Origin of the sequence: Streptomyces sp. ASQP_92, from assembly GCF_025399895.1 — a bacterium.
Lineage (GTDB): Bacteria > Actinomycetota > Actinomycetes > Streptomycetales > Streptomycetaceae > Streptomyces.
Genome location: NZ_JAODUA010000001.1, coordinates 1085679 through 1141965, shown reverse-complemented (window position 1 = coordinate 1141965; position 56287 = coordinate 1085679). Strand labels below are relative to the sequence as shown.

Genomic DNA, 56287 nt, shown 5'->3' with positions numbered 1-56287 from the left:
CGAGTCCGGGGTTCTCCATGGCGCCGGCGTTGAATTCGGGGACGAAGGCCTGGTCGTAGGAGTCGAAGGGGTAGGGCTCGTCGAACTTCTCGTGGTAGCGGTCGTAGCACTGCCGGGTGATCTCGAAGAGTTCTTCGGCGTCGGTGTCGAGGTGGGCGGCGAGGGAGCGGCGGCAGTGCAGGCCGAAGGGGAGCCCGGCGTGGCGGGTGGTCACCGAGTGCCAGGGTCCGGCGGCGACGGCCACGAGGTAGGTGGAGATGAGGGGGGTGGTGGCGGCTTTCCAGCGGCCGTCGTCCTGCCGCTGGGTGATGCCGTTGGCGAGGACGGTCCAGCCGTTGGGCGCGGTGACGGTGAGGTCGAAGGCGGCCTTCAGGTCGGGCTGGTCGAAGGCGGCGAAGACGCGCTGCACGTCGTCCATGAAGAGCTGGGTGTAGGCGTACGTCTCCCCGTCGGCGGGGTCGGTGAAGCGGTGGAGTCCCTCGCCGGTGCGGGAGTAGTCCATGACGGCGTCGACGCGCAGTTCGTGGGGGCCGGCGGTGAGGCGCAGCGGGAGCCGGTTGCCGGTGAGCGTGTCGGGGTCCAGGGGCGCGCCGTCGAGGGTGGCCGAGCGCAGGGCCGCGGGCTTGATCTCGACGAAGGTGTCTTCGGCGGTGCGGGCGGTGAAGTGGATGACGGTGCGGGAGGCGAAGGTGTCCTCGCCGGTGGTGAGGTCCAGGTCGATCGCGTACCGCTGTACGTCGAGGAGTCGGGCTCGGGTCTGCGCTTCGTCGCGCGTCAGTACGGACATGGGGCCATGCTGCCCGAACGGGGCGGGTGGGCACAGGGCGAGGCCCTCCGGGGGGCAGGGCAGGGCAGGGCCGGGGCGGCGGGGGTCCCTGGGCGGAGCCCGGCCTGCGGTGATGCGTGTCCCTGGGCGGGACCCGGCCTCAGGTGAAGCGGACCTGCGGGCCGGGACCCGGCCTCAGGTGATGCGTGTCCCTGGGCGGAGCACGGCCTCAGGTGATGCGGGCCTGCGGGCCGGACCCGGCCCCAGGTGAAGCGTGTCCCTGGGCGGAGCACGGCCTCAGGTGAAACGGGCCTGCGGGCCGGACCCGGCCCCAGGTGAAGCGTGTCCCTGGGCGGAGCACGGCCTCAGGTGAAACGGGCCTGCGGGCGGGACCCGGCCTCAGGTGAAGCGTGTCCCTGGGCGGAGCACGGCCTCGGGTGATGCGGGCGGATCGCGTCCGGCCAGCGGCGTGGGGGGCCATCGCGTCGGCGGGCGGTGTTGGGGCGCGGCGCATCGGGGCGGTGTGTGTGGGGCGCCGCGTCGGCGGGGTATTGGGGGGCTCGCGGCGGAGGGGCTGGGGGTCAGGCGGAGTTGGCGATCGTCTCGTGGTGCCTGATGACCTCGGCGATGATGAAGTTCAGGAGCTTCTCGGCGAAGGCCGGGTCGAGTTTGGCGCTCTCGGCGAGGCGGCGCAGCCGGGCGATCTGTTCGGCTTCGCGCGACGGGTCGGCCGGGGGAAGCCGGTGTTCGGCCTTGAGGTGGCCGACCTGCTGGGTGCATTTGAAGCGCTCCGCCAGCATGTGCACGACAGCGGCGTCGATGTTGTCGATGCTGTCGCGGAGCCGGGACAGCTCTGCCTGCACGGAGGGGTCGATCGTGGTCATGGTCGTCGAGCTTACGTGGCGTGGCCCGCGATCGTCGGGGGGTGTTCAGGATCCGGGATCTTGTCGCTCCAGCCGCCGGGCACGGTACGGGCCTGCTGCTCGCGGAAGCGTATGGGCGCGATGCCGACGCGGCGGGTGAAGAGCCGGGAGAAGTAGGCGGGGTCGTCGTAGCCGACGCGGCGGGCGACGGCGGCGACCGGTAGTTCGGTGGCGGCGAGGAGTTCCTTGGCGCGGCCCAGGCGGATGCCGAGGAGATAGTCCTTGGGGCTGCATCCGGCGCCCCGGCGCACCGCGGTGCGCAGTTCGGCGGGGGTCATGCCGTGCCGGGCGGCGTGCTCGGCCACCGACAGGGGCTGGAAGGCGTCGCGGGCGAGGGCGTCGAGGACGGGGTCGCCGTCGGGGGCGACGTCGGCGCGGGCACGGCGCAGCGCGACGAGCAGTTCGTGGACGGCGGCCGCGGTCTCGACCTCCAGGAGCGGGTTGCCGCGCCGGGCCGCCCTGGCGATGCGGCCGACGGCGGCGCGGGCGCCCACGGTGTCGCTGAGCGGCACCACGGGCTGGTCGGGTTCGATGTAGCCGAGTTCGGTGTACGTGGCGGCGGCGGGCCCGGCGAAGTCGACGAAGGACTCGTCCCAGCCGGTGGCGGGGTCGGGCCCGTAGTGGTGGGGAACGCCGGGGGTGAGCCAGATCAGGGCGGGCGCGGTGACGGGGACCTCACGGCCGTCGGCGCCGCGGAACCAGCCGGAGCCGGCGCCGATGACGACGGCGACGTAGTGGTCCAGGGTGCGGGGGCCCACGGTGGGCAGGGTGCCGTGCTGGAGACCGACACCGAGGCAGACCAGACCGAGCCGGTGATGGGCCGGGCTGGGGGTGAAATACCGCATCCAGGTGTGATACATGCCGGTTTCCGTTCTTGGCCGTCCCCCTTGTGTCCAATCAGCGCCGATCTTTGTCCATGGACCGGCGGCGCGCCAGGGGCGAGAGTGGCCGGGCGGAGTGACTGACACAAAGGGGCGGGGGGACCGGTGGGCGATTTCACCGTGGGAGACGAGGACTTTCTGCTCGACGGGCGTCCGGTGCGCCTGCTGTCGGGCGCGCTGCACTACTTCCGGGTGCACGAGTCGCAGTGGGGGCACCGGCTCGCGATGCTGCGGGCGATGGGCCTGAACTGCGTCGAGACGTATGTGCCGTGGAACCTGCACGAGCCGGGCCCCGGCCGGTACGAGGACGTCGGGGCGCTGGGCCGGTTCCTGGACGCGGCGCGGGCGGCCGGGCTGTGGGCGATCGTGCGGCCGGGGCCCTACATCTGCGCCGAGTGGGAGAACGGGGGCCTGCCGCACTGGCTGACGGGTCCGCTCGGGCGGCGGGCGCGTACGTGCGACGCGGAGTATCTGGAGCGGGTGGACCGCTGGTTCCGGGTGCTGCTCCCCCAGGTCGCCGAGCGCGGCATCGACCGGGGCGGACCGGTGCTGATGGTGCAGGTGGAGAACGAGTACGGCAGTTACGGCACCGACCGCGCCTATCTGGAGCACCTGGCCGGGCTGCTGCGCTCGTGCGGCATCACGGTGCCGCTGTTCACCTCGGACGGCCCTGAGGACCACATGCTGAGCGGGGGTTCGCTGCCGGGTGTCCTCGCCACGGCGAACTTCGGCAGCGGGGCGCGCGAGGCCTTCGGGGTACTGCGCCGCCACCAGCCGGCGGGGCCGCTGATGTGCATGGAGTTCTGGTGCGGCTGGTTCGACCACTGGGGTACGGACCATGTGGTGCGGGACGCGGCCGACGCGGCGGCGACGCTGGAGGAGATCCTGGCGTGCGGGGCGTCGGTGAACATCTACATGGCGCACGGCGGCACCAACTTCGGGGGCTGGTCGGGCGCGAACCGGGCCGGGGAGCTGCATGTGGGGGCGCTGGAGCCGACGGTCACCTCGTACGACTACGACGCGCCGATCGACGAGGCGGGGCGGCCGACGGAGAAGTTCTGGCGGTTCCGGGAGGTGCTGGCGAAGTACCAGGATGGGCGCCCGCTGCCCGAACTGCCACCGGAGCCCGTCGAGTTGGCGGTGTTGCGTGTAGGCGGCGCGGACGGGGGCGCCGCGGACGGGGTCATTCCTGACGGGGTCACCGCCGAGGGCTCGGCGGGGTCGCTCGTGGTCGCCCTCGACGGGTGGGCGGGGCTCGGCGAGGTGCTGGACGTGCTGGGGGGTGCGGAGCGGGAGTCTCCGGTGCCGCCGACGTTCGAGGAACTGGACGTCGACCGGGGCCTGGTCCGCTACCGGCTCGACGTGCCGGGGCCCCGACAGCCGTACGCGCTCGGGGTGCTCGGTCTCCGGGACGTGGCGACGGTGTACGTCGACGGGGTGCGCGCCGGGGTGCTGGACGGCGAGGAGGCCACGCTGCGCGATCCCGTGCCGGGGGGTGCGGCGGTCGAGCTGTGGGTGGAGTCCCTCGGCCGGGTCAACTACGGGCCGCGCAGCGGGGAGTCGAAGGGAATCGTGGGCGGGGTGCTGCACGAGCGGCAGTACCTGCACGGGGTGCGGGCGCGGGGGTTGCGGCTGGACGCCTTCGACTCCCCGGAGGCGGTGGGGAAGGTCGCGTTCGGGCCGGCGGGGGTGGCGGGGGCGGTCGGCCTGCACCGGGGCCGCGTGGAGCTCGCGCCGCCCCGGGCCCCTGGGGCGCCCGACGCGTACGCCTTCCTTCAACTCCCGGGCTGGGGGCGGGGGTTCGTGTGGGTGAACGGGTTCTGCCTGGGGCGGTACTGGGGGGTTGGGCCGCAGCGGTCGTTGTATGTGCCGGGGGCGGTGTTGCGGGGTGGGGGTAATGAGGTGTGGGTGCTTGAGGTTGGGGGCGGGGTGGGGTGAGCCGGGCCCCGGGGGGTGTTTTCCCACCCACCCGCCCGTGCGGCGGGGTTGGTTGGTTCCGGGCCCTCTGGGGCTCCGCCCCAGACCCCGAGGCACCTTCGCCCACCCACCCGCCCGTGCAGCCGGGTTGGATGGTTCCGGCCCTCCCGGGGCTCCGCCCCAGACCCCGAGGCACCTCGCCCACCCACCCACCCGTGCGGCGGGGTTGGATGGTTCCGGCCCCCTGGGGCTCCGCCCCAGACCCCGTTCGCGCCTGAACGGCGCTCGTCCTCAAACGCCGGACGGGCTGAAGGTGCCCCAGCACCGAGCAGCTAAGGGGCGCGAGGAACTGCGCGAGAAGCGACCACAACCCGCAGACGAAGACCGGTTTTGGGGCGCGGGAAAGGGCCGAAGCTGCCCGCCCGGCCCGACACCGGCTAGTTGGGGGCGCGGGGAACTGCGCGAGAAGCGACCACGATCCGCAGCCGACCGAGGTTTTTGGGGGCGCGGGGAACTGCGCGAGCAACCACGCACGATCCGCAGGATCAAGAAGGCTTAGGGGCGCGGGGAACTGCGCGAAAAGCGGCCACGGCCCGCAGGACCGAGACGGGCTGGGGCGCGGGGAACTGCGCGAAAGGCGGGGTCGGCGTGCAGGCCGAGGGGGGTGAGTGCCAGGGGGGTCAGGGGCGCGGGGAATCGCGCGGGCCGCCCCGGGGGCTAGGGCGCGTCCAGCGGTAAGGTCGCCAGAACCTGCCAACCCCCCTCCGGCGCCGGCCCCGCCACCAGCTCACCCCCCATCGCCACGACCCGCTCGGTCAGGCCCGCGAGGCCGAAGCCGCCACCCCGTGCCTGCTCCGCGAGCGCGACCCCGCTGGATCCGTCGTCGGCGACCCGTACCTCCAGGGCGCCGGCCGTGGCGCGGATGCCGATGCGTACGGCACTCGCGTCCGCCGCGTGTTTGCGGACGTTGGTCAGGGACTCCCGCACCACCCGGTGCGCGAGCGCCGCGGCGTCCCCGGGCAGCCGCTCCTCCAGGCCCGTCTCGATGGACAGGACGGCCGGGGGCCCGGCCCGGGAGAAGCGGGCCGCGAGTTCGCGGATCTGCGCGATCCCGGCCACCGGCTCGGTCTCCGCGGCGCCCTCCCGCAGCACCCGCACCAGGCGCCGCATCGCGCCGAGCGCCTCGCCCCCCGCCTCCTCGATGCGGGCGAACGACTCGGCGGCGCGCTCCCCCGACTGTGCGGTGAAGCGGGCGGCCTGGGCCTGCACGACGATGCCGGTGACATGGTGGGCGATCAAGTCGTGCAGTTCGCGGGCGAGTTCGATGCGTTCGGCGGTCCGTACCGCCTCCAGGTCACGCATCCGCTGGCCCGACTGGGCGCGCAACAGCAGGGAGTACGCGCTGACGACGACCGCGAGGACGGCGAAGAGCAGGGTGAACCGGCCCGGCTGCGCGTCGCGTACCGGCGCCGCCATGCAGCCGAGGGCGAGGAGCGGGCCGAGGACGGCGGCGGTGCGGGCCGGGGCGTACAGCAGCACGGAGGACAGCAGCACCAGGAGGGCGATGGCCTCGCCCATGCCCCACACGATGTCGGGGCGGCCGCTGAGGAGCAGCGCCACCGTGGCGGTCCAGCTCACGGCGGCCGCCGCCCAGGCGCGCGGCACCAGCGCCACCTTCGCCCAGGGCACCGCGCACAGGCACACCGCGATCCCGGCGCTCCACACGATGGCGTGCGGCCGGGTGGGCTGGCGGGCGAGGGCCACGCCTTCGTAGGTGACCAGGGCGACGAGGACAGCGGCGAGCAGGGGGCGGGCCGCGGCCACGGCCCGGGGATGGCGTCGCAGCCACCCGCGCACGGGACTCACGGGCACCCCACGAGGTGGCGAGGCCATGGACGCGCGGCGCGCACAGCGACACCCTCACCCACGTACGGCACCCCCACACCCCCACCCACGTACGGCACCCCCACAGCCACACCCCCACCCCCGGCCCCACCCACGTACGGCACCCTCACAGCCACACCCCGCACCGGCGTTCCCACCCGCACGCCGGCCTCACGGGCGCCTCATGCCGCGCCCGCCGTGAGTCCGCTCTCCCACGCCCACGCCGCGATCTCCACGCGGTTGCGGGCGCCGAGTTTGGCCTGGACGTTGGCGAGGTGGGTCTTCACGGTGGACAGCGAGACGTACAGTTCGCCGGCGATCTCGGCGTTGGTGGCGCCTCGCGCCAGACAGCGCACGACGTCACGTTCGCGGTCGGTGAGGGGCTCGGAGGGTGTGCGGGCGCCGTCGGAGGGGCGGGCGGCGGCGAGTTCCTTCAGGAGCCGGACGGTGATCGCGGGTGAGACGAGGGAGTCTCCGGCGGCCGCGGCTCGTACGGCCTCGACGAGCATTTCGGGGCTGGCGTCCTTGAGGAGGAAGCCGCAGGCGCCGCCGTGCAGGGCGGCGTGGACGTATTCGTCGAGGTCGAAGGTGGTGCAGATGACGATGCGGGGCCGCTCGCGGCCGGCCAGGCGGCGGGTGACTTCGAGTCCGTCGAGGCCGGGCATCCGGATGTCGAGGAGGAGGACGTCGGGCTGGAGGCGTTCGACGGCTTCGAGGGCGGCGTGGCCGTCGACGACATCGGCGAGGACCTCGATGTCGGTTCGGCTCTCCAGGATCATGCGGAACCCGGTCCTGACCATTTCCTGGTCGTCCGCGATGACCACTGTGATCGACATGTCCCTATATGAGCAGGTCCGGCCGGGCCCCCGCAAATGCGGGGCGCCCGGCCGGGCAGCGGTGTTCGACGCGGCCGCCGCCGGGGCCGGGCCGCGTTCGCGAAGCGACCCGCGGCCGCGGCGGCCCGACGGTGCCGGGCCGGCGCCGGGCTCAGCGGCACCGGCCCCCGGGGGGCGGACTCCGCGGCACCGTGCTCCGCGGCGCCGGACCCCCGGGCTCGGCGCCGCGACGCGGGGCCCTACAGCGTCGAGGCGGCCTGGGCTATCGCGGAGGCGAAGGTCGAGACCTCGGAGTAGACGCCGGGGTAGCCGGGCTCGGCGCAGCCCTGGCCCCAGCTCACGATGCCGACCTGGATCCAGGCGCCGGCGTCGTCCTTGCGGAACATCGGTCCGCCGGAGTCGCCCTGGCAGGTGTCGACGCCGCCCTGGGCGACATAGCCGGCGCAGATCTCGTCGCTGGGGACGAGATCGCTGCCGTACGCCTGCTGGCACTGCGCGTCCGAGACGAAGGGGACGCTCGCCTTGTAGAGGTAGCGCTGCTGACCGCCGCCCTCGCTGCGGGCGCCCCAGCCGGCGATGGTGAAGGTGCCGTTGTTGTACGCGGTGGTGGTGGCGATCTTGAGGGTGGGCTGGTTGATGGGCTTGGCCAGTTTGATCAGCGCCCAGTCCTTGCCCTTGCCGGTGTAGCCGGGGGCCTGGAGCACCTTGGTGGACTTCACCTTGATCGCGCTGGAACTCTGGAGGTCGACGACGCCACCGGTGGCGGTGATCGAGGTGTTGGTGCCGCTGCCGTCGACGCAGTGGGCGGCGGTGAGCACGATCTGCTGGGTGTACAGGGCGCCGCCGCAGCCCATGGAGAGCCGGACCATGAACGGGAACTCGCCCTGGGCGGCCCGGGTGCCGCCGACCACGGGCTGGGGTGCGGCGGGTGAGGCGAGGGCGTCGGTGGCGGGCAGGCTGATCGCGGCGGCGAGGACGGCCGTGACGGCCAGGCATCTGCGCAGGGCTCGCATGATTCTCTTCAACTGACTGCCTCTCGTGGGGGGTTGGCTGTCATGTGCGCCGAGGGGGACCGCGCCCGTCGATCGATAATGTCATGGGCGCGTCAAGGCGCGTTCGGATTATGCGGAGCCCGCGGCGGCCCTCACAAGGGCCACTTTCCGGCCAGTTCGCGGTCGGGCCGGCCGCCGCCCCCCGCGCTTACAGTGGAATCCGGCCCACGGTCGGGAACGCCGGTTCCGCGGCCGGGAACGGGGGTGGCAGCGTGGGCGTGTCGAGCCCGGTCGTGCACGGCTATCCGCACCTCGTCACCGTGCGCGCGGCCATCACCGCGCTGCACCGGCGCCTGACCTACGACGGTCTGCACGGGTACGCGACCAGCGTGCTCCCCGCCGATGTGGCCTTCGCCGACCAGGACGACCCGCACCTGGGGACCCAGCGGGTGGCCCGCGCCCTCGTCCAGCATCTGCGGCTGCCCGACGCGCGGATGATCGTGGGCTTTCGCGAGATGCGGCACGCGGCCAACGTCGAACTGACCGCCGGGCCCGAGTACTTCATCGAGCTGAACGACCGGTTCCGCAGCCACCGCCGGGACATCGGGGCCGCCCTCGCGCACGAGATCACCCATGTCCTGCTGCACCGCCTGGACCTGACGTTCCCCGGGACCCGCGACAACGAGATCCTCACCGACACCGCGACCACCTATCTGGGCGCCGGCTGGCTGCTGCTGGACGCGTTCCGCGAGGACGGGGTGTCCAGTCAGAAGCTGGGCTATCTGACGCCGGAGGAGTTCGGGTACGTCCTGGCCAAGCGGGCCGCGCTCTTCGGCGAGGACCCCTCGCCCTGGTTCACCAGCCCGCAGGCGTACCCCGCGTACAGGGCGGGCGCCGCGCTGGCGCGGCGGGACGGACAGCGGCCCCCGCTCAGCGCGGCCGGCTGGGCGGGGCGGCGGCGTTACGCCAAGGACCGCCGCCAGGCCCTGGAGCAGGGGGGCGGCCGGGCCGGACCCGGCTCCCCCTACTCCTTCGAGTCCGGGCCGCAGGGGCCGCGGGTGTGCTTCGCCTGCCCGACCTGCCACCAGCGGATCCGGGTGCCCGTGAGCGGCCGGGTCAGGGCCCGCTGCGGGCTGTGCCGCACGGTCCTGGAGTGCGACACCTGACCCCGTGAACCGCCTCCCTGCGCACGACAGGGCCCGCCCGTCCGGGATGGACGCGCGGGCCGGGGCAGGGGGGGGAGCAACCGCCGTGTCAGCAGCCGAAGTCGACGAGGCGGAAGGTGGCGTAGTGGTCGGCGGTGTAGTAGTCCTCCTGGGACCTCTCACCGGTGATGATCCGGCGCGTGCCGCGCGTCGGGGCGCCCGGGGTGATCACGGTGTACTCGTGGTAGTAGCCGGTGCTCCGCTGGGCCAGCACGCCTTCGCGGTTCTGGAAGACGACACCGTCCTGGGAGTACGGGAACGGGCCGCCCTGGTCGATGAGGCGCAGGGTGTCGTGCGCCTGGGAGGGCAGCGCGGAGTAACAGACGCTGCCGACCGAGGCCACGGACACGGACGTGGCGGAGGGGGCGAGGGGGGTGGCCGAGGCGTCGCCGGCGACCGGGCCGGCGAGGAGGGCGGCGGCCACGGCGAAGGCGCCACCGAGGGCTTTGATGCGCGGGGGGATGCTCATGCCGACATGATGACGCGCGTAGAGCGGCGGCCGTCAACGCCAACTCCGTTGAATTTTCTTCTTGTTCACCCAACCCGTCGATATGTTCACCAAGCCCGTCCGTCGCGTGACGGCGGGGCCATGGGCCGTTGATCCGGACGTGGTCCACGCCGTCATCGCGGGCCGCGCACCCGCGCCCTGCCGCCTAGCGCGAGCCGTACACCGCTCCCGGAGTCGCCGCCTCGGTGAGGAGTTTCAGCGCCGCCGTGCCGGCCTCGCGCGGGGTCCAGCGGGCCCCCTTGTCCACGGTGGGGCCGGGCCGCCAGCCCTCCATGACGGTGATGCGGCCGGCCTCCGCCTCGAAGACCCGGCCGGTGACGCCCTCGCTCGCGGCCGAACCCAGCCACACCACCAGGGGCGAGACGTTCTCCGGTGCCATCGCGTCGAAGGCGCCGTCCTTGCCGGGCGCGGCCATCGTGTCCGCGAAGGCGGTCTCGGTCATCCGGGTGCGGGCGGCCGGCGCGATGGCGTTGACCTGCACTCCATAGCGGCCCATCTCGGCCGCCGCGACCAGGGTGAGCCCCACGATCCCGGCCTTGGCGGCGCTGTAGTTGCCCTGTCCGACCGAGCCCAACAGGCCTGCTCCCGAGCTGGTGTTGACCACCCGGGCCGCGACCTCGCGGCCCGCCCTGGCCTCGGCGCGCCAGTACGCGGCGGCGTGTTTGAGGGGCAGGAAGTGGCCTTTGAGGTGGACCCGCATCACCGCGTCCCAGTCGTCCTCGTCCAGGTTGACCAGCATCCGGTCGCGCAGGAATCCCGCGTTGTTGACCAGGGTGTGCAGCGCTCCGAACGTCTCCACGGCCGTCGCGATCAGCGAGGCCGCGCCGTCGGTGGTGGCGATGTCGCCGCCGTGCGCGACGGCTTCACCGCCCGCCGCGCGGATCTCGTCCACCACCGACTGGGCCGGCCCACCGGACCCGCCCGCCCCGTCCAGTGCGACGCCGAGGTCGTTGACGACGACCCGGGCCCCCTGCTCGGCGAACGCCAGGGCGTGGGCGCGGCCCAGCCCCCGCCCCGCGCCGGTCACGACCACGACGCGTCCCGCGCACAACCCGCTCATCTTCCGTTCCCCTCAGGCTCGTTGAACGCTTCCGTCGATCGCTTCGGTCGATCCCCGCGGTTGACCGTGGCCGCGTCCAGGAAGGCGGGGCGTTCGCCGCCGCCGTGGACGAGCAGGGAGGCTCCGCTGATGTAGGCCGCCCGCGCGCCGGCGAGGAAGACGGCGGCGGCGCCGACCTCCTCCGGCTCGGCGAGCCGGCCGAGCGGCACGGTCGCGCCGACCCGGGCGACGCCGTCCGCGTCGCCGTAGTGCAGCTCGCTCGATTCCGTACGGACCATGCCGAGAACCAGCGTGTTGACGCGGACCTCGGGCGCCCATTCCACCGCCATGGAACGGGCGAGGCTGTCCAGACCGGCCTTGGCGGCGCCATAGGCGGCCGACCCCGGGGAAGGCCGCGCCCCGCTCACGCTGCCGATCATCACGACCGATCCCCGTGCGGCCCGCAGATACGGGCGGGCGGCGAGCGAGGCCGTGAGCGGGGCCACCAGGTTCAGCTCGACGACCCGTGCGTGGCGCTCCGCCTCGCCCTCGTCGAGCAGCCGGTGGGGCGTTCCGCCCGCGTTGTTGACCAGGGTGTCCAGGCGTCCGTAGTCCGTGGCGAGCGCCGCGAAGAAGTCGCGTACGGCGTCGGGTCGGCGCAGGTCGAGCGGGCGGAACTCGGCCGTGCGGCCCCCGGAGGCGATGGGTTCGCCGGGTGGTCTGCGGGCGCACACCACGACGTCCGCGCCCGCGTCGAGGAACGCCCTGGCGATGCCCGCGCCGACACCCCGGGTGCCACCGGTGACGACGACTGCCTTCCCGGCCAGCTCCATCCGCTGCTACCTTCCTCACCTAACAAATGTTTGGTGGAAAGGTAGCTGATCCGCCCATGGGTGTCTCCACCGCAAGCCCCGAGAAGGGCATCCGCCTCGTCACGGTCGACTTCCCGCCCGTCAACGCCCTTCCCGTACAGGGCTGGTACGAGCTCGCCGACGCGGTGCGCGCGGCGGGCCGCGATCCCGAGAACCGCTGTGTGGTGCTCGCCGCCGAGGGCCGCGGCTTCAACGCCGGGGTCGACATCAAGGAGGTGCAGCGCGACAGCGGCCACGGCGCGCTGATCGGCGCGAACCGGGGCTGCGCCGAGGCGTTCGCGGCGGTGTACGAGTGCGAGGTGCCGGTCGTCGCGGCGGTCGGCGGGTTCTGCCTGGGCGGCGGCGTCGGCCTGGTCGGCAACGCGGACGCGATCGTGGCGAGCGAGGACGCCGTCTTCGGCCTGCCCGAGCTGGACCGGGGCGCGCTGGGCGCCGCCACCCACCTGGCCCGGCTGGTCCCCCAGCACCTGATGCGCGCGCTGTACTACACCTCCCGTACGGTCTCGGCGCGGGAGCTGCACGCCCACGGATCGGTGTGGAAGGTGGTGGCCCGGGCCGAACTTCTCGCGCAGGCGCTGGAGTTGGCGCGCGAGATCGCCCGCAAGGACGGCACGCTCATCCGGCTCGCGAAGGCCGCCATCAACGGCATCGACCCCGTCGACGTTCGCCGCAGCTACCGCTTCGAGCAGGGCTTCACCTTCGAGGCCGGCCTCAGCGGCGTCGCCGACCGCGTCCGCGACACGTTCGCGCCGGGCGGCACGTCCCCAGCGGGTGGCCCGCCCGCACCGCCGGCCAGTGAGGGGGTTCGCCCGTGACGGACAAGACCATGACGCCCGAGGACGTCGTACGGCGGCTGCGCAGCGGGATGACCGTCGGCATCGGCGGCTGGGGCTCGCGCCGCAAGCCGATGGCGCTGGTGCGGGCCCTGCTGCGCTCCCCCGTCACCGATCTGACGGTGATCTCGTACGGCGGACCCGATGTCGGCCTGCTCGCGGCCGCCGGCCGGATCCGCAAACTCGTCGCGCCCTTCGCCACGCTCGACTCGATCCCCCTGGAGCCGCACTTTCGCGCGGCCCGCCAGGCCGGCGCCTTCGAGCTGATGGAGATCGACGAGGCGATGTTCATGTGGGGCCTGCACGCGGCGGCGAACCGGCTGCCGTTCCTGCCGGTGCGGGCCGGCATCGGCTCGGACGTGATGCGGGTCAACCCCCTTCTGCGCACGGTGACTTCACCCTATGAGGACGGCGAGACGTTCGTGGCGATGCCGGCACTGCGCATGGACGCGGCCCTCGTCCACCTCAACCGCGCCGACCGGCTCGGCAACGGCCAGTACCTGGGCCCCGACCCGTACTTCGACGACCTGTTCTGCGAGGCCGCCGACAGCGCGTACCTGTCGTGCGAGCGGATCGTGGACGGCTTCCGGGGCGCCCCGGCGCAGTCCCTGCTGATCAGTCGGTCCGCGGTCACCGGCGTCGTAGAGAGCCCGGGCGGCGCCCACTTCACCTCGTGCGCCCCCGACTACGGCCGCGACGAGCCGTTCCAGAAGCTGTACGCGAGCACGCCCTGGGCCGAGTTCGCCCAGCGGTTCCTGTCCGGGCCCGACGAGAAGTCCTACCAGAGCGCGGTCCAGAGCTGGCACGAGGAGCGGACGTGACGACGAGCGCCGTGCGGGTGACCCGCGCCGAGTACTGCGTGATCGCGTGCGCCGAGGCATGGCGCGACAACGGGGAGGTACTGGCGAGCCCCATGGGTCTGATTCCGTCGGTGGGGGCCCGTCTCGCCCGGCGGACCTTCTCGCCCGATCTGCTGCTCACCGACGGCGAGGCGATGCTGGTCGGCGCCGACGGGGAGCCGGAGGGCTGGCTGCCGTACCGCCGCCACCTCGCGATGGTCACCGGCGGGCGGCGGCACGTCATGATGGGCGCGAGCCAGATCGACCGGTTCGGCAATCAGAACATCTCCTGTGTCGGCGCGTGGGAGCGGCCTTCCCGCCAGCTCCTGGGCGTGCGCGGCGCGCCCGTCAACACCCTGAACAATCCGGTGAGTTACTGGGTGCCGAAGCACTCGGCCCGGGTCTTCGTGCCGAAGGTCGACATGATCTGCGGGGTCGGCTACGACAGCGCGGCCGCCGCAGGCCCGTCCGCCACCCGTTACCACCGCATCCCGCGCGTCGTCAGCGATCTGGGCGTCTTCGACTTCGCGACTCCGGACCACGCGATGCGGCTGGTCTCGCTGCACCCCGGGGTGGCCCTGGAGGAGGTGCGGGCGGCCACGGCGTTCGAACTGGCCGGCTGCGACGAGGCGGCGTACACCCGTGAGCCCACCGCCGAGGAGCTGCGCCTCATCCGCGAGGTCATCGACCCGGACGGCCTGCGCGACCGCGAGGTGGCGCGTTGACGCCCGCGCCCGCCACGCCCCCCGCGCTCGGGGCGCCCCGCATCGAGACGGCCCTGACGAAGCTGGTGGGCGTCCGGCATCCGATCGTGCAGACCGGCATGGGCTGGGTGGCGGGTCCCCGTCTGGTGTCGGCCACCGCGAACGCGGGCGCGCTCGGCATCCTGGCCTCCGCGACGATGACGGCCGGCGAACTGCGCCGCGCCATCCGGGAGGTGGCCTCCCGTACAGAGGCGCCGTTCGGGGTCAATCTGCGGGCGGACGCCGCCGACGCGCGCGAGCGGGTGCGGATCATCGTGGACGAGAGCGTGCGCGTGGCGTCCTTCGCCCTGGCCCCCTCCCGTGACCTCGTCGCCGAACTGAAGGACGCGGGGGTCGTCGTGATCCCCTCCATCGGGGCGCGCCGGCATGCGGAGAAGGTCGCGGCGTGGGGCGCGGACGCGGTGATCGTGCAGGGCGGCGAGGGCGGCGGCCACACCGGGCAGGTCGCGACCACCGTGCTGCTGCCGCAGGTGGTGGACGCGGTGGACATCCCGGTGATCGCGGCGGGCGGTTTCCATGACGGGCGGGGTCTGGTGGCGGCGCTCGCCTACGGCGCCGCGGGCGTGGCGATGGGGACCCGCTTCCTGCTCACCGCCGACTCGACGGTGCCCGACGCGGTGAAGGCGCGCTATCTGCGCGCCACCGTGCAGGACATCACGGTGACCACTGCCGTGGACGGCCTGCCGCACCGCATGCTGCGTACCGAATTCGTCGCGTCGCTGGAGCGGGCCGGGCGGACCCGGGCGCTGGCGCACGCGGTGCGCCGCGCCTCGGGCTTCCGGAAGATCTCCGGCCTGACCTGGCGTCAACTGGTCGCGGACGGCCTGAAGATGAAGCGCGGCAAAGACCTGACATGGAGTCAGACACTTCTGGCGGCGAACACCCCGATGCTCCTGAGGGCGGCGATGGTCGAGGGCCGTACGGATCTGGGAGTGATGGCCTCGGGCCAGGTGGCCGGGCTCATCGAGGACCTGCCGAGCTGCACCGAACTGGTCGCCCGGGTGATGGACGAGGCCGCGCACGTGCTTGCCGCTCTGCCCCGGGCGGAGTGAACCCCCACCGAAATCAAGGGAGTTGATTCCCGTGAACCGAAGAAGCAGCCGCACGGTGACACGTGCCGCCGCGGTGACGGCCGCCGTCGCCGCGACGCTGGCGCTCGGCGTGCCCGCCACGGCGTCGGCATCGGCATCGGCGCCGCCGGGCGTGACCGGCGCACACCGCCAGGCCGCGCCCGCGATCCGCCAGGTCGTGCTCCAGGGCGCGGTGAACGTCCGCGACCTGGGCGGCTACGGGACGTACGACGGCGCGCGGGTCCGCTACGGGCTCGCCTACCGGGCCGACGCGCTGAACAGGGCGACGGACGGGGACCTTTCGACGCTGGACCGGCTGGGCCTGCGCGAGGTGGTCGACTTCCGGGTGCCCCTGGAGCTCCAGTACGACGGCCCCGACCGGCTGCCGGCCGGGCTCGCCCCGATCTCGCGCCCGGTCACCGACAGCGGTCTGTACGCGCGGATGCTGGCCGCGATCGGCTCCAGGGACCCGGCGACGCAGGACGCGATGTTGGGCCACGGCCAGGCGGAGGAGCTCATGCGCGCCGAGTACCGGGCGTTCGTCTCGGACCCGGGCGCCCGCGCCGAGTTCGGGGCGACCCTCAAGGACCTGGCCTCGGCGCGTGGCCCGCTGCTCTTCCACTGCACCTCCGGCAAGGACCGCACCGGCTGGGAGAGTTACGTCCTGCTGCGCGCCCTCGGCGTGCCCGCCGCGACGGCCCAGCAGGACTACCTGGCGTCCAACGGGTTCCGGGCGGCGGCCGACGCGGCGCTGCGGGCGGCCCTGAAGCAGTCCGGCACGATGCGGGACCCGGATCTGCTGATCCCGCTCCAGGAGGTACGCGTCGACTACCTGGACGCGGCCCTGGACCGACTGACCGCGCTCTACGGCGACTTGTACGGGTATCTGACCCAGGGGCTCGGGCTTGGCCTGCGCGACCTCGCGGCGCTGCGGGCCCGGCTCGTGACCTGAGGGCCCGCCGGGGAAGGGCTCAGCCCCGGCCCCGGCCCGCGCCCGCCGCGCCACCCTGGCCCCGGCCGCGACCACCCTGGGAACGGGAGGCCGGCGCGCCCTGGCGGGAGGCCGCCGAACCCTGGGAACGAGAGGCCGCCGCGCCCTGGGTGCGTCCGCCCTGGGCGCGGGAGGCCGCGCCCTGGCCCGAACCCTGGGCGCGGGCGCTCTGCGCGCGGGCGGCGGACGGCTGGCCCGAACCCTGCGTGCGCGCGCCCTGCGAACGGGCCGCGGACGGCTGGCCCGAACCCTGGCCGCCGCCGCGGCGGCCGCGGCTGCGTCCCCCGGAGGCGGCACGCTTGGGCTCCGGCTGGGCCGGGACCTCGATGACGACGGGGATGCCGGACGGCTCGCGCGCGCCCGTGACCTGGACGAGCTCCTCGGAGCTCGACTTGATCTCGGCCGTGCGCGGGCGGATCCCGGCGAACGACATGAGCTTGGTCATCTCGCGCTTCTCGTCGGGCAGCACGAGCGTGACGACACTGCCCGACTCCCCCGCCCGCGCGGTGCGCCCGCCGCGGTGGAGGTAGTCCTTGTGGTCCGTCGGCGGGTCCACGTTGACGACCAGGTCCAGGTCGTCGATGTGGATGCCGCGCGCCGCGACGTTCGTCGCCACCAGCGCGGTGAGCTGGCCGTTCTTGAACTGGTCCAGGGTGCGGTTGCGCTGCGGCTGGGACCGTCCGCCGTGCAGGCCGCCCGCCCGGACGCCGCTCGCGAGCAGCCGCTTGACCAGCCGGTCGACCGAGCGCTTGGTGTCCAGGAACATGATCACGCGGCCGTCGCGGGCGGCGATCCGCGTGGTGACGGCCTTCTTGTCGGTCTCGTCCATGACGTACAGGACGTGGTGTTCCATCGTGGTGACGGCGCCCGCCGACGGGTCGACGGAGTGCACCACCGGGTCGGTGAGGAACATCCGGACCAGGCGGTCGATGTTGGCGTCCAGGGTCGCCGAGAACAGCATCCGCTGCCCGTCCGGCTCGACCTGCTTGAGCAGCGCCACGACCTGCGGCATGAAGCCCATGTCGGCCATCTGGTCGGCCTCGTCGAGGACGGTGACGCTCACGTTCTCCAGCGAGCAGTCACCCCGCTCTATGAGGTCCTTGAGCCGGCCCGGCGTGGCCACCATGACCTCGGCGCCGCGGCGCAGCGCGTTGGCCTGCTTGGTGAGGGAGAGACCGCCGACGACGGTGGTCAGGCGCAGGTTGACGGCCGTCGCGTACGGGGTGAGCGCGTCGGTGACCTGCTGGGCGAGCTCGCGCGTCGGTACGAGGACCATCGCGAGGGGCGCCTTGGGCTCGGCGCGCCGGCCCGCGGTGCGGGCGAGCAGGGCGAGGCCGAAGGCGAGGGTCTTGCCGGAGCCGGTGCGCCCACGGCCGAGGATGTCGCGGCCCGCGAGCGAGTTCGGCAGGGTGGCGCCCTGGATGGGGAACGGCTCGGTCACGCCGTGCGCGTCGAGCGTCTTGAGCAGCGCCGCGGGCATGTCCAGGTCGGCGAAGGCGTCGACGGCCGGCAGCGCGGGGGTGAGGGTCTCGGGCAGGGTGAACTCGCCCTGCGGCGCCATGGTCCGGCCCTTGGCGGGCTTGGCGGACTTGGCGGCGGGCCGGCCGGAGGCCCTACGTGCACCGGAACCGGAACCGGAACCGGAGCCGGAACGGGTGCCGGTACCGGCACCGGAAGCGGCACCGGAGCGCTTGCTGGTCATGCGCGTCATACAGAATTTGCCTTCCTGGGACAAGACAGCACAAGCCGGGGCCCGCACCTTCAGGGTGCGGGCCCCGGCTGCTAAATTCGCGAGCCGCAAAAGCCGCGGCTGCAAAATACGCCTCGTCGGCGATCAGGCGGGGAGAATGTTCTCCGCCTGGAGGCCCTTCTGGCCCTGGGTGACCTCGAAGGAGACCTTCTGGCCCTCGAGGAGCTCACGGAAGCCGGAGGAGGCGATGTTGGAGTAGTGGGCGAAGACGTCGGGGCCGCCGCCGTCCTGCTCGATGAAGCCGAAGCCCTTTTCCGAGTTGAACCACTTAACGGTGCCAGTAGCCATGTCATTTCTCCTAAGACAGGGGCAGTTCCGGAAATCCGCGGAATTACGGATTCCTCGTCGCCGCATTGAGCCCATCCGGAGAAACCCGGAAAACAAATATGCGCCTGAGGAGCATTCCCGTCAGGCGCACATAAAGTATATGGGTACCAAAACTGCAACGCGCCAACAGTAGCATGCCGCGGCTGAGGGCCGCCGTGACGGCGGTTACAGGCGCTCGATGATGGTGATGTTGGCCTGGCCGCCGCCCTCGCACATGGTCTGGAGGCCGTAGCGGCCGCCGGTGCGTTCCAGTTCGTGCAGCAGGGTCGTCATGAGTTTGGCGCCGGTCGCGCCCAGGGGGTGGCCCAGTGCGATCGCGCCGCCGTTGACGTTGACCCGGTCCGGGTCGGCGCCGGTCTCCTTGAGCCAGGCGAGCGCCACCGGCGCGAAGGCCTCGTTGATCTCGACGAGGTCGATGTCCTCGATCCTCAGGCCGGTCTTCTTCAGGGCGTACGCGGTGGCGGGGATCGGCGCGGACAGCATGCGGATGGGGTCCTCGCCGCGCACCGAGAGGTGGTGGACGCGGGCGCGGGGGGTGAGTCCGTGTTCGGCGACGGCGCGCTCGGAGGCGATGAGGAGGGCGGCCGCGCCGTCGGAGACCTGGGAGGAGCAGGCCGCGGTGATCGTGCCGCCCTCGACGACGGGTTTCAGGGCGGCCATCTTCTCCAGGGTGGTGTCCCTGCGCGGCCCTTCGTCGGTGGTGACGCCGGCGCAGGCCACGGTCTCGCGGTCGAAGCGGCCCTCGTCGATGGCGCGCAGGGCCCGTCGGTGGGAGCGCAGCGCGAACTCCTCCATGTCACCGCGCGTCACGCCCCATTTCTCGGCGATGAGCTGGGCGCCGTGGAACTGGTTGACGGGGGCGTCGCCGTAACGCGCCCGCCAGCCCTCGCTGCCGAGGAAGGGGCCCTCGGTCAGGCCGAGCGGTTCGGCGGCCTGGCGGGAGGCGAAGGCGATGGGGATCATCGACATGTTCTGGGTGCCGCCCGCCACCACCAGGTCCTGGGTGCCGGAGAGCACCGCCTGGGCCGCGAAGTGCAGGGCCTGCTGGGAGGAGCCGCACTGGCGGTCGACGGTCACGCCGGGCACCTCTTCGGGCAGGCCGGCCGCCAGCCAGGAGGTGCGGGCGATGTCGCCGGCCTGGGGGCCCACGGTGTCCAGACAGCCGAAGACGACGTCCTCGACGGCGGCGGGGTCGATCCCGCTGCGTTCGACGAGCGCGGTCAGCACCCGGGCGCCGAGGTCGGCGGGGTGGACCGCCGAGAGCCCTCCCCCGCGCCGGCCCACCGGGGTGCGCACCGCTTCGACAATGTAGGCCTCGGTCATGCCAACTCCCCAATTCTGTACGCCAGTTACGCGCGTACGGCGATTCCGTCCAGGACCATCGAGAGGTACTGGCGGGCGATCTCCTCCGGGCTGTGCCGGCCGCCCGGCCGGTACCAGGACGCGGCGACCCACACCGTGTCCCGTACGAAGCGGTAGGTGAGGCGGATGTCCAGGTCGGCGCGGAAGGCGCCGGAGACGACGCCGCGCTCCAGCGTCCCCAGCCACGCCTTCTCGAACTTCTGCTGGGAGTCCGTCAGGTAGTGGAAGCGGGGCAGCGCGGCCAGGTGCTTGGACTCCTTCTGGTAGATCGCGACGGCGGCGCGGTGCCGGTCGATCTCCCGGAAGGACTCGGTGACGAGGGCCTCGATCGTCTCGCGGGGGCCGAGGCCCGCGGCGAGCACGGCGTCGTACCCCTGCCACAGCTCGTCCAGGAAGGCCGAGAGGATCTCGTCCAGCATCGATTCCTTGGAGTCGAAGTGGTAGTAGAGGCTGCCCGCGAGCAGACCGGCCTCGTCGGCGATCCTGCGGACGGTGGTGGCGTTGTAGCCGTGGGCGGCGAACACCTCGGCCGCCGTGGCGAGGAGTTCGCGCCGCCGCTCGGGCGAGGCGGTCACCTGGGTCTTCTTCTTGTTCGTCGGCACCCGGCCATTGTGCTGCCCCTAGGGGTGCTGGCTGCTGACGGAGACGACCTCGCCGGTCAGATACGAGGAGTAGCCGCTGGCCAGGAACACGATGACGTTGGCGACCTCCCAGGGTTCGGCGTACCGCCCGAACGCCTCGCGGGCGGTGAGTTCTTCGAGCAGTTCGGCGGAAGTGACCTTCGCCAGGTGCGGGTGCATGGCGAGGCTGGGGGCGACCGCGTTGACCCGTACTCCGAAGGCGGCGGCCTCGATCGCGGCGCACCGGGTGAGCGCCATGACGCCGGCCTTGGCGGCGGCGTAGTGGCTCTGGCCGGCCTGGGCGCGCCAGCCGACGACGGAGGCGTTGTTGACGACGACGCCCCGGCGGCCGCTCTCCTTGAAGGCGCGCAGGGCCGCGCGGGTGCAGCGGAAGGTGCCGCCCAAGGTGACGTCGAGGACCTTCGACCAGGCGTCGTCGGTCATGTCGACGAGGGAGCAGGTGCCGCCGAGGCCCGCGTTGTTGACGACGATGTCGAGTCCGCCGTGTTCGTGGGTGGCGAGCGCGAAGAGGGCCTGGACCTGCTGTTCGTCGGTCACGTCGCACGGCAGGGAGGCGACCTGGTGCGCCCCGAACTCGGCGGCGAGCGCCTGCTCGGTCTCTTTGAGGCGGCGGGCGTGGGCGTCGCCGATGACGACGCGGGCGCCCTCTTCGAGGAGTCTGCGGGCGGTGGCCCCGCCGATCCCGGCTCCGGCCGCGGCGGTGACGACGGCGGTGCGGCCGTCGAGGAGGCCGTGGCCCGGCACGTACTGAGCCTTGTTGTCCGTCACGGCGCCACGTTAACCTACCAAACACTTGTTAGGGAAGGATGGTGCTCCGCCCCCATGGACCTGGATCCCACGCCCGATCAGCAGGCCTTCCGGGCCGAGGCGCGCGACTGGCTCGCGGCCCACGTCCCCTCCACTCCCCTTCCCTCCCTAGAGACCGCGGCCGGTTTCGCGGCCCACCGGGAGTGGGAGGCCCGCCTGTTCGCGGACCGCTGGTCGGTGGTGTCGTGGCCCGGGGAGTACGGAGGCCGGGGCGTCGACATCTTCGGGTGGCTGGTCTTCGAGGAGGAGTACTACGCGGCGGGCGGACCCGGACGCGTCTCGCAGAACGGCATCAACCTCCTCGCGCCCACCCTGTTCGACCACGGCACCGTCGAGCAGCGGGCCCGGATCCTGCCGGACATGGCGAGCGGCGCGACGATCTGGGCGCAGGCCTGGTCCGAGCCGGAGGCCGGTTCCGATCTCGCGGCCCTGCGCTCCCAAGCCGTGCGCACCGAGGGGGGCTGGCTGCTGTCGGGGCAGAAGACCTGGTCCTCGCGGGCCGCGTTCGCCGACCGCGCCTTCGGCATCTTCCGCACCGACCCGGACGCGGCCAGGCCCCACCAGGGTCTGACGTATCTGATGTTCGACCTCCGGGCGCCCGGGGTGACGGTGCGCCCCATCGGCCGCCTCGACGGCAAGCCCGCCTTCGCCGAGCTCTTCCTCGACCACGTCTTCGTGCCCGACCGGGATGTCATCGGGGAGGTGGGCGCGGGCTGGCGGATCGCCATGTCGACGACCGGCAACGAGCGCGGTCTGATGCTGCGATCCCCGGGCCGCTTCCTCGCCTCGGCCGCGCGCCTGGTGGAGCTGTGGCGCACCGCGGGCGACCCTGCGGACACCGCGCTGCGCGACCGGGTCGCGGACGCGGTGATCGGGGCGCGCGCCTACCAGCTCTTCACCTGCGCGAACGCCGCGCGCTTCGCCGCCGGCGAGAGCATCGGCGCGGAGTCCAGTCTCAACAAGGTGTTCTGGTCGCAGTACGACATCGCCCTGCACGAGTGCGCGCTCGATCTGCTCGGCCCCTACGGCGAGCTGTCCGACGAGGCCGATGAGGCGCCCGCGCACGGGAGTTGGGCCGAGAGCCATCTCTTCGCGCTGGCGGGTCCGATCTACGCCGGGACCAACGAGATCCAGCGCGACATCATCGCCGAGCGCCTGCTCGGCCTCCCGAAGGGACGCCGATGAGGTTCCTGCTCACCGCGCAGCAGCGCGACTTCGCGCGCTCCCTGGACGCGATGCTCACCGCCGCCGACACTCCCGCGGCGGTACGGGCCTGGAGCGCGGGGGACGCGGGGCCCGGGCGCGCCCTGTGGTCGCGTATCGCCGAGGCGGGGGTGTTCGCGCTCGCGGCGCCCGAGGAGTACGAAGGGCTCGGCCCGCTGCCCGCCGAACTGGCCCTCGCTTGCGTGGAGTTGGGGCGCCATGGCGCGCCGGGCCCGTTCGTGGAGACGGTGGCGGCCGCCGCCCTGCTGTCCCGGCTCGCGGAGCTGGGCCAGGAGGGCCCGGCCAAGCGGCTGCTGCCCTCGATCGTCTCGGGCGCCTGCGCGGCGAGCGTGCTGTTCCCGGGGGCGAGTCCCTACGCGCTCGACGCGGACGCGGCGGACGCGGTCCTTGTCGTGCGCGGCCAGGAGCTGCGGCTCGCCCCGGGTCATGGTCCCGTCCAGCGCTCGGCCGATCCGGCACGGCGCCTGTCCCGGCCGCTGGACGGCGGTGAACTCCTGGCCTCGGGGCCCGAGTTGACCCACGCGCTCGCCCACGCCACGGTCCTGGCGCGGCTCGCGGCGGCCGGTCAGTGCCTCGGGATCGCCGAGGCCCTGCTGCACCGGACCGTGGCGTACGTCTCGCAGCGCACGCAGTTCGGGGTGCCCATCGGCTCCTTCCAGGCGGTCAAGCACCGGCTCGCGGACACGCTGGTCGCGGTGGAGTTCGCCCGGCCGCTGCTGTACGGAGCGGCGCTCACCCTCGCGCCGGGCGATGTGGCCGCCGCGAAGGTGACGGCCGGGGAGGCCGCGTACGCCGCCGCCCGCACCGCGCTGCAACTGCACGGCGCGACCGGCTACACCGAGGAGCTCGACCTGTCGCTGTGGCTGCGCAAGGCGCGCCCGCTCAGGGACGCCTGGGGGACGCCGGGCGAGTGCCGGGCACAGGTGCTGGCGGGCTGAGCGCAGGGCGCCGTCCACGGGCAGGCGCCGGCGGGGTTCGGCGGCCCGGGGCTGTCAGTGGAGCTGGCCCGTGGGGCGGACCACCACCTGGTTCACCTCGACGCCGGCCGGCTGCGCCAGCGCCCAGACGACGGCCTCGGCCACCTGGCCGGGGGTCATCGAGGGGCCGTCGGGGACGACGCCCGTGGGGTGGCTGGACCAGAACGGGCTGTCCACCCGGCCCGGGGCGACGAGGGTGACCCCGACACCGGAGCCGGTGACGAGCACCCGGGTGTTCTCGGCGAGCGAGGTCAGGGCGCTCTTGCTGACCGAGTACATGTTGCCCGGGGTGTTCTTGATCCCCGCCGTGCTGCCCACCATCACGACGCGTCCCCCGCTCGCGGTGAGCGCGGGCAGCGCCGCCTTCACCAGGACGGCGGGGCCGAGCACATTGACCAGCAGCATCTCGCGCCAGTGGTCGGGGTCTCCGTCGGCCAGGTTGTCGTGGGTGGAGAACCCGGCGTTGGCGACGACGTGGTCGAGCCGCCCGAACGTCTTGACCGTCGCCTCGACCGCCGCGCCGATCGACGCCAGATCGGTGGTGTCGGCGGCGATCGCCAACACCCGGTCCCCCGCGCCGAGTTGGCTGGTGAAGGCGTCCAGCTTCGCCTGGTCGCGGCCGGTGACGGTGACCCGGTGGCCCGCGTCCAGGAGCCGTTGGACGGTCGCCGCGCCGATGCCGCTCGCCCCGCCGGTGACAAGAGTGACCGCGCCGTTGTCGTGCTCGCTGTTCATGAACTCCCCTGGATTCTCGAACGCGTCGAATGACCAGGTGACTCTAGCTTTCGGCGGCCCGGGCGTCCCGGGCGCCGCGGCTCCAGAAGGCCCCGGCGCCCGGCGCTCTCCGTCCGCCGGTGCGGCCTACCGCGTCGGCAGGGTGACGACGGCCGCGTGGCCCTCGGCCCCTACCGCCACCGCCCCCACCCCGGCGTGCACCGCGTCGTAGCGGCCCAGGCGTACGCCGCCGGCCCGGGCGGGGGCGTCCAGGGCGACGACCAGGGCGGGTCCCGCGATGGTGACATCGCCCCGCACCACGGCGACCGAGGGGGCGGGGTGGCCCCGGCGGAACATCACGTTGAAGTTGACGACGGGACCGGCAAGGAGCCGGCAGTCGGTGGGGGCGTCGCCCGGGAAGCGCTGCGGCACGAACTTCTCGTCCACCAGGCGCCGTTGGCCGCCCACGGTGAGGTCCATCCCGGCGCCCTCGACGACGGTGAGGATCCGGTCCACTCCGGGAAACCCGGAGAACGGGCCGTCCGCTCCGACGTCCGCGAGGCTGACCCGCCAGACGAAGTCCGCGGTCCCGGCGCCCTCGGGGTGGGCGGCGATGCTCCGGGTCACCCCGCCGCCGTTGCGCCACGGCACGGCCTCACGCGCGGCGGCCCGCAGGACTCTCACCGTACGATCCCTTGCGCCCGGGCCGCGCGCAGCCACAGGGGGAACTCGCCGAGCAGCCGGTCGTAGAGCTGCGCGTCGGTCACCTTGCGGGGGTCGGTGCCCGCGGCGAAGAAACCGGCGTTGTCGACACACCGGCGCTCGGGGACGGCCAACTCGTCCAGTCTCCGCAGGAAGTCGAACTGGTGGCTCCGGGGGTTGCCGAACCCGATGAACTGCCAGAACATCGGCAGGGTGGCCGCCTTGCAGACGTAGCGCTCGGCCGCGAGCCTGCTGCTGGGGCCGCCGTCCGTCTGGAAGACGACCAGGGCGGGGGCGCTCGCGCCGCTCTGGAGGTAGTGGTCGATGACGGCGTCCATCGCCACGTGGTAGTTGGTGCGGCCCATGTGGCCGAGGTTGGCCACGATCCGCTCGATACGGCCCTGATGGTTCTCCAGGGCGATCTCCGTCTCGGCGTCGATGTCGGTGGAGAAGAACACCACCGGCACGCGACCGTCGTCGTCGAGGTGGGCGGACAGGCCGAGCACCCGGTCGGCGAGCGCCTGCACGCTGCCGTCCCTGAAGTACGGGCGCATCGAGCCGGAGTAGTCGACGACGAGGTAGACCGCGGCGCTCTCGTCGTCGAGCCCGTGTCTCTCCAGGGAGGCGGCGGCGCTCTTGTAGAGGGAGACGAGTGCGGGGGCGCTCTCCTCCACCTTCTGGAGGGACAGTGCGGACATGCGCCTGGTCTCCGTTCGCTCGCCGTCCGACGGGTCGGGAGTGCCGAGGGTACGCCACCTCAGGGCCGCCAACGAGCCCTGCCCCCAAGGGCCGAGCGGCCGTTGGGGGCGGGGGGCACCTGGGTCAGCGGCCGGCGTCGGCCAGTTTCAGACCCAGGCCCACGAAGGCCGCGGCGAAGGTCCGGCGCATCCAGGCCAGCACCTTGGGGCGGGAGATGATGTGGTCGCGTACGCCCGCCGCGAAGGCGCCGTAGATCACGAAGACGACGAACGTCATGGCCATGAAGACGGCCGAGAGTTCCAGCATGGGCATGAGCGAGTGGCCGCTGTCGGCCGGGACGAACTGGGGCAGGAACGCCAGGAAGAACATGGACAGCTTCGGGTTGAGGAAGTTGATCAGAATGGCCGTCCAGGTGACCTGCGCCGACGATCGCCGCTGCGGCTCGTCCCCACCCCGCACGTCGAGTCTCATGGCGCCCTTCTCCCGCAGGGTCGCCCAGGCGAGGTAGAGCAGATAGCCGACGCCGGCCCACTTGAAGCTCGCGAAGGCCACGGCGCTGGTGTGCAGGACGGCGGCGAGGCCCGCGATCGCGGCGGCCAGATGCGGGACGATCCCGAGGGTGCAGCCGAAGGCCGCCACCACCGACATGCGAAACCCGCGCGTCAGGCCGGTACCGACGGTGTACACCGCGCCGGTGCCCGGCGCGACGACGATGATGAACGCGGTGATCAGGAACTCAACACCCATGAGATGACGCTCCCTTGATGGATGGTCAGGACGGTTCGACACCTGTCGGCACCACTCTGCCATCCGGGGCTCTCAGGGCGCCTCGCTCTGCTCCTGGAAGGACGGCAGGGCGAAGATGCGTTCCTTGGCGGGGTCGTCCATCAACTCGACCAGGGGCAGCACCGGTTCCCACAGGTTCTGCCGGTCGACCTCGCGGGCCAGCGCGTCCAGGTCCTGGTCCGAGAGCGAGCCCGCCGCGTCCGCCACGACCTTGCGGGACGGCTCCGGCAGCAGTTCCACCAGTGGCAGGAACTCCGCCCACAGCGCCGTCGCCACCACCGCCGGGACGATCCCGGTGAGGATCGCGGGGTCGGTGAGGGAGGGCAGCACGGCGACGGCCCTGCGGTCCTCCTCACCCAGCAGGGCGACCAGCGGCAGCAGCGCCTCCCACAGATCCTGCTCGGCGACCGTGCGCACCAGGGTGTCGAGCCGGTCCTCGGGCAGGCGCGCGGCGAGCGCGGCGATCTTGGCGCGCTGCTCCTCGGTCACCATCCCGGCGACCGCGAGGGCCTCGGGCCACAGTCCGTCGGCGGCCGAGGCGATGACCCGGGCCAGCCGGCCCTCGCCCATCAACTCCACGATGGCGCCCAGGCGTTGGGGCTGGTCCACGGCGAAGCCGGTGCGCAGCACCACCGCGTCGTCGACCTGCGGCAGGATGCGGGTCAGTGCCGAGTCGCGCAGATGGCCGACGAAGCGGCCCATCGTGAGGTGGTCGCCGCGTTCGGCGAGGGCGACCGAGATCCGTATGAGCAGGTTCTCGTCGAGGCGGTCGACGATGCCCTCGATGCGCCGGGGGTCGAGGTGTGCGCAGGACGCGGCGGTGAAGGCGACGGGCAGCTTGTCGATGATGTCGGCGGCCCGTGCCGGTTCCAGGCGGCCCGCGACGGCGGCGGCGAGGCGCGGGCCGAGGGCCTTCTGCGAGATGGCGGCGGCGACCCCGGCCGGGACGAGCTTGGTGGCCCTGGCGATGCGGTCGAGCATGTCGGGCATGTGGTCGAACAGGGCGGCCACGGCTTGTTCGCGCAGGGTGCGCAGGTCGTCGGTGGGCAGCTCGGCGAGGAAGGCGAGGCGTTCGGGACGCTCGTCGAGGAGGGCGGCGAGCTTGTCGATCTCGGCGCGGTTGCGCAGTGCGTCGCGGGTGTCCATGGCGGTGACCGGCCTCACTTGAAGAGGATGCGGCGGACGGGTCCCCGGGCGAGGGCGGGCACGAGCCCCAGGGCGGCTTCGGCGGCCTCTTCGAGGCCGGCCGCGCGGTGCGCGCGCTCGGTGCCCAACGCGCTGGCCAGCAGGGTGAGTTGATCGCTCGTCAGGTGGGCGAGGCTGTCCGGTGGTGTGGCCCCCAGCTCCGTACTGACCCGCGACAGCGCTTCGTTGCTCATGGGACCTCCCGGTGGCGGACGGCGGCTCGCCCCGAGCGTGAAGCGTTATTGACTATTAGTCAATACATCGGGCGGCCCCCGGCCGCACACGCCGCGGCGCCCGCCCAGTCGTCCGGTCGGGGACAGTGGGGCGGGCGCCGGTCAGTTCCGCACGTCGTTGTGCGGGACGATGAGGGGTCAGACCGTCAGGGCACGGTCCGTGGGGCGGATCGGGGCGGGCAGGTCGCTCGCGCCGGTCAGATAGCGGTCTACACCGCGGGCCGCGGAACGGCCTTCGGCGATCGCCCAGACGATCAGGGACTGGCCGCGGCCGGCGTCACCGGCGACGAAGACGCCGTCGACGTTGGTCGCGAAGTCCGCGTCGCGGGCCACGTTGCCGCGTGCGTCCAGTTCGAGACCGAACTGCTGGACCAGGCCGTTGGCCTGGTCGGTGCCGGTGAAGCCCATGGCCAGGGTGACGAGCTGGGCGGGAATGGACCGCTCGGTGCCGGGCTTGGGGGTCAGCTTGCCGTCGATGAACTCGACCTCGGTGAGGTGCAGCGACTGCACGTTGCCGTCCTCGTCGCCCTCGAAGTGGGTGGTCGAGACGGAGTAGACCCGCTCGCCGCCCTCCTCGTGCGCGGAGGTCACCTTGTAGAGCATGGGGAACGTCGGCCAGGGCTGGCCGGGGTTCCGCTCGTCGCCCGGCCTCGGCATGATCTCCAGCTGGGTGACGGAGGCCGCGCCCTGGCGGTGGGCGGTGCCCACGCAGTCCGCGCCGGTGTCGCCGCCGCCGATGACCACGACGTGCTTGCCCTCGGCGGTGATGGGGGGCGCCACGAAGTCGCCCTCCTGCACCTTGTTGGCGAGCGGCAGGTACTCCATCGCGAAGTGGATGCCGTTCAGCTCGCGGCCCGGGACCGGCAGGTCGCGCGAGACCGTGGCGCCGGCCGCGATGACGACCGCGTCGTAGCGCTTGCGCAGCTTGGCGGCGTCGATGTCGCGGCCGATCTCGACCTCGGTGCGGAACTTGGTGCCCTCCGCGCGCATCTGCTCGATGCGGCGGTTGATGTGCACCTTCTCCATCTTGAACTCGGGGATGCCGTAGCGCAGCAGACCGCCGATGCGGTCGGCACGCTCGTACACGGCGACCGTGTGGCCGGCCCGGGTGAGCTGCTGGGCGGCGGCCAGGCCCGCCGGGCCCGAGCCGATGACCGCGACGGTCTTGCCGGACAGGCGCTCGGGCGCCTGGGGCCTGACGTCGCCCGTGTCCCACGCCTTGTCGATGATGGAGACTTCGACGTTCTTGATGGTGACGGCGGGCTGGTTGATGCCGAGCACACACGCCGACTCGCAGGGGGCCGGGCACAGCCGCCCGGTGAACTCCGGGAAGTTGTTGGTGGCGTGCAGGCGCTCGGAGGCGGCCTGCCAGTCCTCGCGGTAGGCGTAGTCGTTCCACTCGGGGATCAGGTTCCCCAGCGGACAGCCGTTGTGGCAGAACGGGATGCCGCAGTCCATGCAGCGCCCGGCCTGCTTGCTGATGATCGGCAGCAGCGAACCGGGAACGTAGACCTCGTTCCAGTCCTTGAGGCGCTCGCCCACCGGGCGGGTCTTGGCGACCTCGCGGCCGGTGGTCAGGAAGCCCTTGGGGTCAGCCATTGGTCGCCGCCTCCATCATCTTCTCGGTGGTCTCCTGCTCGGAGAGACCGGCGAGCTCAGCGGCGTCCTTGGCGGCGAGCACTGCCTTGTACGTGGTCGGGATGATCTTGCTGAAGCGGTCCACGTCGACGGACCAGTCGGCGAGCAGCTTCTCGGCGACCGTCGAGCCGGTCTCCTCGAAGTGGCGGCGCACGACGTCGTGCAGCCACTGCTTGTCGGTGTCGCTCAGGGCCTCGATGGCGTTCAGGTTCCCGGAGTTGACGTTGTCCCGGTCGAGGTCGATGACGTAGGCGATGCCACCCGACATGCCGGCCGCGAAGTTGCGCCCGGTCTCGCCGAGGACGACCGCGTGGCCGCCGGTCATGTACTCGCAGCCGTGGTCGCCCACGCCCTCCGAGACCACGAGGGCGCCCGAGTTGCGGACGCAGAAGCGCTCGCCGGTGCGGCCGCGCAGGAACAGCTCGCCGCCGGTCGCGCCGTAGGCGATGGTGTTGCCCGCGATCGTCGAGTACTCGGCGAGGTGGTCGGCGCCCCGGTCCGGGCGGACGATGACGCGGCCGCCGGAGAGGCCCTTGCCCACGTAGTCGTTGGCGTCGCCCTCCAGGCGCAGGGTCACCCCGCTCGGCAGGAACGCGCCGAAGGACTGGCCGGCCGAGCCGGTGAAGGTGATGTCGATGGTGTCGTCGGGCAGGCCCGCACCGCCGAACTTCCGCGTCACCTCGTGGCCGAGCATGGTGCCCACGGTCCGGTTGATGTTGCGGATCGCGATCTGCGCGCGGACCGGCTGGGCGGCCTCGGCGCTGTCGGCCTCCAGGGCGTCGGCGGCGAGCTTGATGAGCTCGTTGTCCAGCGCCTTCTCCAGGCCGTGGTCCTGCTCGATCACCGCGTGGCGCACGGCGCCCTCGGGCAGCTCGGGCACGTAGAACAGCGGCGCGAGGTCCAGGCCCTGGGCCTTCCAGTGCGTCACGGCCCGGTCGGTGTCGAGGAGTTCGGCGTGGCCGACGGCCTCCTCGATGGTGCGGAAGCCGAGCTCGGCGAGGATCTCGCGGACCTCTTCGGCGATGAACTCGAAGAAGTTCACGACGAATTCGGGCTTGCCGGAGAACCGGTCGCGCAGGACCGGGTTCTGGGTGGCGATGCCGACCGGGCAGGTGTCCAGGTGGCAGACGCGCATCATGACGCAGCCGGAGACGACGAGCGGCGCGGTCGCGAAACCGAACTCCTCGGCGCCGAGCAGCGCGGCGATGATCACGTCGCGGCCGGTCTTGAGCTGGCCGTCGGTCTGCACCACGATGCGGTCGCGCAGGCCGTTGAGCAGCAGCGTCTGCTGGGTCTCGGCGAGGCCGAGCTCCCAGGGGCCGCCCGCGTGCTTGAGCGAGGTGAGCGGCGAGGCACCCGTACCGCCGTCGTGGCCGGAGATCAGGACGACGTCCGCGTGCGCCTTGGAGACACCGGCCGCCACGGTTCCGACGCCGACCTCGGACACGAGCTTCACATGGATGCGCGCGGCCGGGTTGGCGTTCTTGAGGTCGTGGATCAGCTGAGCCAGGTCCTCGATGGAGTAGATGTCGTGGTGCGGCGGCGGCGAGATCAGACCGACACCCGGGGTGGAGTGCCGGGTCTTGGCGACCCACGGGTAGACCTTGTGGCCGGGCAGCTGGCCGCCCTCGCCAGGCTTGGCGCCCTGCGCCATCTTGATCTGGATGTCGTCCGCGTTGACCAGGTACTCGCTGGTCACGCCGAAGCGTCCGGAGGCGACCTGCTTGATCGAGGAGCGGCGCGCCGGGTCGTACAGGCGGTCCGCGTCCTCGCCGCCCTCACCCGTGTTGGACTTGCCGCCCAGCTGGTTCATGGCGATGGCGAGGGTCTCGTGGGCCTCGCGGGAGATCGAGCCGTACGACATGGCGCCGGTCGAGAACCGCTTGACGATCTCACTGACCGGCTCGACCTCGTCGACGGAGATCGACGGGCGGTCGCCCTTGAAGCCGAACAGGCCGCGCAGCGTCATGAGCCGCTCGGACTGCTCGTTCACGCGGCCGGTGTACTGCTTGAAGATGTCGTACCGCTTGGTGCGGGTGGCGTGCTGGAGGCGGAAGACCGTCTCCGGGTCGAACAGGTGCGGCTCGCCCTCGCGGCGCCACTGGTACTCGCCGCCGATGTCCAGGGCGCGGTGCGCCGAGGGGACGCCGGAGGCGGGGTACGCCTTGGCGTGCCGGGCGGCGACCTCCTTGGCGATGATGTCGAGGCCCGCGCCGCCGATCTTGCTGGCGGTGCCGATGAAGTACTTCTGCACGAAGGCCTCTTCGAGGCCGACGGCCTCGAAGACCTGGGCGCCCCGGTAGGAGGCGACCGTCGAGATGCCCATCTTGGACATGACCTTCAGGACGCCCTTGCCGAGCGCGTGGATCAGGTTGCGGATGGCCTGCTCGGGCTCCAGACCCTCGATGAAGGTGCCGGCCCGGACCAGGTCCTCGACGGACTCCATCGCGAGGTAGGGGTTGACCGCCGCGGCTCCGTAGCCGATGAGCAGCGCGACGTGGTGCACCTCGCGGACGTCACCGGCCTCGACGAGCAGACCCACCTGGGTGCGCTGCTTGGTGCGGATGAGGTGGTGGTGGACGGCGGCGGTGAGCAGCAGCGAGGGGATCGGCGCGTGCTCGGCGTCGGAGTGCCGGTCGGAGAGCACGATCAGGCGGGTGCCGCCCTCGATCGCGGCGTCCGTCTCCTTGCAGATGGCCTCGATGCGGGCGGCCAGCGCGTCGCCGCCGCCGGAGACCCGGTAGAGGCCGGAGAGCGTCGCGGCCTTCATGCCCGGCATGTCGCCGTCCGCGTTGATGTGTATCAGCTTCGCCAGCTCGTCGTTGTCGATGACCGGGAAGGGCAGCGTGACGCTGCGACACGAGGCGGCGGTCGGCTCCAGGAGGTTGCCCTGGGGGCCGAGCGTGGAGCGCAGGCTGGTGACGAGTTCTTCCCGGATCGCGTCGAGCGGCGGGTTGGTGACCTGCGCGAAGAGCTGCGTGAAGTAGTCGAAGAGCAGCCGGGGGCGGGCGGAGAGCGCGGCGATCGGCGAGTCGGTGCCCATGGAGCCGAGCGGCTCACCGGCGGTGCGGGCCATCGGCGCGAGGATGACGCGGAGCTCTTCCTCGGTGTAGCCGAAGGTCTGCTGGCGGCGGGTGACCGAGGCGTGGGTGTGCACGATGTGCTCCCGCTCGGGCAGGTCCTCCAGCTCGATCTCGCCGGCTTCCAGCCAGTCCTGGTACGGGTTCTCGGCGGCGAGGGACGCCTTGATCTCGTCGTCCTCGATGATGCGGTGCTCGGCGGTGTCGACGAGGAACATCCGGCCCGGCTGGAGGCGGCCCTTGCGGACGACCTTCGCGGGGTCGATGTCGAGCACGCCGACCTCGGAGGACAGCACCACGAGGCCGTCGTCGGTCACCCAGTAGCGGCCCGGGCGCAGCCCGTTGCGGTCGAGGACCGCGCCGACCTGGACGCCGTCGGTGAAGGTGATGCAGGCCGGTCCGTCCCAGGGCTCCATCATCGTGGCGTGGAACTGGTAGAAGGCGCGGCGGGCCGGGTCCATCGACTCGTGGTTCTCCCACGCCTCGGGGACCATCATCAGGACCGAGTGCGGCAGCGAGCGCCCGCCGAGGTGGAGGAGCTCCAGCACCTCGTCGAAGGAGGCGGAGTCGGAGGCGTCCGGGGTGCAGACGGGGAAGATCCGGTCGATCTTGCCGGCGCCGGAGTTGAACAGGTTCGACGCGAGCTGGGACTCGCGGGCCACCATCCAGTTGCGGTTGCCCTTGACCGTGTTGATCTCGCCGTTGTGCGCGACGAAGCGGTACGGGTGGGCCAGCGGCCAGCTGGGGAAGGTGTTGGTGGAGAACCGCGAGTGCACGAGGGCGACGGCGGTGGCGCAGCGGCGGTCGGAGAGGTCCGGGAAGAACGGCTCCAGCTGGCCGGTGGTCAGCATGCCCTTGTAGACGATGGTCCGGGCGGAGAGCGACGGGAAGTAGACACCGGCCTCCCGCTCGGCGCGCTTGCGCAGCACGAAGGCCTTGCGGTCGAGCGCGATGCCGGACGTGACGCCGTCGCTCACGAAGAGCTGGCGGAAGGCGGGCATGGTGGCGCGGGCGCCGTTGCCGAGCAGTTCGGGGGTGACGGGGACCTCACGCCACCCGAGGACCGTGAGGCCCTCCTCGCCGGCGATCGTCTCGATGGCCGAGACGGCCTCGGCGGTCTCCTCCAGCGGCAGGAAGGCGATACCGACGGCGTACGAGCCCGCCTCGGGCAGCTCGAAATCCGTGACCTCGCGCAGGAACGCGTCCGGGACCTGGAGCAGGATGCCGGCGCCGTCGCCGGAGTCCGGCTCGGAGCCGGTGGCCCCGCGGTGTTCCAGATTGCGCAGTACGGTCAGGGCCTGCTCGACCAGCTCATGGCTGGCAACCCCGGTGAGGGTGGCCACGAACCCGACGCCACAGGCGTCGTGCTCGTTACGGGGGTCGTACATCCCCTGCTGGGCGGGGCGACCGTCCATGGGCGACCAGGCGTCGGAACGCATCGGCTCTCCCGTCGTCGTCGTGGCATGTGCTTGCCGAGGGACGACGTTGGCCCTCTGCGAAATTTGGTGCAGGTTACATGATGGAACGTATCTCGGGAACCGGATAGTGCATTCCAGCATGCGGACACCCGGCTGCGGGCTTCATTGCCCACGGGGGCGCACAGGAGTGCGGTTCTCGGGTGTGTACGGCCTATGCCCGGCCGTTACGGCTGTGAAACCGCCGAGTAACGATTAGTTATGTGGGCCTCTGCATACTCCGTCATTCTACGGCCCAGGAGGCCGCGACGCGCAGGACGAATGTCACACGGGGCGGCGCCGAGTGGCGCCGCCCCGTGTGATGTCCGCGCGTGAGGGCCCCGAGCGAGGGTCCCTGTGCGTGAGGGCCCCGTGCGCGGGGCCCTCGTCGTCCGTCAGCCGATGGCCGTTCCGAAGAAGGAGCCGATCCCGAAGGTGAGGGCGGCCGCCGCGCCACCGAGGGCGAGCTGGCGCACACCGCTGAACCACCACGAGCGGGCCGTCACCTTGGCGACCACCGCGCCGCACCCGAAGAGGCCCACGAGCGCGAGCAGCACCGCCGGCCACAGCGCGGAGGCGCCGAGCAGATACGGCAGCAGGGGCAGCAGCGCGCCCAGCGCGAAGGAGGCGAAGGAGGAGACCGCGGCCACCGTGGGCGAGGGCAGGTCGGAGGGGTCGATGCCGAGCTCCTCGCGGGCGTGGATCTCCAGCGCCTGCTCGGGGTCCTGCGAAAGCTGCCGGGCGACCTCGCGGGCCAGCTCCGGTTCGACGCCGCGCGACATGTACAACTCGGCGAGCTCGCGCTCCTCGTCGGCCGGGTGCTTGCGCAACTCCCGCCGCTCGATGGCGAGTTCGGCCTCGACGAGCTCCCGCTGCGAGGCGACCGAGGTGTACTCGCCGGCCGCCATCGAGAAGGCGCCGGCCGCGAGTCCGGCGAGTCCGGTGATGACGATCGTGCGGTGCGAGACCTCGCCACCGGCGACACCCGTCATCAGGGCGAGGTTGGAGACCAGGCCGTCCATCGCGCCGAACACGGCCGGGCGCAGCCAACCACCGTTGACATCGCGGTGGGTGTGGTTGTCGCGGTGCGCCTCGTGCAGCGTCGCGTCGGTATCGATGATGGACACAGCTATCCCCTTGCTTCCAGCAGCGGGCACCGTTCACGTCCCGCGCCCCCTCAACACCCTCGAAACTACGCTCGATGTAAGGGCCCCGCCAGCAAGCAAGGCCTTACTTAGTGAGGTTGGGCTCACCTGGAGCGGGCTTCGGGGACCGCCCCGCCGAACGCGCCGGGCCCTTCGCGGTCACATAACCGGCCGCCCTCGGGAGACAATCCCGGCATGACCCGGATCACCGTGCTCGGCAGCACCAACATGGACCTCGTCGCCTACGTCACGACCGCGCCCCGCAGCGGTGAGACCGTCACAGGACACGAGTTCCGCACCATCCCCGGCGGCAAGGGCGCCAACCAGGCCGTCGCCGCCGCCCGGGCCGGGGCGGAGGTCGCGATGATCGGGGCGGTGGGCACGGACGAGTTCGGCGGGCGGCTGCGCGCCACGCTCGAGGGCTCGGGCGTCGACATCGATCTGCTGCGCACCACCGAGGGCCCCACCGGCACCGCCCACATCGTGGTCGACGGCGACGGCGCCAACTCGATCGTGGTCATCCCCGGCGCCAACGGCTCGGTCACCTCGCTCAGCCACGCCGACCGCGCGGTGATCGCCGAGGCCCGGTCCCTGCTGCTCCAGCTGGAACTGCCCATGAGCGCGGTCCTGGAGGGCGCCGAAACGGCCCGGCGCAACGGAGTCCGTACGATCCTGACCCCCGCGCCCGCCCAGCCGCTGCCCGCCGAACTCCTCGCCGCCACCGACCTGTTGGTGCCCAACGAGCACGAGGCCGCCACCCTCACCGGCGTCTCGGGCGACCCGCAGCGCGCCGCCGAGGCGCTGCTCGCGCAGGTGCCCGAGGTCGTGATCACGCTGGGCGCGCGGGGCTGTCTGTACGCGTCCCGGTCGCAGCCGGAGCCGGTGGCCGTGCTGGCGCCGCCGGTCACCGCGGTGGACACGACGGGCGCCGGTGACACCTTCGTGGGCGCCCTCGCGGTGGCTCTCGCCGAGGGCCGCCCGATGATCGACGCGCTCACCTGGGCGTCCAGCGCGGCCGCGCTCTCGGTGCAGCGGCCGGGGGCGGCGACGTCCATGCCGTATCGGGGGGAGATCGACGGGTAGCCCTCCGGGGGGCGGGGAGTTTCGGGGCGGGCCAGGGTTGTTCGTGCCGACCGGGACCGCGGGGGCTCCGCCCCCGAGCCCCCGCTCCTCACACGCCGGAGGGGCTGCTTTTCGGGTGCGGGCCGTCTTGGGCTGGGCGCGCAGTTCCCCGCGCCCCTGAAACCCCACGTCGTGTGCGGACCGTGCCCGCTTCTCGCGCAGTTCCCCGCGCCCCTTAAGCGCTCGGGGCTGGCCAGTGCAGGCCACCTCAGCCTGTCCGGCGATTGAGGACGAGCGCCCTTCAGGCGCGATGCGGGGTCTGGGGCGGAGCCCCAGGGGAGCACCCGGCTCGGTCAGGCCTTTTTGGGCTCCGGGTCCGGGATCGCCGAATCCGCCTTCGGCTCGTCCGGGGAGTTCGGGGACTCGTCCTTGTCCAGGGAGACCGGCGTGTCGTCCTGCGCGCCGGGCTCGATGATCTCCTCGCGGCCGGGCCGCAGCTTCGCGGAGATCACGATGTAGGCCACGGCCAGCAGGAACACCACGGCCGCCGTCCAGACGTTCAGGCGCACCCCGAGAATGTGGTGGGCCTCGTCGACGCGCATGGCCTCGATCCAGAACCGGCCCGAGCAGTACGCCGCGACGTACAGCGCGAACGCGCGGCCGTGGCCGAGCTTGAAGCGGCGGTCGGCCCAGATGACCAGGAAGCCGGCGCCCACACACCACAGCGACTCGTACAGGAACGTCGGGTGGTAGGTGCCCGCGATCCGGTTCGGGGCCTCGCTGATCTTCAGCGCCCAGGGGACGTCGGTGGGCCGGCCGTACAGCTCCTGGTTGAACCAGTTGCCCCAGCGGCCGATGGCCTGGGCGAAGGCGAGGCCGGGGGCCAGCACGTCGGCCCAGGCGGGAAGCGGGATGCCGCGGCGGCGGCAGCCGATCCAGGCGCCGACCGCGCCGAGCGCGACCGCGCCCCAGATGCCGAGGCCGCCCTCCCAGATCTTGAAGGCGCCGACCCAGTCCTCACCGTCGCCGAAGTACAGCTGGTAGTCGGTGATGACGTGGTAGAGCCGGCCGCCGACGAGCCCGAAGGGCACCGCCCACACGGCGATGTCGGCGACGGTGCCGGGGCGGCCACCGCGGGCGACCCACCGCTTGTTGCCGTACCAGACGGCGACGAAGACACCGATGATGATGCAGAAGGCGTAGCCGCGCAGCGGGATCGGTCCGAGGTGGATCACACCGGTCGACGGGCTGGGGATGAAGGCAAGTTCCATGGCAGGGACGACGCTACCGTGCCGGGCGGGCGCAGCGGCAACCCGCCCGGCAACTTATGAGTAACGAGAGGCCCCCGGGCTCAGGAGGCCGGGCTCGCCTTGCCGGCGGGCTTGCCCTTGTTGGCCTGGGCGACCCACTTCTTGAACGTGGCCGGGGAGATCTGCTCGCCGCCCTTGGTCGGGAAGATCGATTCGCCGTTGAGCTGCACGGTCGGCGTTCCGTTGAAGTGGCCCGCCTGGAAGGCCTCGTTGGACTTCACGACCCAGCTGTTGTGCGTCCCGTTCTCGACGCAGGAGCGGAAGGCGGGGGTGTCCAGGCCCGGCACCTTCTTGGCCAGATCGAGCAGCTTGGCGTTCTTCGCGTACGCGTCGTCCATCTCGTCGGGCTGGTTGGTGTAGAGGACGTCGTGGTACGCGGGGAACTTGCCCGCGTCCTGTGCGCAGCCCGCCGCGTTGGCCGCGTGCAGCGAGCCGCCGCCCCGGGTCTTGTCGTCGATGAGGGTGGCCAGGTGGTACTGGACACGGATCTGGCCCTTGGTCTCCAGCTCGTGGATCGTGGAGCGCATTCCGTTCTCGAACGCGGCGCACGCCGGGCAGCGGAAGTCCTCCCACACCGTGAGCGTGGAGGGGGCGTCGGCGGCGCCGACCGGGATGGCCAGGGCGTCCTTGCCGTCGGCTCCGGTGGGGGCGACGACCGGGCCGGCGGTGCTCGCGCCCTTGGCGCTGTCGTTGCCGCCCGCGTTCGCCGCGATCACGCCGATCACGGCGGCCAGGGCCAGCACGCCCACCACGGCGCCGGCCACGATGAGCTGCCGCCTGCGGCGCTCTCCGGCCTTGTGCTGTTCACGTTCTTGGATGAGCCGGTCGCGCGCGGCCCTTTTCGCATCGGGGTTCTTGTCACTCACACCCGCAGCAACGAACCGGGGAGGCACGCTCGTGCCTCCCCGGTCCGACTTCCACCCGTACGGGTGAGCTGTGCGACGAGCGCGCTACGACGTCCTGCGAACGCCCTCGGCGAGCTCGGCCGCCAGTTCCCGTACGGCGGTGAGGCCCGCCGCGTGGTCGGGGGCGTCCAGCATGAGCTTGACGAAGGCCGAGCCGACGATGACGCCGTCGGCGAAGGCGGCGACCTCCTTGGCCTGGGCGGCGTTGGAGACGCCGAGGCCCACACAGACCGGGAGGTCGGTGGTGGCGCGGGTGCGGCCCACCAGGTTCTCGGCCGAGGCGCCGACCGAGGCGCGGGTGCCCGTGACGCCCATCAGGGAAGCCGCGTAGACGAAGCCGGATCCGGCCGCCGTGATCGTGGCGAGGCGCTCGTCCCGGCTGCTGGGCGCGACCACGAAGACCGTGCCCAGGCCGTGCTTCTCGGCGTGCTCGCGCCACAGCCCGGCCTCCTGGACCGGCAGGTCGGGCAGGATGCAGCCGGCGCCGCCCGCCTCGGCGAGCTCGGCGGTGAAGCGCTCCACGCCGTAGCGGTCGACGGGGTTCCAGTACGTCATGACCAGGACCGGCTTGCCGGTGGCCGCGTGGGCCTCGCGGACCGTGCGCAGCACGTCCGCGATGCGCACACCGCCCTTGAGGGCGATGTCGTCGGCGGTCTGGATGACCGGGCCGTCCAGGACCGGGTCGCTGTGCGGCAGGCCCACCTCGACGATGTCGGCGCCACCCTCGAAGACGGCCTTGACCGCTTCGATGCCGCCGTCGACGGTCGGGAACCCGGCGGGCAGATAGGCGATGAGCGCGGCGCGGTCCTCGGCCTTCGCGCGGGCGAGGGTGTCGTCCAGCAGAGTCAGGTTCCCGCTCACTTGGCGTCTCCCTCGATCTCGGCGAGGCCCGCGGCGTCGGCGGCCACCTCGGCGTCGGTGCCGTACAGGCCGAAGTAGCGGGCGGCCGTATCCATGTCCTTGTCGCCGCGTCCGGACAGGTTGATCACGATCAGGCCGTCCTTGCCGAGCTCCTTGCCGACGTCGAGCGCGCCCGCGAGGGCGTGCGCCGACTCGATGGCCGGGATGATGCCCTCGGTGCGCGAGAGCAGCCGCAGGGCCTGCATCGCCGCGTCGTCGGTGACCGCGCGGTACTCGCCGCGGCCGATGTCCTTGAGGTAGGAGTGCTCGGGGCCGATGCCCGGGTAGTCCAGGCCCGCCGAGATCGAGTAGGGCTCGGTGATCTGACCCTCCTCGTCCTGGAGGACGTAGGACCGCGAGCCGTGCAGGATGCCTGGCTCGCCCGCGGTCAGGGTCGCCGCGTGCTCCCCCGTCTCCACGCCGTGCCCGGCGGGCTCGCAGCCGATGAGGCGTACGGAGGCGTCCGGGATGAAGGCGTGGAAGAGGCCGATCGCGTTGGAACCGCCGCCGACACAGGCGACGGCCGCGTCGGGCAGGCGTCCGGCGCGCTCCAGGATCTGGCGGCGGGCCTCGACGCCGATCACCCTGTGGAAGTCGCGCACCATCGCGGGGAAGGGGTGCGGTCCCGCGACCGTGCCGAAGAGGTAGTGGGTGCGGTCGACGTTGGCGACCCAGTCGCGGAACGCCTCGTTGATGGCGTCCTTGAGGGTGCGGCTGCCGGAGGCGACGGGGACGACCTCGGCGCCGAGCATCCGCATCCGGGCGACGTTCAGGGCCTGGCGCTGGGTGTCGATCTCGCCCATGTAGATGGTGCAGTCGAGGCCGAACAGGGCGCAGGCGGTGGCCGTGGCGACGCCGTGCTGGCCGGCTCCGGTCTCGGCGATGACGCGGGTCTTGCCCATGCGCTTGGTGAGGAGCGCCTGGCCGAGCACGTTGTTGATCTTGTGCGAGCCGGTGTGGTTGAGGTCCTCGCGCTTGAGGAACACCCGGGCGCCGCCCGCGTGTTCGGCGAAGCGGGGCACCTCGGTCAGGGCGCTGGGCCGGCCGGTGTAGTTGACCATCAGCTCGTTGAGCTCCGCCGCGAAGGCGGGGTCGTGCTTGGCCTTGTCGTACTCGACGGCCACCTCGTCGACCGCGGCGACCAGCGCCTCGGGGATGAACTTGCCGCCGTAGGCGCCGAAGTACCCTTCGGCGCTGGGGACTTGACCCTGTGGGTCGGGTACGAAGAACTCGTTCTCGTGGGACATGCGGATACCTCGCGGGGGCGTCGCGGCCCCGGGTCCTGGGTTGGCTGGTGGGCACGAGTGCGCCGAACGCCGTGCGGGTGCGCGTGGTTGTGCGTCCGTCCGCGGTATCGGGCCGGTCGCGCAGTTCCCCGCGCCCCTGAAGGGGCGCTCAGCTCAGCCGCGTCGCCATCGCATGCCGTTGACCTGGCCGGGTTCCGAGCCGATCACGTAGCGCACGCGCCGTCCGTGCACCCGGCGCGCCGGAGCGCGGCAGCCGCGGGGGCGGCAGCCGGGTGCGAGGCGGACGGCGATGGACATCGGGTCAGCTCCGCCCGTGGCGCAGGGCCGGGTGGGCGCCGGCGGCGACCAGGTCGGCGACGGCGGCGCGCGGGTCCTTGCCGGTGACCAGGGACTCGCCGACCAGCACCGCGTCGGCGCCGGCGTTGGCGTACGCGATGAGGTCGTGCGGGCCGCGGACGCCGGACTCGGCGATCTTCACGATGTGGTTCGGGATCTCCGGGGCGACGCGGTCGAAGGTGGTGCGGTCGACCTTGAGGTCCTTCAGATTGCGCGCGTTGACGCCGATGATCTTGGCTCCGGCGTCCACGGCGCGCTCGACCTCGTCCTCGTCGTGCACCTCGACCAGCGGGGTGAGCCCGATCGACTCGGCGCGCTCGATCAGCGACACCAGGGCCGGCTGGTCCAGCGCGGCCACGATCAGGAGCACCAGGTCGGCGCCGTACGCGCGGGCCTCCCAGAGCTGGTAGGCGGTGACGATGAAGTCCTTGCGCAGGATGGGGGTGTCGACCTTGGCGCGCACGGCCTCCAGGTCGGCGAGCGAGCCGCCGAAGCGGCGCTGCTCGGTCAGGACGGAGATGACGGACGCACCGCCCGCGGCGTAGTCGGCGGCGAGGGCAGCGGGGTCCGCGATGGCGGCGAGCGCGCCCTTGGAGGGGCTGGAGCGCTTGACCTCGCAGATGACCTTCACGCCGTCACCGCGCAGGGCCGCGACCCCGTCACGGGCCGGGGGCGCCTTCTCGGCGCGCTCCTTCAGCTCGTCGAGGCTGACACGCGCCTGCCGCTCCCCGAGGTCGGCGCGGACGCCTTCGATGATCTCGTCGAGCACACTCACGCGAGCGGCCCCCTTCCGGGACGGTGATGTCGGTCAGGACGAGGGTGACCCTCCCAAGCGGTCACGATCAGCCATGACGATGGTATCCGCACCGGGGCGAAGGCATCGCATCCGGTTGACCGGCGTCCCAATAATTGGGACGTCACCTGCGGGTTTGTCGTTGCGTCATGGCGCGAGCACGGAGCCGAACGGCAGGTTCCGGACCACCGAGAAGATCAGTACGGCCGCTCCGACGAGCCACCACTGGCGGTCGCCGAGGGCGATCCGCAGGGGCAGGCCCCGGGCCGAGCGCACGGCCCACAGGACCCAGACCGCGGCGAAGACCAGATAGCCGGCGACGGCCAGCGCGTTGGAGTGGACGGCGGCCGCGAAGTGTCCGGTGACGAAGTCGTGGGCGCTGCGCAGCCCGCCGCAGCCCGGGCAGTAGACGCCGGTGAACCGGAACAGCGGGCAGACCGGGTAGTGGCCCGGCTGGTTCGGGTCCACCAGGCCCACGTACGCGAAGGCCGAGGCCACCGCGCCGAGCGTGCCGAGCGGTACCAGGAGGCGGCGGGCCGCGGTGGCGGGCCGGGCGGTGAGGGAGGCCGGCACGGGGTGCGCCGGGGCGGGGGTCGGCTGGGCTGCGTCCACTGGGTGATTGTCCCCGTTCACATGGAAAGGCGCAGCCCGTACGGGCTGCGCCTCGCGCGGTGGCTTTCGGGTTCAGCCGGCCTGGGCCTCGAGGCGGGCGCGCACCTTGGCGGCGGCGTCCTCGCGCAGGCGCGAGATCTCGGGGGTGTCCTTGGGGGTGCCGAGGCCCGCCATCTTCATGACGCCGCCGACGATGGCCGCGATGGCGAGGAGCGCGATGCCGGCCCAGAAGCCCACCGGGTTGGCGGCCACTATGAAGACGCAGGTCACGCAGAATCCGATGAAGGCAATGATGACACCGGTCCAGGCTGCCGGGGTGTGGCCGTGGCCGCTCTTCGCCATGGGGGTTGCTCCTCGTAGGTGTGTTCCGTGTTGTCGTCGTCGCTGTCGGCGCCGATGGCGGCTTGCCGCCCGCGGATCCTGCCGCCACCGCTGTCGTCGAACCCGACGCTCGATGCCATTGTCCCGTACCGGGACGCGTGGGTGAGTGCGGGGGTCAGCTCTCGCGCGTCGGATCCTCGCCGCGGTCGAGCGCCTTCCACAGTTCCTCGGGGCGCTCGGGGTCGGGCGCGGTGCGCGCCTTGCGCGGGCGGGGGGTGCCGTCGCGCTCGTAGCGGCCGCCCATCGCGGGCCAGGACGCGCCGAAGCGGAGTGCCAGGAGCCCGGCGAGGAGCAGCAGGACGCCGCCCGCGACGGCGACGTAGGGCCAGCCGGTGTGGGTGAGCGCGCCGACGGTGGCGGCCGCGTCGCCGCTGGCCTTGGCCGCCTTCTCGTCCAGGGCCGCGCTGTCGCCCACGCCGAGCCAGGCGGTCGCCGCGGCTCCGGCGCCGCTGAGCGTGAGCAGTCCGGCGACCAGGAGGCGGCCCGCGCCGCGCACGGCGAAGACCGCGACGAGGGCGGCGAGTCCGACGATCGCGAGCGCGGAGGGCACCCCGGTGATGTCGCCGCCGGAGGCCTTCAGCGGGAGCGCGCCGCCGCCGACGGCCGCGTCGCCGTGCGCCCAGGTCTGCCCGGAGGCCATGAGGACGACGGCGGCGCCGACGGCACCGGCGAGCAGGGCGGCGGCCAGGCTGCGGCGCCCTCCGCCGCGGGCGGACGGCGCGGCGGCTTCGGCACGGGGCTGGGGTACGGATGCGGCACTCACGTACTCCACTATCGCCTGCGCGCCGCCCGGGGCGTCACCCGGGGGCGGCTGCGGCGGTCCGCCGGGGCCCGGCGGACCGGACCGCCGCAGCTCAGCGGCCGAGCCGGTTGGCCGTGTCGACCGCGCGCAGCACGGCGGCCGCCTTGTTGCGGCACTCCTCGTCCTCGGCGACCGGGTCCGAGTCGGCGACCACGCCGGCGCCGGCCTGGACATAGGCGGTGCCGTTCCGCAGCAGCGCGGTGCGGATGGCGATCGCGGTGTCCAGGTCCCCGGCGAAGTCGAGGTAGCCGACGCAGCCTCCGTACAGACCCCGGCGGCTGGGCTCCAGCTCCTCGATGATCTGCATCGCGCGGGGCTTGGGGGCGCCGGAGAGCGTGCCGGCCGGGAAGCAGGCCGTGAGGACGTCGAACGCGGTGCGCCCCCGGGCGACCGTGCCGGTCACCGTCGACACGATGTGCATCACATGGGAGTACCGCTCGATCGACATGAAGTCGACGACCTCCACCGAACCGGGCTCGCAGACCCGGCCCAGGTCGTTGCGGCCGAGGTCGACGAGCATGAGGTGCTCGGCACGCTCCTTGGCGTCGGCGAGCAGTTCGTCGGCGAGCTCCTGGTCGCGCCGCGGGGTGGCGCCGCGCGGCCGGGTCCCGGCGATGGGGTGCAGCAGCGCCCGGCCGTCCTCGACCTTGACGAGCGCCTCGGGGCTGGAGCCGACGACGTCGAAGCCGTCGAAGCGGAACAGGTACATGTAGGGCGAGGGGTTGGTGGCCCGCAGCACCCGGTAGACGTCCAACGCGCTTGCGCGGCACGGGGTTTCGAAGCGCTGCGAGGGCACCACCTGGAATGCCTCGCCGGCCCGGATCCGCTCCTTGATGTCCTCGACCGCGTCCTGGTAGGCCTTGCCGCCCCACAGCGCGGTGTACTCGGGCAGTTCCGAGTCGGGCAGCGCGACCGGGGCGTACTCGGTGGGCTTGGCCAGATCGGCCTCCATGGCGTCGAGCCGCGCCAGGGCGTCCTGGTACGCCTCGTCCACACCGGTGGCGAGGTCGTTGTGGTTGATCGCGTTGGCGATCAGCAGGACCGAGCCGTCCCAGTGGTCGAGCACCGCGAGGTCGGAGGTGAGCAGCATGGTCAGCTCGGGGAGTTGGAGGTCGTCGCCCCCGTGCTCGCCGATCTTCTCCAGCCTGCGCACGATGTCGTAGCCGAGGTAGCCGACCATGCCGCCGGTGAAGGGCGGCATTGCGGTGTCCGGGTCGCGCGGGGTGTGCAGGGTCTCGACGGTGGCTTTGAGTGCCTGGAGAGGATCACCCGAAGTGGGGACGCCGACCGGCGGCGTACCGATCCAGTGGGCCTGCCCGTCGCGGGCGGTGAGGGTCGCGGCGGAGCGTACGCCCACGAACGAGTACCGCGACCAGGACCGCCCGTTCTCGGCCGACTCCAGCAGAAAGGTGCCCGGCCGCTCGGCGGCGAGCTTGCGGTAGAGGCCGACCGGGGTGTCGCCGTCCGCGAGGAGGCGGCGGTGCACGGGGATGACGCGGCGGTCGACGGCGAGCTTGCGGAAGGTCTCCAGGTCCATGACTACTTCCCGAGGTCGAGTACGTCGGCGTCGAAGCAGGTGCGGTCCCCGGTGTGGCAGGCCGCGCCCACCTGGTCCACCTTGACCAGGACCGTGTCCGCGTCGCAGTCCAGGGCGACCGACTTCACGTGCTGGACGTGCCCGGAGGTGTCGCCCTTGACCCAGTACTCCTGGCGGCTGCGCGACCAGTACGTGCAGCGGCCGGTGGTCAGGGTGCGGTGCAGGGCCTCGTCGTCCATCCAGCCGAGCATGAGCACCTCGCCGGTGTCGTACTGCTGGGCGATGGCCGGGACCAGACCATCCGCGCCGCGCTTGAGGCGGGCGGCGATGGCGGGGTCGAGATTGCTGGTCATGCCGCCATTCTGCCGTGGCCGGCGGGGCGTCCGGGCGGCACGTCCACTGTCCGGACGTGCCCGGCGGCCGTACGCTGGCGGACATGTCGACCCATGCCAAGCGTGAACGGCTTCTGCTCGCCGACCTGTTGGAGGCGGCGGGCCCGGAAGCGCCGACCCTCTGCGAGGGCTGGACGGCCCGCGAACTCGCGGCCCATGTGGTGGTGCGCGAACGGCGCCTGGACGCGGCGGGCGGGATCGTGATCCCGGTGCTGAAGAACCGCCTGGAGCGGGTCCAGGCCGAATTCGCCGCGAAGCCGTACGAGGAACTGATCCAGCTCATCCGCACCGGCCCCCCGAAGTACTCCCCGTACAACCTCAAGCAGGTCGACGAGGTGGCCAACGCGGTGGAGTTCTACATCCACGCCGAGGACGTCCGCCGGTCCCAGCCGGACTGGACGCCCCGCGAGCTCGATCCGGTCTTCGCGGACGTGCTGTGGACCCGGCTCGAGCGGGCCGCGCGGATCACGGGCCGCAGGTCGCCGGTGGGCCTGGTGCTGCGACGGCCGGACGGCCGGACGGTGGTGGCGCACAAGGGCACCCCGGTGGTGACGGTCACCGGTGAGCCGGGCGAGCTGACGCTGTTCGCGTACGGTCGCCAGGAGGCGGCGCAGGTGGGGATCGAGGGGGACAAGGAGGCCTCGGCGCGGGCGCTGGAGGCCAAGCTCGGCATCTAGCGCCACCGCGTCCGGCGGCTCAGCGCGGGAGTTCGGCGCGGCGCAGGTGGCGGGAGGCGAGCCCGCTCACCGCGCCCGTCGCGCACACTCCCGCGCTGACCAGGAAGACCGGTGTGGTGCCCCATGCGCCGATGGCGGCGCCCGCCAGCGGATAGCCGAGCGGCGCGACGCCCATCGTGAACAGGGAGGCGACCGCCGTGACCCGGCCCAGATAGGCGGGCTCGGTGGCGGTCTGTATCAGCGCGCCGCACAGGGCTCCGCTCAGCCCGGCGAGCAGCCCGATGAAGACCCCGGCGACGGCGGCGTACGCCACGGAGGGGGCGTATGCGAGGGCCGCGATCGCGAGGGTGCCGCCGAGCAGGGAGAGGGGCAGGACGAGGCCGGCCCGGGGGATGCGGCCGCGCAGCGAGAGCAGCAGGGAGGCGGCCCCGGCGCCGGCCCCGAACGCCGCGACGATCCATCCCATGCCGGCCGCGCCCCAGGCCCGCTCCTTGGCGAGCAGCGCGAGTCCGATGTTGAGCGGGGCCGCGAAGCCCAGTTCGCCGATGGCGATGACCAGCATCAGGGGGGCGAGCAGCCGGTGGCGGCGGATGTAGCGCAGCCCGGCGGCGAGGTCGCGCAGCGGGGGCTGCGCGGTGCGCGGCGCCTCGTCGTCGAGCCGGGCGATGCGGACCCGTACGAGCAGCGCGGTCGAGGCCGCGAACAGGGTGCCCGCCACGGCGAAGGTGGCGGCGGTGCCGCCGAGCGCGACGGCGAGGCCGCCGAGCGGGGCGCCGGTGATGTTGGCGACGCGGGCGGAGAGGCCCTTGAGGCCCTGGACCCGGGCGAGTTCGCCGGGCCCGGTGATCCTGGGCGGCAGTGCGCCGAGCGCGGGCAGCAGGACCGCGTCCACCGCGCCGAAGACCAGGGCGAGCACGATCAGCAGCCACAGCTGGGGGCCGGTGACGAGCAGCACGGCCGCCATGCCCAGGATGATCACGCTGCGGGCGGCGTCGCTGCCGATGACGACCCGGCGCGGTCCGAACCGGTCGGCGACCACTCCCCCGCCGAGCATGAGCAGTGCCCTCGGCACGGCGCCAACCGCGAGCACGAGACCGGCCTGCCCGGCGCTCCCGGAGCGGGCCGCGGCCCAGGCCAGCGCCATGTAGTACACGCTGTCGCCGACGAGCGAGAAGGTGTACGCGGCGAGCCAGCGCAGGACGTTGGCGTCGCGGTGGGCGGGGCGCGCCGGGGCCGGCGGTATGCGGGTGGTCAGGGACATGACGGGGCCTCTCAGACGCGGAAGGGGAAGCCGTACAGGTGGACCGCCACGTTCTCGCGGCCCTCGGTGTCGCCGGCCGTGGCCGCGGCCTCGCCCCGCTCCTTGAACCTGCCGAGCACGGCGTCGAGTTCGGCCTCCATCTCGCGCACCTCGGCGGGGGTCAGCCGCACCGCGTACTCGCTGCCGAAGGCGGCGCCGGTCCACTCGGCGCTCCAGGCGGCCATCTGGTCGAGGAAGCTCCGGTAGAGCTCCATCCGCTGTTCCACGAGGAGGCGGGTGACGGAGGTGTGCGCGGCCACCCGCTCGGGGGCGTCGTTGAAGTCCTCGTGGCGGTAGCTGATGCCGTCCGAGGCGGGCCGCCACCACCGCTCCCGCCCGTCCGTGCCCTGGCCCTCGGCCTCTTCGATGAGGCCGTGGTCGGCGAGTTTGCGCAGGTGGTAGCTGACCAGTGAGACCGCCTCGTCGACCTGGTCGGCGAGCTGGGAGGCGGTGGCGGTGCGGGCGATGTACAGCGCGCGGTAGAGCTTCATACGCAGGGGATGGCCGAACGCCTTGAGCGTGGCGACATCCGTGATCCTGCGGTTTCCCTGGGGTGCCATACGCGCCACGCTAGATGAGAAAGGAAACTTGCGCAATAAAAGTTGTGCAACTAATGCTGCGCATCCGGGGACGAAAAAGGGCCCGGGGGCGCACCCCCGGGCCCTCCTCGGCGGTCAGCGGACCGGGTGGCCCGCTTCGCGCAGGGTCTGCTTGACCTCCGCGATGCGCAGGTCGCCGAAGTGGAACACCGAGGCGGCGAGGACCGCGTCCGCGCCCGCCGCGATCGCCGGAGGGAAGTCCTCCAGGCGGCCCGCGCCGCCCGAGGCGATCACCGGCACGGTGACATGGCGGCGGACCGCCGCGATCATCTCCGTGTCGTAGCCGTCCTTGGTGCCGTCCGCGTCCATGGAGTTGAGCAGGATCTCCCCCGCCCCCAACTCCGCGGCGCGGTGCGCCCATTCGACCGCGTCGATCCCGGTGCCCCGGCGACCGCCGTGGGTCGTCACCTCGAAGGTGCCGGCCTTCGTGCGGCGGGCGTCCACGGACAGGACGAGCACCTGGCGCCCGAAGCGCTCGGCGATCTCGCGGATCAGCTCGGGCCGGGCGATGGCGGCGGTGTTCACGCCGACCTTGTCCGCGCCGGCCCGCAGCAGCTTGTCGACGTCGTCGGCGCTGCGGACGCCGCCACCGACGGTGAGCGGGATGAAGACCTGCTCGGCGGTGCGGCGCACCACGTCGTACGTGGTCTCGCGGTTGCCGGACGAGGCGGTGATGTCGAGGAACGTCAGCTCGTCCGCGCCCTCGGCGTCGTACAGCTTGGCCATCTCCACCGGGTCGCCGGCGTCGCGCAGGTTCTGGAAGTTGACGCCCTTGACGACCCGTCCGTTGTCCACGTCCAGGCAGGGGATCACGCGTACCGCGAGGGTCATGCCCGCGCACCTCCCCGGTACGCCTCGACCTCGACCTCGACGACCAGGCTCGGGTCGACGAAGCCCGACACGATCAGCATCGTCGCGGCCGGGCGCACATCGTCGAAGAGCTCCTTGTGGGCGCGGCCCACATCCTCGACATCGCGGGCGTGGGTGAGGTACATACGGGTGCGCACCACGTCCTGGCGCCCGAGCCCCAGGGACTCCAGCGCCTCGATGGCGACGCCGAACGCGGTGACCGTCTGCTCGTAGGGGCCGCCCTCGTCGATGCGGCCCTTGACCGTCGACGTACAACCGGACACCAGGACAAGGCCGTTGGGGAGTTCCACGGCGCGGGAGTAGCCGAAGCGGTCCTCCCAGGCGCCGCCCGAGGAGACCTTGCGCGTCTCGCTCATGCCGCCACCGCCTTGAGTGCCTCTTCGAGCGTGAAGGCCTTCGCGTACAGGGCCTTGCCGACGATGGCGCCCTCGACGCCCAGCGGGACGAGTGCGGAGATGGCCCGCAGGTCGTCGAGCGAGGAGACACCGCCCGAGGCGACGACCGGCCGGTCGGTGGCCGCGCAGACGTTCTTCAGGAGCTCCAGGTTGGGGCCGGTCAGCGTGCCGTCCTTGGCGATGTCGGTGACGACGTACCGCGCACAGCCCTCGGAGTCCAGGCGCGCCAGCGTCTCGTACAGGTCGCCGCCGTCGCGGGTCCAGCCCCGGCCGCGCAGCGTGGTGCCGCGCACGTCCAGGCCGACCGCGATCTTGTCGCCGTACTCGGCGATGACCTTGGCGACCCACTGGGGGGTCTCCAGGGCGGCGGTGCCGAGGTTGACGCGGGTGCAGCCGGTGGCGAGGGCCGCCTCCAGGGTGGCGTCGTCGCGGATGCCGCCGGACAGCTCGACCTTGATGCCGTCACCCGCGAGGCTCCCGGCGACCTCGGCGATCAGCGCGCGGTTGTCGCCGGTGCCGAAGGCCGCGTCCAGGTCGACCAGGTGCAGCCACTCGGCGCCGGAGCGCTGCCAGGCGAGCGCCGCCTGGAGGGGCGAGCCGTAGGAGGTCTCGGAGCCTGACTCGCCGTGGACGAGGCGTACGGCCTGGCCGTCGCGGACGTCGACGGCGGGGAGCAGTTCGAGCGTGGGGGCCATCACAGGGTTCCGATCCAGTTGGTGAGCAGCTGGGCTCCGGCGTCGCCGGACTTCTCGGGGTGGAACTGGGTGGCCCACAGGGCGCCGTTCTCCACCGCGGCGACGAACGGCTCGCCGTGGGTGGCCCAACCGACCCTGGGGGCACGGATCTTGGGGTTGGTCACTTCGAGGCTCCACTCGCGCACGGCGTAGGAGTGCACGAAGTAGAAGCGGGCGTCGGCGTCCAGACCGGCGAACAGTTCGCTGTCCTCGGGCGCCCGCACGGTGTTCCAGCCCATGTGCGGCACGATCGGCGCCTTCAGCGGCTCGACCACGCCGGGCCACTCGTCGAGGCCCTCGGTCTCCACGCCGTGCTCGATGCCGCGCTCGAAGAGGATCTGCATGCCGACGCAGATGCCCATGACCGGGCGGCCGCCGGAGAGCCGGCGCCCCACGATCCAGTCGCCGCGGGCGTCGCGAAGACCCTTCATGCAGGCGGAGAAGGCGCCGACACCGGGCACGAGCAGCCCGTCGGCGTTCATCGCCCGGTCGTAGTCGCGGGTGATCTCCACGTCCGCGCCGACATGGGCCAGGGCCCGCTCGGCGGAGCGGACGTTGCCGAACCCGTAGTCGAAGACGACGACCTTCTTGGCGGGTGCGCTCATGACCACACGTCCAGTCGCAGGATGCCCGCGGCCAGGCACATCACGGCGCCGATGGACAGGAGCACGATCAGGCTCTTGGGCATCCCCTGCTTGACGAAGGAGATGATTCCGCCGATCAGGAAGAGGCCGAGCACGATCAGGATGGTGTTGAGACCGTTCATGCTTACAGGGCACCCTTGGTGGAAGGAAGGATTCCGGCGGCGCGCGGGTCACGCTCACTGGCGTAGCGCAGCGCCCGGGCGAGCGCCTTGAACTGGCACTCCACGATGTGGTGCGCGTTGCGCCCGTACGGTACGTGGATGTGCAGGGCGACCTGCGCCTGGGCGACGAAGGACTCGAAGATGTGCCGGGTCATCGTCGTGTCGTACGCGCCGATCATCGGCGCCATGTTCTCGGGCTCGGTGTGCACCAGGTAGGGGCGGCCCGACAGGTCGACGGTCACCTGGGCGAGCGACTCGTCCAGCGGGACGGTGCAGTTGCCGAAGCGGTAGATGCCGACCTTGTCGCCGAGCGCCTGCCTGAAGGCGGCGCCGAGCGCGAGCGCGGTGTCCTCGATGGTGTGGTGGGTGTCGATGTGCAGATCGCCGTCGGTCTTGACCGTGAGGTCGAACAGGCCGTGGCGGCCGAGCTGGTCGAGCATGTGGTCGTAGAAGCCGACCCCGGTCGCGACATCGACCTTTCCGCTGCCGTCGAGGTCGATCTCGACGAGGACGGACGTCTCCTTGGTGGTGCGTTCCACCCTGCCAACGCGGCTCATGCGCTCTGCTCCTTCTTGAGTTGACGGACCGCGTCGAGGAACGCGTCGTTCTCGGCCGGGGTGCCGGCGGTGACCCGCAGCCATCCCGGTACGCCGTTGTCCCGGACGAGGACGCCCCGGTCGAGGATCCGCTGCCAGACGGCGTGGCTGTCGTCGAAGCGGCCGAACTGGACGAAGTTGGCGTCCGACTCGGTCACCTCGTAGCCGAGTCCGCGCAGCTCGGTGACCAGCCGGTCCCGCTCGGTCTTGAGCTGCTCGACATAGCCGAGCAGCGTGTCGGTGTGCTCCAGGGCCGCGAGCGCGGTCGCCTGGGTGACGGCCGACAGGTGGTAGGGAAGGCGCACCAGCTGGACGGCGTCGACCACCGCGGGGTGCGCGGCGAGATAGCCAAGACGCAGCCCGGCCGCGCCGAAGGCCTTGGACATGGTGCGCGAGACGACCAGGTTCGGCCGGCCCTCGATGAGCGGGAGCAGCGAGTCGCGGTGGCTGAACTCGACGTACGCCTCGTCCACGACCACCATCGACGGCTTCGCCGCCTGGGCCGCCTCGTACAGCGCGAGGACCGTCTCGGCGGCGACCGCGGTGCCGGTGGGGTTGTTGGGCGAGGTGATGAAGACGACGTCCGGGGCGTGCTCGGCGATGGCCCGCTCGGCCGCCGCGAGGTCGATGGTGAAGTCCTCGTGGCGCGGCCCGGAGATCCAGCCGGTGCCGGTGCCGCGGGCGATCAGGGAGTGCATCGAGTACGAGGGCTCGAAGCCGATCGCGGTGCGGCCGGGCCCGCCGAAGGTCTGGAGCAGCTGCTGGAGGACCTCGTTGGAGCCGTTGGCGGCCCACACGTTCTCGACGGCGACCGGGTGCTTGCCGGTGCGGGTGAGGTAGCGGGCCAGCTCGGTGCGCAGCTCGACCGCGTCGCGGTCCGGGTAGCGGTTGAGGTTCCTGGCCGCGGCGCGGACCCGCTCGGCGATCCGCTCGACGAGCGGCTCGGGCAGCGGGTACGGGTTCTCGTTGGTGTTCAGCTGGACGGGGGTGTCCAACTGGGGCGCTCCGTAAGGGGACTTGCCGCGCAGCTCGTCCCGGACGGGGAGGTCGTCGATGCCCGTCATGCGCTCGGCACCTTCCAGGAGAAGCGCGCCTTCAGGGCCGCTCCGTGCGCCGGCAGGTCCTCGGCCTCGGCCAGCGTCACCACGTGGTGGGTGACCTCGGCGAGCGCGTCGCGCGTGTAGTCGACGATGTGGATGCCGCGCAGGAAGGACTGCACGGACAGGCCCGAGGAGTGGCAGGCGCAGCCGCCGGTGGGCAGCACGTGGTTGGAGCCCGCGCAGTAGTCGCCGAGCGAGACCGGGGACCAGGGCCCGACGAAGATCGCGCCCGCGTTGCGGACCCGGTCGGCGACGGCCGCGGCGTCGGCGGTCTGGATCTCCAGGTGCTCGGCGCCGTACGCGTCGACGACCTTGAGGCCGTCCTCCAGGGAGTCGACCAGGACGATCGCGGACTGGCGCCCGGCCAGCGCCGGCTTGATCCGGTCCTCGATGTGCTTGGTCGCCGCGACCTGCGGCGCCAGCTCCTTCTCGACCGCCTCGGCGAGCGCGAGGGAGTCGGTGACCAGGACGGCGGCCGCGAGCGGGTCGTGTTCGGCCTGGCTGATCAGGTCGGCGGCGACGTGCACCGGGTCGGCGGTGTCGTCGGCGAGGACCGCGATCTCGGTCGGGCCGGCCTCGGTGTCGATGCCGATGCGGCCCGTGAAGTAGCGCTTGGCGGCGGCGACCCAGACGTTGCCGGGGCCGGTCACCATGTTCGCGGGTGCACATCCGTCGGGGCCCGTGGTGCCGTACGCGAACATCGCGACGGCCTGGGCGCCGCCCACCGCGTACACCTCGTCGACGCCGAGCAGCGCGCAGGCCGCGAGGATCGTGGGGTGCGGAAGGCCGCCGAAGTCCGCCTGCGGCGGGGAGGCCAGCGCGATCGAGCCAACGCCCGCCTCCTGCGCCGGGACCACGTTCATGATCACGGAGGACGGGTACACCGAGCGGCCGCCCGGTGCGTACAGGCCCACCCGATCGACCGGCACCCACTTCTCGGTGACGGTGCCGCCGGGCACGACCTGGGTGGTGTGGGCGGTGCGGCGCTGGGCGCGGTGGACGATCCTGGCGCGCCGGATCGACTCCTCCAGAGCGGCCCTGACCTGCGGGTCGAGCTGTTCCAGGGCGTCCTTGAGGGCCTCGGCGGGCACCCGGACCCGCTCCAGCTTCACGCCGTCGAACTTCTCCGCGTACTCGATCAGCGCCGCCGTGCCGCGATGATGCACGTCCTCGCAGATGGGCCGCACCTTCTCCAGGGCGGCTTCCACGTCGAACTCGGCACGGGGCAGCAGGTCGCGCAGGGCTCCACCCTCGGGGAGGGTGTCGCCGCGCAGGTCGATTCGGGAGATCACGTATCCAATTCTCTCAGACGGCTCCGCGGCACTGGACGCCTGTATCAGTGGCTGATACGCGCCACGGACCTCACCCGCTGTCACCCATGACCACTAGCGTTCCTCCTGTCAGGGTGGACGGCGAGGGGGACGGCATTGACCGAGGCGCCCGATCCGGGTGAGGCTCCGGACTGGCTCAGTCCGGCGGAGCTGGGGATGTGGCAGGCGTTCCGCAACGGCAGTACCTACGATCTGCGCACCCGCAATCCGGTACGCGACGATCCGTTCGCGGCGCGCCCCTGGGGGCCCGGGCGCAGCGTGCGGGCCAGGGTGGTGGCGCTGCTCCTGCTGAGCGGGCCGCCCGCGCTGCCCGGCCGGGTCGCCGCGCTGAAGCTGAACGGGGTGCAGATCACCGGCATCCTCAACCTGTCCGGCGGCACGATCACCCCGTACGTCGAGCTGAACAACTGCCGGTTCGAGAACGAGGTCCTGCTCCCCGAGGCCCACTTCACCACCGTGCGCATGGTGAGCTGCGCGATCCCACGCCTGGAGGCGGCCCGCCTGACCACCGAGGGCGATCTGCACCTGCCGCGCTGCCGGGTCGCCGGCGGCATCCGGCTGACCGACGCGCACATCGGCACCGACCTCCTGCTCAGCCAGGTCGTGGTGCACGGCGACCGCAACGGCCGCTCGATCGCGGCCGACGGGCTCTCGGTCGCCCAGGACCTCCAGGCCGATCTGATCGAGTCGTACGGGGAGCTGAGCCTGCGCGCCGCGAAGGTCGGCGTGACCCTGAGCCTGCGCGGCAGCCGACTGATCAACCCGGACGGCCAACGTGCCCTCAACGCACCGCAGTTGACCGTGGAGCGCACCCTGTATCTGACCTCGGCGGCCGTCTATCCGAGCGGCAACCAGGCGGGCACCACCCCGCCGTACGGGACGAACTACACCAACACGCCCGTGCGGGGCACCCTTATCCAGCCGTTCGAATGCCAGGGCGGGCTGCGCCTGGACGACGGGCGGTTCGGGGACGCCGTGGACCTGGCCCAGTCCCGCGTCGTGATGACCGACACCCAGGAGCTGTCGCTGCGCCGCATCCAGGCACCGGAGCTGCGCTTCACCGGGCAGCACCCCGAGCGCGGCAAGGTCGTGCTGTCCGGGGCCCGGGTGGTCAACCTGGTCGACATGGCGGACAGCTGGCCCGGGCCCGGCCATCTCACGATGAACGGCTTCACCTACGAGAACCTCATCCCCATCGGCCCGTTCACGCTGGCCGAGCGGCTGGAGTGGGTGACGGCGGCGACGCCCGAGTACGCGCCCGAGCCGTATGAGCGGCTCGCCGCGGTGCTGCGCGGCTGCGGTGAGGACGCGGACGCCCGGGCGGTTCTGCTGGCCAAGCAGCGCAGGCGGCGCGAGACGCTGCCGCTGGCCGCGAAGGCGTGGGGGGTGCTCCAGGACCTGACGGTGGCCTACGGCTACCGGCCCGGCCGGGCCGCGCTGTGGATGGCGATCCTGTGGGCGGCCGGCACCCTCGCGTTCTCGCACTACGACCCCCGGCCGATCAAGGCCGACGAGCACCCCGACTGGAACGCGGCGCTCTACTCGCTCGACCTCCTCATTCCGGTGGTCAACCTGGGCCAGGACGGCTACTGGAAGCTCTCCGGGCCCTGGCAGTGGGCGGCGGCCCTGCTGATCATGCTGGGCTGGATCCTGGCCACGACCGTGGCGGCGGGCGCGTCACGACTGCTGCGCAGGGGGTGAGGGCGAGGGCGGACGGAGGGGACCCAGGGCGTCGGCCGCAGGGTTTTCGCCGGCCCTGCCCGAGGTCTTCACCGGTCCCCCGCGGAGCCCGGTACGGGCGAATTTGCCGGGCCTTGACCCCGGCCCGTACAACCCTCACCACCGATACAGAAGCTTCACAGCGGCCCTCTGGCGCGGTCCTCACCTGCGGATTTCAATGGTCCACACCATGACATTCGTATCCGCGCTGATCCGCACAGCCCGGCGGGCCAGGCACTTCCCCAGACTCTCGGCTCCGGTCGAGCACGGAAGGCCCCCGCTGGTCCCCGCTCCGGGTCTGCCCGACGGCCGGGACGTGCTGCTCGACGCCCCCGACGCCCGGCTCGCCCCCGCGCTCGTCGCGGCCGCGCTCGGCGAGTACGAGGCGGCGGCGCACCTCCTCGCCGCCACCCGCGAGCTGGCCGAGTGGGAGAACCGCGACCGCTACACGGTCCGGCTCGCCGCCTTCGCGGTCAGCAGGCCCGAGTGGCTCGCCCGCTGGCTGGCCGACGCGCCCCGCGACCCGGACGCGCTGCTGGTCAAGGCGGAGCTGGCGATCGTGCGGGCCTGGGGTTCGCCCGCGCGGGCCGAGCGGCTGCGCGAGGTGGCCCCGCTGATCCTCTCGGCGGCCGAGGGCGAGCCGAACGATCCGGTGCCCTGGCGGATCGCCCTGGACCACGCCCGCGGCACCCATGCGCCGCACACCGTCTTCGAGGAACTGTGGGGCGAGGCCATACACCGCTCCTCGCACCACTACGGCTGCCATGTGGCGGCGCTCCAGTACCTCTCCGCCCAGTGGTACGGCTCGCACCGCGAGTGCTTCGACTTCGCCGAGCGGGC

At 72.4% G+C, this 56287-nt stretch carries 57 protein-coding genes (2 of these 57 only partly in view); 13 read left to right on the top strand and 44 right to left on the bottom strand.

Features of this window, described 5'->3' with window-relative positions:
• The 3 genes from pepN to N4G70_RS05000 all read right to left on the bottom strand — a co-directional run.
• On the bottom strand, window positions 1-787 hold the 5' end (the start) of the coding sequence (gene pepN, locus N4G70_RS05010; protein ID WP_261711129.1) for an aminopeptidase N. The gene continues 1697 nt to the left of window position 1, outside the view; only the first 787 of its 2484 coding nucleotides appear in the window; the start codon lies at window positions 785-787; the stop codon falls past the left edge of the window.
• 560 nt (window positions 788-1347) lie between these two features.
• Window positions 1348-1650 (bottom strand): chorismate mutase, encoded by a 303-nt coding sequence (locus N4G70_RS05005; protein ID WP_261711128.1) that lies wholly within the window; start codon window positions 1648-1650, stop codon window positions 1348-1350.
• Between the two features lie 11 nt (window positions 1651-1661).
• Entirely contained in the window at window positions 1662-2549 is an 888-nt protein-coding gene (locus N4G70_RS05000) for an AraC family transcriptional regulator (protein ID WP_261711127.1), read from the bottom strand.
• Window positions 2550-2675: 126 nt separating this feature from the next.
• Here N4G70_RS05000 and N4G70_RS04995 point away from each other — a divergent pair, with 126 nt between their 5' ends.
• Window positions 2676-4508: a beta-galactosidase gene (locus N4G70_RS04995; RefSeq protein WP_261711126.1), complete on the top strand. Its 1833-nt coding sequence runs from the start codon at window positions 2676-2678 to the stop codon at window positions 4506-4508.
• A 696-nt stretch (window positions 4509-5204) separates the two neighbouring features.
• On the opposite strand, the gene N4G70_RS04990 is transcribed toward N4G70_RS04995, so the two are convergent.
• From N4G70_RS04990 to N4G70_RS04980, 3 genes are all read right to left on the bottom strand, one after another.
• Window positions 5205-6353, bottom strand: a complete 1149-nt coding sequence (locus N4G70_RS04990) for a histidine kinase (RefSeq protein ID WP_315904224.1) — start codon at window positions 6351-6353, stop codon at window positions 5205-5207.
• Between the two features lie 200 nt (window positions 6354-6553).
• Window positions 6554-7207 carry a response regulator transcription factor gene (locus N4G70_RS04985; protein ID WP_261711125.1) on the bottom strand — a complete coding sequence of 218 codons (654 nt, stop codon included), beginning with the start codon at window positions 7205-7207 and terminating at the stop codon, window positions 6554-6556.
• A gap of 239 nt (window positions 7208-7446) precedes the next feature.
• Window positions 7447-8232: a trypsin-like serine protease gene (locus N4G70_RS04980; RefSeq protein WP_261711124.1), complete on the bottom strand. Its 786-nt coding sequence runs from the start codon at window positions 8230-8232 to the stop codon at window positions 7447-7449.
• Window positions 8233-8471: 239 nt separating this feature from the next.
• Here N4G70_RS04980 and N4G70_RS04975 point away from each other — a divergent pair, with 239 nt between their 5' ends.
• Window positions 8472-9365 carry a hypothetical protein gene (locus N4G70_RS04975; RefSeq protein ID WP_261711123.1) on the top strand — a complete coding sequence of 298 codons (894 nt, stop codon included), beginning with the start codon at window positions 8472-8474 and terminating at the stop codon, window positions 9363-9365.
• Between the two features lie 88 nt (window positions 9366-9453).
• Here the strand turns inward: N4G70_RS04975 and N4G70_RS04970 are convergent, their stop codons facing one another.
• The 3 genes from N4G70_RS04970 to N4G70_RS04960 all read right to left on the bottom strand — a co-directional run bounded on the left by N4G70_RS04970 (window position 9454) and on the right by N4G70_RS04960 (window position 11784).
• Window positions 9454-9873 (bottom strand): ribonuclease domain-containing protein, encoded by a 420-nt coding sequence (locus N4G70_RS04970; protein ID WP_261711122.1) that lies wholly within the window; start codon window positions 9871-9873, stop codon window positions 9454-9456.
• A gap of 184 nt (window positions 9874-10057) precedes the next feature.
• Window positions 10058-10972, bottom strand: a complete 915-nt coding sequence (locus tag N4G70_RS04965; protein ID WP_261711121.1) for an SDR family oxidoreductase — start codon at window positions 10970-10972, stop codon at window positions 10058-10060.
• A complete protein-coding gene (locus tag N4G70_RS04960) occupies window positions 10969-11784 on the bottom strand; it encodes an SDR family oxidoreductase (RefSeq protein WP_261711120.1) in 816 nt (271 codons plus the stop codon). The genes N4G70_RS04965 and N4G70_RS04960 overlap by 4 nt, the downstream gene beginning before the upstream one ends.
• 56 nt (window positions 11785-11840) lie before the next feature.
• On the opposite strand from N4G70_RS04960, the gene N4G70_RS04955 reads away from it, so the two are divergent.
• From N4G70_RS04955 to N4G70_RS04935, 5 genes are read left to right on the top strand one after another with little or no spacing between them, the layout of a single operon-like run.
• Window positions 11841-12638: an enoyl-CoA hydratase family protein gene (locus N4G70_RS04955; protein ID WP_261711119.1), complete on the top strand. Its 798-nt coding sequence runs from the start codon at window positions 11841-11843 to the stop codon at window positions 12636-12638.
• A complete protein-coding gene (locus N4G70_RS04950) occupies window positions 12635-13477 on the top strand; it encodes a CoA transferase subunit A (RefSeq protein WP_261711118.1) in 843 nt (280 codons plus the stop codon). The genes N4G70_RS04955 and N4G70_RS04950 overlap by 4 nt, the downstream gene beginning before the upstream one ends.
• Window positions 13474-14220 (top strand): CoA-transferase subunit beta, encoded by a 747-nt coding sequence (locus tag N4G70_RS04945; protein WP_261711117.1) that lies wholly within the window; start codon window positions 13474-13476, stop codon window positions 14218-14220. The genes N4G70_RS04950 and N4G70_RS04945 overlap by 4 nt, the downstream gene beginning before the upstream one ends.
• A gap of 41 nt (window positions 14221-14261) precedes the next feature.
• A complete protein-coding gene (locus tag N4G70_RS04940) occupies window positions 14262-15311 on the top strand; it encodes a nitronate monooxygenase family protein (RefSeq protein ID WP_261711381.1) in 1050 nt (349 codons plus the stop codon).
• Window positions 15312-15342: 31 nt separating this feature from the next.
• The gene (locus tag N4G70_RS04935; RefSeq protein WP_315904223.1) at window positions 15343-16281 is read left to right on the top strand and encodes a tyrosine-protein phosphatase; all 939 of its coding nucleotides are present in this window, start codon (window positions 15343-15345) and stop codon (window positions 16279-16281) included.
• Window positions 16282-16300: 19 nt separating this feature from the next.
• On the opposite strand, the gene N4G70_RS04930 is transcribed toward N4G70_RS04935, so the two are convergent.
• The 5 genes from N4G70_RS04930 to N4G70_RS04910 all read right to left on the bottom strand — a co-directional run bounded on the left by N4G70_RS04930 (window position 16301) and on the right by N4G70_RS04910 (window position 21168).
• Window positions 16301-18022 carry a DEAD/DEAH box helicase gene (locus N4G70_RS04930; protein WP_399034152.1) on the bottom strand — a complete coding sequence of 574 codons (1722 nt, stop codon included), beginning with the start codon at window positions 18020-18022 and terminating at the stop codon, window positions 16301-16303.
• 132 nt (window positions 18023-18154) lie between these two features.
• Window positions 18155-18358, bottom strand: a complete 204-nt coding sequence (locus N4G70_RS04925) for a cold-shock protein (RefSeq protein ID WP_053727847.1) — start codon at window positions 18356-18358, stop codon at window positions 18155-18157.
• 204 nt (window positions 18359-18562) lie between these two features.
• On the bottom strand, window positions 18563-19720 hold the full coding sequence (locus N4G70_RS04920; RefSeq protein ID WP_261711116.1) for an acetyl-CoA C-acetyltransferase: 1158 nt from the start codon (window positions 19718-19720) through the stop codon (window positions 18563-18565).
• A gap of 26 nt (window positions 19721-19746) precedes the next feature.
• Complete coding sequence (locus tag N4G70_RS04915; RefSeq protein WP_261711115.1) at window positions 19747-20361, bottom strand: TetR/AcrR family transcriptional regulator; 615 nt, start codon at window positions 20359-20361, stop codon at window positions 19747-19749.
• An 18-nt stretch (window positions 20362-20379) separates the two neighbouring features.
• A complete protein-coding gene (locus N4G70_RS04910) occupies window positions 20380-21168 on the bottom strand; it encodes an SDR family oxidoreductase (protein ID WP_261711114.1) in 789 nt (262 codons plus the stop codon).
• A 54-nt stretch (window positions 21169-21222) separates the two neighbouring features.
• Between N4G70_RS04910 and N4G70_RS04905 the strand changes: the two genes are divergently transcribed.
• The gene (locus N4G70_RS04905; RefSeq protein ID WP_261711113.1) at window positions 21223-22392 is read left to right on the top strand and encodes an acyl-CoA dehydrogenase family protein; all 1170 of its coding nucleotides are present in this window, start codon (window positions 21223-21225) and stop codon (window positions 22390-22392) included.
• On the top strand, window positions 22389-23369 hold the full coding sequence (locus N4G70_RS04900) for an acyl-CoA dehydrogenase family protein (RefSeq protein ID WP_261711112.1): 981 nt from the start codon (window positions 22389-22391) through the stop codon (window positions 23367-23369). The genes N4G70_RS04905 and N4G70_RS04900 overlap by 4 nt, the downstream gene beginning before the upstream one ends.
• Before the next feature lie 54 nt (window positions 23370-23423).
• Here the strand turns inward: N4G70_RS04900 and N4G70_RS04895 are convergent, their stop codons facing one another.
• The 9 genes from N4G70_RS04895 to N4G70_RS04855 form a co-directional block, all read right to left on the bottom strand.
• On the bottom strand, window positions 23424-24143 hold the full coding sequence (locus N4G70_RS04895) for an SDR family oxidoreductase (RefSeq protein WP_261711111.1): 720 nt from the start codon (window positions 24141-24143) through the stop codon (window positions 23424-23426).
• A 126-nt stretch (window positions 24144-24269) separates the two neighbouring features.
• Window positions 24270-24806 carry a HutD family protein gene (locus N4G70_RS04890; RefSeq protein WP_261711110.1) on the bottom strand — a complete coding sequence of 179 codons (537 nt, stop codon included), beginning with the start codon at window positions 24804-24806 and terminating at the stop codon, window positions 24270-24272.
• Window positions 24803-25522, bottom strand: coding sequence for a VWA domain-containing protein (locus N4G70_RS04885; protein WP_261711109.1), 720 nt, complete (start codon window positions 25520-25522; stop codon window positions 24803-24805). The genes N4G70_RS04890 and N4G70_RS04885 overlap by 4 nt, the downstream gene beginning before the upstream one ends.
• A 124-nt stretch (window positions 25523-25646) precedes the next feature.
• The gene (locus N4G70_RS04880; protein WP_261711108.1) at window positions 25647-26270 is read right to left on the bottom strand and encodes a LysE family translocator; all 624 of its coding nucleotides are present in this window, start codon (window positions 26268-26270) and stop codon (window positions 25647-25649) included.
• A 72-nt stretch (window positions 26271-26342) separates the two neighbouring features.
• Window positions 26343-27473, bottom strand: a complete 1131-nt coding sequence (locus N4G70_RS04875) for a hypothetical protein (RefSeq protein WP_261711107.1) — start codon at window positions 27471-27473, stop codon at window positions 26343-26345.
• A complete protein-coding gene (locus tag N4G70_RS04870; protein ID WP_261711106.1) occupies window positions 27470-27688 on the bottom strand; it encodes a hypothetical protein in 219 nt (72 codons plus the stop codon). The genes N4G70_RS04875 and N4G70_RS04870 overlap by 4 nt, the downstream gene beginning before the upstream one ends.
• 177 nt (window positions 27689-27865) lie before the next feature.
• On the bottom strand, window positions 27866-29326 hold the full coding sequence (locus tag N4G70_RS04865) for a glutamate synthase subunit beta (protein WP_261711105.1): 1461 nt from the start codon (window positions 29324-29326) through the stop codon (window positions 27866-27868).
• Entirely contained in the window at window positions 29319-33884 is a 4566-nt protein-coding gene (gltB, locus tag N4G70_RS04860; protein WP_261711104.1) for a glutamate synthase large subunit, read from the bottom strand. The genes N4G70_RS04865 and gltB overlap by 8 nt, the downstream gene beginning before the upstream one ends.
• A gap of 410 nt (window positions 33885-34294) precedes the next feature.
• Window positions 34295-35026: a VIT1/CCC1 transporter family protein gene (locus N4G70_RS04855; protein ID WP_261711103.1), complete on the bottom strand. Its 732-nt coding sequence runs from the start codon at window positions 35024-35026 to the stop codon at window positions 34295-34297.
• Window positions 35027-35239: 213 nt separating this feature from the next.
• Here N4G70_RS04855 and rbsK point away from each other — a divergent pair, with 213 nt between their 5' ends.
• Window positions 35240-36127 (top strand): ribokinase, encoded by an 888-nt coding sequence (gene rbsK, locus N4G70_RS04850; protein ID WP_261711102.1) that lies wholly within the window; start codon window positions 35240-35242, stop codon window positions 36125-36127.
• A 332-nt stretch (window positions 36128-36459) separates the two neighbouring features.
• Here rbsK and lgt read toward each other — a convergent pair whose 3' ends face one another.
• From lgt to hisI, 11 genes are all read right to left on the bottom strand, one after another.
• Entirely contained in the window at window positions 36460-37377 is a 918-nt protein-coding gene (gene lgt / locus N4G70_RS04845) for a prolipoprotein diacylglyceryl transferase (RefSeq protein WP_261711101.1), read from the bottom strand.
• An 80-nt stretch (window positions 37378-37457) separates the two neighbouring features.
• Window positions 37458-38282, bottom strand: a complete 825-nt coding sequence (locus tag N4G70_RS04840; RefSeq protein ID WP_261711100.1) for a thioredoxin domain-containing protein — start codon at window positions 38280-38282, stop codon at window positions 37458-37460.
• 84 nt (window positions 38283-38366) lie between these two features.
• Complete coding sequence (gene trpA, locus N4G70_RS04835) at window positions 38367-39182, bottom strand: tryptophan synthase subunit alpha (protein ID WP_261711099.1); 816 nt, start codon at window positions 39180-39182, stop codon at window positions 38367-38369.
• Window positions 39179-40468: a tryptophan synthase subunit beta gene (trpB, locus tag N4G70_RS04830; protein ID WP_261711098.1), complete on the bottom strand. Its 1290-nt coding sequence runs from the start codon at window positions 40466-40468 to the stop codon at window positions 39179-39181. Before trpB ends, trpA begins: the two co-directional genes overlap by 4 nt.
• Window positions 40469-40621: 153 nt before the next feature.
• Window positions 40622-40765 (bottom strand): tryptophan biosynthesis modulator TrpM, encoded by a 144-nt coding sequence (gene trpM / locus N4G70_RS37125; RefSeq protein ID WP_388721635.1) that lies wholly within the window; start codon window positions 40763-40765, stop codon window positions 40622-40624.
• Between the two features lie 4 nt (window positions 40766-40769).
• Window positions 40770-41579 carry an indole-3-glycerol phosphate synthase TrpC gene (gene trpC / locus N4G70_RS04825; protein ID WP_261711097.1) on the bottom strand — a complete coding sequence of 270 codons (810 nt, stop codon included), beginning with the start codon at window positions 41577-41579 and terminating at the stop codon, window positions 40770-40772.
• Between the two features lie 165 nt (window positions 41580-41744).
• Window positions 41745-42209 (bottom strand): DUF2752 domain-containing protein, encoded by a 465-nt coding sequence (locus N4G70_RS04820; RefSeq protein WP_399034136.1) that lies wholly within the window; start codon window positions 42207-42209, stop codon window positions 41745-41747.
• Between the two features lie 72 nt (window positions 42210-42281).
• Complete coding sequence (locus N4G70_RS04815; protein WP_261711096.1) at window positions 42282-42551, bottom strand: HGxxPAAW family protein; 270 nt, start codon at window positions 42549-42551, stop codon at window positions 42282-42284.
• Window positions 42552-42705: 154 nt separating this feature from the next.
• A complete protein-coding gene (locus tag N4G70_RS04810; protein ID WP_261711095.1) occupies window positions 42706-43362 on the bottom strand; it encodes a TIGR02234 family membrane protein in 657 nt (218 codons plus the stop codon).
• An 82-nt stretch (window positions 43363-43444) separates the two neighbouring features.
• A complete protein-coding gene (locus tag N4G70_RS04805) occupies window positions 43445-44929 on the bottom strand; it encodes an anthranilate synthase component I (protein WP_261711094.1) in 1485 nt (494 codons plus the stop codon).
• A gap of 2 nt (window positions 44930-44931) precedes the next feature.
• Window positions 44932-45282: a phosphoribosyl-AMP cyclohydrolase gene (gene hisI / locus N4G70_RS04800; protein WP_100574534.1), complete on the bottom strand. Its 351-nt coding sequence runs from the start codon at window positions 45280-45282 to the stop codon at window positions 44932-44934.
• An 83-nt stretch (window positions 45283-45365) separates the two neighbouring features.
• On the opposite strand from hisI, the gene N4G70_RS04795 reads away from it, so the two are divergent.
• Window positions 45366-45998, top strand: a complete 633-nt coding sequence (locus N4G70_RS04795; RefSeq protein ID WP_261711093.1) for a TIGR03085 family metal-binding protein — start codon at window positions 45366-45368, stop codon at window positions 45996-45998.
• A 19-nt stretch (window positions 45999-46017) separates the two neighbouring features.
• Here the strand turns inward: N4G70_RS04795 and N4G70_RS04790 are convergent, their stop codons facing one another.
• From N4G70_RS04790 to hisD, 10 genes are all read right to left on the bottom strand, one after another.
• Window positions 46018-47259, bottom strand: coding sequence for an MFS transporter (locus N4G70_RS04790; RefSeq protein ID WP_261711092.1), 1242 nt, complete (start codon window positions 47257-47259; stop codon window positions 46018-46020).
• A gap of 11 nt (window positions 47260-47270) precedes the next feature.
• Window positions 47271-47858, bottom strand: coding sequence for a transcriptional regulator (locus N4G70_RS04785; RefSeq protein WP_261711091.1), 588 nt, complete (start codon window positions 47856-47858; stop codon window positions 47271-47273).
• Between the two features lie 114 nt (window positions 47859-47972).
• Window positions 47973-48728 carry an imidazole glycerol phosphate synthase subunit HisF gene (hisF, locus tag N4G70_RS04780; RefSeq protein ID WP_261711090.1) on the bottom strand — a complete coding sequence of 252 codons (756 nt, stop codon included), beginning with the start codon at window positions 48726-48728 and terminating at the stop codon, window positions 47973-47975.
• Entirely contained in the window at window positions 48725-49123 is a 399-nt protein-coding gene (locus tag N4G70_RS04775) for a RidA family protein (protein ID WP_261711089.1), read from the bottom strand. Before N4G70_RS04775 ends, hisF begins: the two co-directional genes overlap by 4 nt.
• Window positions 49120-49857: a bifunctional 1-(5-phosphoribosyl)-5-((5-phosphoribosylamino)methylideneamino)imidazole-4-carboxamide isomerase/phosphoribosylanthranilate isomerase PriA gene (gene priA / locus N4G70_RS04770; RefSeq protein ID WP_261711088.1), complete on the bottom strand. Its 738-nt coding sequence runs from the start codon at window positions 49855-49857 to the stop codon at window positions 49120-49122. The genes N4G70_RS04775 and priA overlap by 4 nt, the downstream gene beginning before the upstream one ends.
• Window positions 49857-50501: an imidazole glycerol phosphate synthase subunit HisH gene (hisH, locus tag N4G70_RS04765; RefSeq protein ID WP_261711087.1), complete on the bottom strand. Its 645-nt coding sequence runs from the start codon at window positions 50499-50501 to the stop codon at window positions 49857-49859. The genes priA and hisH overlap by 1 nt, the downstream gene beginning before the upstream one ends.
• Window positions 50498-50662, bottom strand: a complete 165-nt coding sequence (locus tag N4G70_RS04760; RefSeq protein WP_162952636.1) for a hypothetical protein — start codon at window positions 50660-50662, stop codon at window positions 50498-50500. Before N4G70_RS04760 ends, hisH begins: the two co-directional genes overlap by 4 nt.
• Window positions 50663-50664: 2 nt before the next feature.
• On the bottom strand, window positions 50665-51258 hold the full coding sequence (hisB, locus tag N4G70_RS04755) for an imidazoleglycerol-phosphate dehydratase HisB (protein WP_261711086.1): 594 nt from the start codon (window positions 51256-51258) through the stop codon (window positions 50665-50667).
• Complete coding sequence (locus tag N4G70_RS04750) at window positions 51255-52361, bottom strand: histidinol-phosphate transaminase (protein WP_261711085.1); 1107 nt, start codon at window positions 52359-52361, stop codon at window positions 51255-51257. Before N4G70_RS04750 ends, hisB begins: the two co-directional genes overlap by 4 nt.
• Window positions 52358-53689, bottom strand: coding sequence for a histidinol dehydrogenase (gene hisD, locus N4G70_RS04745; RefSeq protein WP_261711084.1), 1332 nt, complete (start codon window positions 53687-53689; stop codon window positions 52358-52360). Before hisD ends, N4G70_RS04750 begins: the two co-directional genes overlap by 4 nt.
• Before the next feature lie 135 nt (window positions 53690-53824).
• Between hisD and N4G70_RS04740 the strand changes: the two genes are divergently transcribed.
• A complete protein-coding gene (locus tag N4G70_RS04740; RefSeq protein WP_261711083.1) occupies window positions 53825-55429 on the top strand; it encodes an oxidoreductase in 1605 nt (534 codons plus the stop codon).
• A 196-nt stretch (window positions 55430-55625) separates the two neighbouring features.
• A protein-coding gene (locus tag N4G70_RS04735) for a hypothetical protein (protein ID WP_261711082.1) crosses the window boundary here: on the top strand, window positions 55626-56287 show its 5' portion. Its footprint extends 415 nt past the window's final position; 662 of the gene's 1077 nt are visible here — the first part of the coding sequence; it begins with the start codon at window positions 55626-55628; the stop codon falls past the right edge of the window.

Coding starts and splice junctions, on each gene's coding strand:
- N4G70_RS05005 (WP_261711128.1), bottom strand. CDS start 1,650: ATGACCACGATCGACCCCTCCGTGCAGGCAGAGCTGTCCCGGCTCCGC.
- N4G70_RS05000 (WP_261711127.1), bottom strand. CDS start 2,549: ATGTATCACACCTGGATGCGGTATTTCACCCCCAGCCCGGCCCATCAC.
- N4G70_RS04985 (WP_261711125.1), bottom strand. CDS start 7,207: ATGTCGATCACAGTGGTCATCGCGGACGACCAGGAAATGGTCAGGACC.
- N4G70_RS04970 (WP_261711122.1), bottom strand. CDS start 9,873: ATGAGCATCCCCCCGCGCATCAAAGCCCTCGGTGGCGCCTTCGCCGTG.
- N4G70_RS04965 (WP_261711121.1), bottom strand. CDS start 10,972: ATGAGCGGGTTGTGCGCGGGACGCGTCGTGGTCGTGACCGGCGCGGGG.
- N4G70_RS04960 (WP_261711120.1), bottom strand. CDS start 11,784: ATGGAGCTGGCCGGGAAGGCAGTCGTCGTCACCGGTGGCACCCGGGGT.
- N4G70_RS04955 (WP_261711119.1), top strand. CDS start 11,841: ATGGGTGTCTCCACCGCAAGCCCCGAGAAGGGCATCCGCCTCGTCACG.
- N4G70_RS04930 (WP_399034152.1), bottom strand. CDS start 18,022: ATGACCAGCAAGCGCTCCGGTGCCGCTTCCGGTGCCGGTACCGGCACC.
- N4G70_RS04925 (WP_053727847.1), bottom strand. CDS start 18,358: ATGGCTACTGGCACCGTTAAGTGGTTCAACTCGGAAAAGGGCTTCGGC.
- N4G70_RS04920 (WP_261711116.1), bottom strand. CDS start 19,720: ATGACCGAGGCCTACATTGTCGAAGCGGTGCGCACCCCGGTGGGCCGG.
- N4G70_RS04905 (WP_261711113.1), top strand. CDS start 21,223: ATGGACCTGGATCCCACGCCCGATCAGCAGGCCTTCCGGGCCGAGGCG.
- N4G70_RS04900 (WP_261711112.1), top strand. CDS start 22,389: ATGAGGTTCCTGCTCACCGCGCAGCAGCGCGACTTCGCGCGCTCCCTG.
- N4G70_RS04895 (WP_261711111.1), bottom strand. CDS start 24,143: ATGAACAGCGAGCACGACAACGGCGCGGTCACTCTTGTCACCGGCGGG.
- N4G70_RS04885 (WP_261711109.1), bottom strand. CDS start 25,522: ATGTCCGCACTGTCCCTCCAGAAGGTGGAGGAGAGCGCCCCCGCACTC.
- N4G70_RS04880 (WP_261711108.1), bottom strand. CDS start 26,270: ATGGGTGTTGAGTTCCTGATCACCGCGTTCATCATCGTCGTCGCGCCG.
- N4G70_RS04870 (WP_261711106.1), bottom strand. CDS start 27,688: ATGAGCAACGAAGCGCTGTCGCGGGTCAGTACGGAGCTGGGGGCCACA.
- N4G70_RS04865 (WP_261711105.1), bottom strand. CDS start 29,326: ATGGCTGACCCCAAGGGCTTCCTGACCACCGGCCGCGAGGTCGCCAAG.
- gltB (WP_261711104.1), bottom strand. CDS start 33,884: ATGCGTTCCGACGCCTGGTCGCCCATGGACGGTCGCCCCGCCCAGCAG.
- rbsK (WP_261711102.1), top strand. CDS start 35,240: ATGACCCGGATCACCGTGCTCGGCAGCACCAACATGGACCTCGTCGCC.
- lgt (WP_261711101.1), bottom strand. CDS start 37,377: ATGGAACTTGCCTTCATCCCCAGCCCGTCGACCGGTGTGATCCACCTC.
- trpB (WP_261711098.1), bottom strand. CDS start 40,468: ATGTCCCACGAGAACGAGTTCTTCGTACCCGACCCACAGGGTCAAGTC.
- trpM (WP_388721635.1), bottom strand. CDS start 40,765: ATGTCCATCGCCGTCCGCCTCGCACCCGGCTGCCGCCCCCGCGGCTGC.
- N4G70_RS04815 (WP_261711096.1), bottom strand. CDS start 42,551: ATGGCGAAGAGCGGCCACGGCCACACCCCGGCAGCCTGGACCGGTGTC.
- N4G70_RS04805 (WP_261711094.1), bottom strand. CDS start 44,929: ATGGACCTGGAGACCTTCCGCAAGCTCGCCGTCGACCGCCGCGTCATC.
- hisI (WP_100574534.1), bottom strand. CDS start 45,282: ATGACCAGCAATCTCGACCCCGCCATCGCCGCCCGCCTCAAGCGCGGC.
- N4G70_RS04795 (WP_261711093.1), top strand. CDS start 45,366: ATGTCGACCCATGCCAAGCGTGAACGGCTTCTGCTCGCCGACCTGTTG.
- N4G70_RS04790 (WP_261711092.1), bottom strand. CDS start 47,259: ATGTCCCTGACCACCCGCATACCGCCGGCCCCGGCGCGCCCCGCCCAC.
- N4G70_RS04785 (WP_261711091.1), bottom strand. CDS start 47,858: ATGGCACCCCAGGGAAACCGCAGGATCACGGATGTCGCCACGCTCAAG.
- hisF (WP_261711090.1), bottom strand. CDS start 48,728: ATGACCCTCGCGGTACGCGTGATCCCCTGCCTGGACGTGGACAACGGA.
- N4G70_RS04775 (WP_261711089.1), bottom strand. CDS start 49,123: ATGAGCGAGACGCGCAAGGTCTCCTCGGGCGGCGCCTGGGAGGACCGC.
- priA (WP_261711088.1), bottom strand. CDS start 49,857: ATGGCCCCCACGCTCGAACTGCTCCCCGCCGTCGACGTCCGCGACGGC.
- hisH (WP_261711087.1), bottom strand. CDS start 50,501: ATGAGCGCACCCGCCAAGAAGGTCGTCGTCTTCGACTACGGGTTCGGC.
- N4G70_RS04760 (WP_162952636.1), bottom strand. CDS start 50,662: ATGAACGGTCTCAACACCATCCTGATCGTGCTCGGCCTCTTCCTGATC.
- hisB (WP_261711086.1), bottom strand. CDS start 51,258: ATGAGCCGCGTTGGCAGGGTGGAACGCACCACCAAGGAGACGTCCGTC.
- N4G70_RS04750 (WP_261711085.1), bottom strand. CDS start 52,361: ATGACGGGCATCGACGACCTCCCCGTCCGGGACGAGCTGCGCGGCAAG.